Source organism: Pelagibius sp. 7325 (assembly GCF_037652055.1).
Lineage (GTDB): Bacteria > Pseudomonadota > Alphaproteobacteria > Kiloniellales > Kiloniellaceae > Pelagibius.
Genome location: NZ_JBBKAH010000006.1, coordinates 111,104 through 159,157, shown reverse-complemented (window position 1 = coordinate 159,157; position 48,054 = coordinate 111,104). Strand labels below are relative to the sequence as shown.

The following is a 48,054-nucleotide window of genomic DNA, read 5'->3' as shown; positions in this document are numbered from 1 at the left end:
CCGTAGACCGTGTCGAAGCCGTCGCCGGCCAGGATCACGTCGTCGTCGCGGCCGCCGTCCAGCAGATCGTCGCCATCACCGCCGTCCAGGGTGTCGTCGCCACGGTCGCCCGTCAGAGTGTCGTCGCCGTTGGTTCCGACCAGATGGTCGTCGCCGGTGGTCGGAGTGGTGCTGATCGGGACGAGGGTGAGCAGCGAGCCGCCCTGGCCGTCGGCGGCGATGTCCCAGGCCAGGCTGCTGTAATCGGCCGCTGGGTCGAGCTGCAGGGTCAGGGTTCCGCCGGCATAGACGATGGTCAGCAGGTTGGTCTCGTCCATCTCGACCGAGCTGGCGGTGCCGATCGCCGCAAGGCGCAGGGCATCGTTCATGCCGAAGCCTGTGAGCGAGCCTTCGTAGACGCCGTCGGCGAGCGCCTCACCACCCAGCGTCAGGCTGTGGACGCTCTCGGCGAGGACGATCTCGGCGCCTTCGCCCGTCAGGGTCCAGTTGCCGCCTTCGACCTGCACGGTCTCGATGTCGGCAAGCTCGCCCAGGCTGCCGTCACCTTTACCGGTCAGGACAACGGTGTCGCCGCCTTCGCCGCCGACGATCCTGCCGGTGATCGTGGCGGCGGTATCGAGCGTCAGGGTATCGTCGCCGGCACCCAAGTCGACGTCGCCATCGATCTCGCCGGAAGCCGACACGCTGTCGTGGCCGTCACCCGCGGACAGGTCTCCGGAGAGCAGGCCGCCGTCCTTCACCGCGATGCTGTCATCCCCCAGACCCAGGTCGACATCGCCATCGATGGTGCCAGCGATGTCCAGCTCGTCATCACCGTCTCCGGCCGCCACGGAGCCGGTCACCGAGCCGCTGCTCGATAGGATCAGGCTGTCGTCGCCGGCGCCGAGTTCGACACCGCCGTCGATGCTGCCGGAGGCATCCACTGCATCGTTGCCTTCCCCGGCATCGACAGCGCCACTCACCGAGCCGCTGCTCATCTGCTTGAAGCGGTCATCACCCAGGCCCAGCGCAACACCGCCCTCGATGCTGCCGGAGTTCGTCACGGTGTCGGTGCCATCGCCGGCATCGACGTTGCCATCGATGACACCGCTGCCGGTCTGCGTGAGCACATCGTCGCCAAGCCCCAGCGTGACAGCGCCGGTGATCGTCTTGCTGTTCACCAGGGTGTCGTTACCCTCGCCTAGGTCGACGTCGCCGTCGATCTGGCCGCTGTTGGTGAGGTTGTCGTTGCCGCCGTCCATCTCGATGGCCGAGCCGGAGGCGCTGGCGATGGTGCCGCTGTTGGTGATCTTGTCGTTCCAGCTGCCGATGAAGCGGATCGCGGTATCCAGATCAGAGGTGATGGTGCCCTGGTTCACCACAGCGGTCGCCGCATAAGCTTCGTCAAGATCGCTGTCGTCGATCAGGATGCCGCGGCTCTCGCCGTAGATTACGCCGCCGGCCAGGTTGTGGATGACGCCGCCGCCGGCCGCGATGCCGTCGGCGAAGTCGTCCTGGTTGTCGGCGCCGTTGGCCTCGATGCGGCCCTCGTTGTAGATCTCGATCAAACCGTCCACATCGACGCCGTCGCCATCGCCGTCACCTTCGCCCACATAGTTGCCGCTGATGGTGCCGTAGTTGTAGACGACCGTTGCCGGTGCGTTTCTGCTGGTGTCCAGATTGACGCCGGAGCCGTTTCCGCCGGTGATCAGCCCCCAGTTATAGATCAGCTGGCTTTCGTCCCCTGAAATCGCGTTGTTCTCAAAGGACTCGATGACGCCGGTCTCGTAGTTGTAGAGCGTGGCGCTGCCGTCCTGGTAGTCGATGCCGTCATCGCGGCCGGCGATGTAGCCGTAGTTGTGTACGATTGACTGATCGACCGTCGAATCTTCGAAGGCACCGCGGAGGCCGTCGCCGTTGCCGATGATGCGGCCGGTGTCGTGGTTGATTACGGTCATGCTCTCGGAGTAAGCCTTGCGCAGATCGACCGCATGGTCATCCGTGCTCTCGATCAGGCCGGCGTTCTCCAGAAGGATGGAGCCGATCCCGCCGTCCTCGTCGGTTTCGACGTTGATGGCCTTCTGGTCGGAGGTGATGACACCGGTCTCGCGATTGATGATCGTGAGGTAGTGTTCCGCAACGCCCAGGTCGCCACCGATGGCGTCGAAGCTGTCGTTCTCGGAGTTGCCACTGATGAGACCCGCGTTGTCGATCACGACTTCGTTGAGCGAATCGACGAGACCAACGGTAAAGGGGCCCTCGTCGTCAGCAACAATGCTGCCGCCTTCTTCGACCGTCAGGGTGTCTGCGCCGGATAGAATGACGAGACCTTTCAGCGTCTCGCCGGCTGTGACCACCAGGTCGGTTTTGCCGTCATCGTCGTTGAGGATCGTTCCCTCTGCCACGATGGCGTCGCCGAATTCGACCGCGGCCTGGGTGTTGGCGGCTTCCGTGAGGGTGATTGTGAACGTCTCGTCCGCTTCCAACTGCGCATCGGCATTCCAGGAAACACGAATGACCGTCTCGGTGCTGCCTTCGATGATGGTGCCGCCCCAGGTCAGCGTTGGGTTGTTGAAGTCGCCGGCATCCGCCGTTCCCAGGGTCACGGTGCCGGTGACCGACAGATTCCCCTGGGTGCCGCCGGTGCGATAGATCGTAAAGTCGACATAGCCGACGTTCTCGATCGTGCCTTCCGTCGCCGCAACGTTCAGCGAATCGGTGGCGAATTCCACGATCTGCGTTTGCGGGCCCTCGATGATCGTGAAGGGGTCGGTATCGAAGGGCAAGTCCGGATGGACGCCGTCGGTGCTCTGGTCGCCGTCGCCTTTCTGATAGGCCCAGTTGCGTTCGTTGTAGATGTAAGGCCGGTACTTCTCCAGATCGTCGAGTCCATCGGTGAAGCGGTTGTAGACGGCGACTTCCGAATTCGACGGCGCGACGAACGACTGACCCATGGCCGTGGCATTGACGCCCGAAGTCAGGCCGGTGCCCGGAGAGGTCCCGTACAACGTGCTGAACTGGTTGTTGGAGAAGGCTGTCAGGAAGGTGGTTGGCGCGTCGGCCGTGCCGGTGAAGGCGTAGATCACCTCGTTCACCGAATCGATGCCCACATTGGTCGAGTCGGTGAAGGCGATGGTGCCGTGGTTGCTGGTCGGGCTGCCGCTCGCGAGGTCGTTCATGCTGATGACCGAGCCGGCGGGGATATCGGCGTCAGCCGTCCAAGTCCACACGCTCTCGTCGCTGGCGAAGCTGGAGCCGTCCCACTTGTTATCGGTGAAGGAGATCACCGTGCCTGCGGCGATGTCTTCGAAGGTCACGAAGGCTAGGTCGCCGTCGCCCTCTGAGCTGAAGCCGGTGAAGGCGATGGCGCCAGTGCCCAGACCCTCGGTCACGAAGGGCACCTCTGAGAACGGCAGGTTCGGCGAACCGGTGTCGTGGCTCTGGTCCCCCGAGCCGTCCTGGGTGCGCCAGTTGGCGGGGTTGTTGATCATGGTGCGGAAGGTATCGAGGCTGTCGTGGCCGCTGCGCTCCAGGTCGTACTGCGCGATGTCGGCGTCGGCGTCCTTGCTCTGCAGGGCGAGGGCGGTGTCTCCGGTGGCGAGGCCGGTGCCATCCAAGGTGCTGCCGGCAGCCGCGAAGGTGTCGTTGGCGATCGCCGCGACGAAGGCCGCCGGCGTCTCCGCTGACGCGCCGGTATAGGCGTAGACCGCTTCGTCCGCGTCGGTGAAGGTGAGGCCCGCCGCGCCGCCAAAGTCGAGAGTCCCCCGGCTGCTCGATGCGGTGGCGGCGTCCTGCAGCCCATCCAGGGTGATCACCGTTCCGGCGGGGATGTCCGCGTCGGCCGTCCAGGCAACGACCGCCTCTGCTCCCTCGAAGCTCGCCCCGTTCCAGTTGTTTGCGGTGAAGTAGATGACGGTGCCGGCGGCGATGGTTTCCATCGCCGCAAAGGCAAGGTTACTGGTCGTGTCGGCGTTGAAACCCGTGAAGGCGATCGAACCCGGTCCTAGTGCCATCTAATTGACTCCCCAAGGTTAGAATGCGCTTGTTGCGAGCGCAGCGGTCGTGAACGGCAACGGCCGCATTTCGTACGCAGCCGATCTCATGTTGTCGCAGCGTTGGGGATGGCTCGTTGCATCTTTAGCGTGCCCGCCGCGGCGCTCGGAGGCGACAGCAGGCATGCGCGCCGACAATCGGATCTGCGGTTATGCTGTGCGATGCAGAAAGCCCACGGTGCCAAACCAGCCCGACCGGTGTGGCACCCGCCCCAATCAAACGATGTGTCGAGGATTTGGGCTGATCTGCGTTACGACTGCATGACTGGACGGAAATTTCTTTTTGAATGGTCTAGACGACGTCTCATTTTGTGAAGAAGGCCTCTCCGCCGCGATTACGCCGCCAAAGCAGAACGTCCGTCGGCGCCATGCCGGCGGCAAGCGATGATGCCAATAGAAAAAGGGGCCGGTCGAAACCGGCCCCTTCGAGACTGCACGTGGAGCTTGGCTGGGTCGGACGCTTAGAAGTCCATGTCGCCCATGCCGCCCATGCCGCCGCCGCCGGGCATCGCCGGGCCCTTCTTCTCGGGCCTGTCGGCGATCATCGCTTCGGTGGTGATCAGCAGGCCGGACACCGAGCCCGCATGCTGCAGGGCGGCGCGCACGACCTTGGTCGGGTCGATGACGCCGGCCTTCACCAGGTCGGTGTATTGGCCGGTCTGGGCGTTGTAGCCCCAGTTCGCGTCCTTGTTGTCCAGCACCTTGCCGATGACGATCGAACCATCGGTACCGGCGTTCTCGGCGATCTGGCGCAGCGGGGCCTCGAGGGCGCGGCGCACGATGCGGATACCGACCTTCTGGTCCTCGTTGGAGGCCTCGAGCTTGTCGAGCTTGCTCGCGGCGCGCAGCAGCGCGACGCCGCCGCCCGGCACGATGCCTTCTTCGACCGCGGCACGGGTGGCGTGGAGGGCGTCGTCGACGCGGTCCTTGCGCTCCTTCACCTCGGTTTCGGTGGCACCGCCGACGCGGATCACGGCCACGCCGCCGGCCAGCTTGGCCAGACGCTCCTGCAGCTTCTCGCGGTCGTAGTCCGAGGTGGTGTCCTCGATCTGCGCCTTGATCTGGCTGCAGCGGGCGGCGATGTCGGCCTTCTTGCCGGCGCCGCTGACCACGGTCGTCTCATCCTTGGTGATGATGACCCGCTTGGCACGGCCCAGCATGTCGAGCCCGACATTTTCCAGCTTGATGCCGACGTCTTCGGAGATCGCCGTGCCGCCTGTCAGGACGGCGATGTCCTGCAGCATGGCCTTGCGGCGGTCGCCGAAGCCCGGGGCCTTCACGGCGGCGACCTTCAGGCCGCCACGCAGACGGTTCACCACCAGGGTCGCCAGGGCCTCGCCCTCGACGTCCTCGGCGATGATCAGCAGCGGCTTGCCGGACTGCACGACGGCTTCCAGCAGCGGCAGCATGGTCTGCAGGCCGGAGAGCTTCTTCTCGTGGATCAGAACGTAGGGGTCGTCCAGAACCGCCTGCATCTTCTCGGCGTCGGTCACGAAGTAGGGCGAGAGGTAGCCGCGGTCGAACTGCATGCCCTCGACGACCTCCAGTTCGGTCTCGAGCGACTTGGCTTCCTCGACGGTGATGACGCCTTCGTTGCCGACCCGCTCCATGGCCTCGGCCAGCATGCCGCCGACCTCGCTGTCGCCATTGGCGGAGATGGTGCCGACCTGGGCGATCTCCGCATTGGAGCTGATCTTGCGCGAACGCTTCTTGAGGTCTTCGACAACGGTCGCGACGGCCAGGTCGATGCCGCGCTTCAGGTCCATCGGGTTCATGCCCGCGGCGACCGACTTCACGCCTTCGCGCACGATGGCCTGCGCCAGCACGGTGGCGGTGGTGGTGCCGTCACCGGCGATGTCGCTGGTCTTCGACGCCACTTCGCGCACCATCTGGGCGCCCATGTTCTCGAACTTGTCCTTCAGCTCGATGTCCTTGGCGACGGTGACGCCGTCCTTGGTGATGCGCGGCGCGCCGTAGGACTTGTCGAGCACGACGTTGCGGCCCTTGGGGCCCAGCGTCACCTTGACCGCATTGGCCAGGATGTCGACGCCGTGCAGCATGCGCTCACGGGCATCGGTAGAGAATTTGACGTCTTTAGCAGCCATTGTAGCCTACTCCTTATAGGGCGCCTAAGCGGGTCAGGCCGCCTTCTTGGCGGACTTTGCACCCTTGGCGCCGTCGATCACGCCCATGATGTCGGATTCCTTCATGATCAACAGGTCCTGCCCGTCGATCTTCACCTCGGTGCCCGACCACTTGCCGAACAGCACGGTGTCGCCCACCTTCACGTCCAGGGCGACCACTTCGCCCTTCTCGTTGCGGGCGCCGGGGCCTACAGCGATGACTTCGCCCTGGCTCGGCTTTTCCTTGGCGGTGTCGGGGATGATGATGCCGCCGGCGGTCTTTTCTTCTTCCTCGATCCGGCGGATCGCGACGCGGTCATGCAAAGGTCTGAATTTCATGGGATTTCCCCTGGGTTGATCTGTGCCTCGAAGTGTTAGCACTCCCTGTTGGCGAGTGCTAATTCCCGCCCGATTTAGGCCCTTCCCGAGAGGCTTTCAAGGGGAATCGTGCGGAAGTTTTTGCGCGCCCCGGCGGCGCCCGCAGGGATGAGCCAATTCTCTGATAAAAAAGATTTTTTGCGCTACTGCGCGACGCCACCGGGCTTGCCGAGGTCTTCGAAGAGGATGTTGATGACGCCTTGGGGGTCGCTGTCGCAGTGGTTGAGCAGAGTCAGGGAAGCCTCGGGGGTGGTCCACACCCAGGCCTCGGCGCTGATCGGCATGGTTTCGCCATGGGCGGCGGTATAAAAGGCGGCGAGCTGGGCGGAGATCCGCTTGCAGCGGTTGCCGCCGGGCTGCGGCTTCATGATGACGACGATGACGTCCAGCATTTCGGCGGCATCGAAACGGGCGGAGACGTCGACCTCGGTGGTGGGGAAGCGCTCGTCGGCGTACAGCAGACAGGTCGCGCCGGCGCAGTCGCGGCGCTCCGCGCGCGGCTCGGCGGCCTCGGCCTCGGCCAGGGTCATGCCCAGCTTCCAGTTCTCGTGACCCTCGATCGGTTGGGTGTCGGCCAGGGCGGGGGCGGCGGCGAGCCCGATCACGCAGCCCGCCAGCCAGCCCCGAAGGGCCGCCCGCAAGACGGAATCCCGGGTCATCGTTCCTCCCCAAGTGCAGTCTTCGTTGGCCACAGTGTAGCCGGGCGCCGTCAGCGCGCCAAATTTTTGGCGCCCCTTGGGAGGTCAGGCCGGGATGATGGCGCCCTTGTGGGCAATGACGCGGGCGGCGAGGCGGTGACCGGCCGCAGCGGCGGCCTGCGGGTCCGCGCTGCCCAGGCGGGCGGCCAGATAGGCGGCATTGAAGGAATCGCCGGCGGCGGTGGTGTCAACCGGCCGGGCGACGGTCTCAGCGGCGACCCACGCCTGCTGGCCGTGCAGGCTGACGAGGCAGGCCGCGGCCCCGCACTTCACCACCACCTCCTCGACGCCCAGGCCGTGGAGGCGCCGGGCAGTGGCCTCCGGGTCCGGGTCGTCGAACAGCGCTGTCTCATCGTCGAAGGTCGGCAGGGCGACGGCCGCAAGACCCAGCACGCGGTTCACCGCTTCCTGTGCTTCGGCGCGGCTCTGCCACAGGCGCGGGCGGTGATTGGTGTCGAAGGCGATGCGGCAGCCGGCGTGCTTCAGCGCCTCCAGCAGGGCGAAGAGGCGCTGCCGGCTCTCGCCGTCAAGGATGCCCAGGGTGATGCCGGAGAGATAGACGAGGTCGAAGCCGCCGAGGGCCGACGCCAGGCTTTCCGCCTGCTCGGCGCGCAGCAGCTCGCGCGCCGCCGCCGCGCTGCGCCAATAATGAAAGCTGCGCTCGCCGGCCGTGTCGGTGCGGATGATGTAGAGCCCCGGCAGGCGGCCGGGCAGGCGGAACACCAGGGCGGTGTCGATTCCCTCGCGCTGCCAGGCGGCCAGCATTTCCGCACTGAAGGGATCATCGCCCAGGGCGGTGACGTAGTGCACCGAGGCGGGCGTTTCGCCCAGGGAGCGCGCCAGATAGACCGCCGTATTGAGGGTGTCGCCGCCGAAGGTGCGCCGCATCTGCCCGCTGCTGTCGGCCGTCTCCGACAGCTCGATCATGCACTCGCCGATGCTCGCGATCCTCAACATGCCCCGCCCCCGCTTCCTGTTCTTCGCGGCATGCTTCTGCTGCCGGATGCCTCAGGCAATAGCGGTTGCTTCAAGGCTGCGCAAGAGCGGGCGGCACGGTCGGGTCAGGCGGCGTCGCTGGCGTGAATCTGCCTGGCCGCAATGCCGGCGGCGAGGCGGCCGCGCGCTTGGGTGACAGCCTGAATCAGGTCGTTGAGGGTGAGGCCGTCGCGGCGCAGCACCGCGTGAATCACCGGATCGATCAGCATCTCCTGCATGCTGGGTTCGCCGAGGACCCAGCTGGCGGTTTCGGTAACGGGTTGCTCGTTCAGCCGTTTCAGGACGCTGCGCTGCTCGATCATCAGATCTGCCTTTCCTGTTCTATTGTCCTATGAGGACTTGCTCATCGACCGAAACTTCCCCCTTCCCCTGCGGATGCCTTAGGCGGCGCGTTCCGCCGCGTTTTCGTTCTTCCGCATATTGGCCCGTTTGCGTGAAAACGAACTGATTTATTTGTGACATTCCGTATAAATTTCAGAGTGCTATGGAGTAGCCGGCGACGGCGGCAATGGTTGCACTGCGGGAGCCGGAGCGGGCACTGGCGCCAGCGCGCTGTGACAGGATTGTCATCGTGTGGACAAATCCCTCTAACATTCGCGCACTACCGTTGCGGGTGTCGCGGTCGTCGGCAGGTTCTTCCGGCCGCTCCAGGCCGATGGTCTTCGGGCCGCTGCGGGGCGATGGCGATGCTTGAGGGTTTCATGGCTCCGGTTTCAGCCCCCTAGCGCCGGAACGTGGCCGGGCCGCCCCGCCCGGAATGGCGGAACCAGCTTCGGCCGGGACCGCCCCCTGCCTCGCGGCAGGGCCCGCTTCAAGTGGTTACTAGATCCCTAGCCGAACTCACCGGGCCCGCTTGCGGCCCGGTCTTCTTTTTTTGGTCAACTTCCGCGGGGGATTGCTTGTTGCAGTGCCGCAAGGCGGCGGGCACTTTCAACTGGCGCTTCCGGGCGATCATGCTAGCGTAGATTCTTGTGCGCGGCGGTTGCAACCCCGCCAGGGGTGGCCCGCGCGCGCCGCGAAATGAAGCGAACAACAAGAACTCAGGCGAGGCATCTTCATGTTACGCAAAGTCGTGGCCGCGGCAGCGGCCCTGCTGGTTTCCACTTCCTTGGCGTCCGCTGCGGAGATCAACCCGGCTGTCGTCTTCGACATGGGCGGCAAGTTCGACAAGTCCTTCAACGAGGGCGTCTACAACGGGGTCGAGCAGTTCAAGAAGGAAACCGGCATCGAATACCGTGAATTCGAGGTCACCAACGAAACCCAGCGCGAGCAGGCCCTGCGGCGCATGGCGCAGCGCGGCGCCGACCCGGTGATCGGCGTCGGATTCGCCCAGGCGCCGGCGATGGAAAAGGTGGCCAAGGAATTCCCCGATACCCGATTCGCCATCATCGACGCGGTGGTCGACCTGCCGAACGTGCGTTCCATCGTGTTCAAGGAGCACGAGGGATCCTTCCTGGTCGGCATGATCGCCGCCATGAAGTCCGGCAGCGGCAAGGTCGGCTTCATCGGCGGCATGGACATTCCGCTGATCCGCAAGTTCGCCTGCGGTTACGAGCAGGGTGCCAAGCATGTCAGCGGCGAGACCGAGGTGGTGCAGAACATGACTGGCACCACCCCCTCGGCGTGGAACGACCCGACCCGCGGGTCCGAGCTCGCCAAGAGTCAGTTCGACCGCGGCGTCGACGTGATCTACGCGGCGGCCGGCGGCACCGGCGTCGGCGTCTACCAGACCGCCGAGGACAGCGGCGAATTCGCCATCGGTGTCGACTCTAACCAGAACTACCTGCATCCGGGCACCATGCTGACCTCGATGCTGAAGCGGGTCGACGTGGCGGCCTACAAGGCCTTCAAGGACGCCAACGACGGCAACTGGAGCTCCGGCATCCAGGTGCTGGGGCTTGCCGAGGACGGCGTCGGCTGGGCGCTCGACGAGTACAACAAGGACCTGATCACCGACGAGATGAAGGCGAAGGTCGAGCAGGCGGCTTCCGACATCGTTGCCGGCAAGCTGACGGTTCACGACTACACCGACGACAACAGCTGCACCTACTAGACGGTCTGCCCGGGTCCCGCGATTTATCGCGGGGCCCGGCGGCCGTTTGCGGGGTACTCCGTGGCTGACAGCATGCATCCTTCCGCCGGGCCAGCCCAGTCGGCGAGGGCGTCGAAGAGCGCCTCGCCGGAGGCGCCTCCCGCCATCGAATTGCGCCACATCGACAAGGCCTTCGGCGCCGTGCAGGCCAACCGCGACGTCTGCCTGACGGTCGGCCGTGGCACCATTCACGGCATCATCGGCGAAAACGGGGCCGGCAAGTCGACCCTGATGAGCATCCTTTACGGCTTCTACGAGGCCGACCGCGGAGAGATCCTCATCGGCGGCAAGCCGAGGTCGATCCGCTCCTCGCGCGACGCCATCGATGCCGGCATCGGCATGGTCCACCAGCACTTTATGCTGGTCGACACCATGAGCGTGGTGGAGAACATCATGCTGGGCGCGGAGTCCGGCGCCATCCTGACCGCCAGCATCGAGAAGGCGCGCGCCGAGCTGCAGCGCCTGGAGCGCGACTACAACCTGGATGTCGATCCCGATGCCCTGGCCGGCGAACTGCCGGTCGGCCAGCAGCAGCGCGTGGAGATCTTGAAGGCGCTGTACCGCGGCGCCGAGATCCTCATCCTCGACGAGCCGACCGGCGTGCTGACGCCGCAGGAAACCGACCAGCTGTTCCGCATCCTGGATTCCCTGCGCCGCCAGGGCGTGACGGTGATCCTCATCACCCACAAGCTGCGCGAGATCATGGCGATCACGGACCGCGTCTCGGTGATGCGTGGCGGCGAGATGGTGGCCGACCGGGTGACGGCGCAAACCGACAAGGAGGAACTGGCCGAGCTGATGGTGGGCCGCAAGGTCCTGCTGTCAGTCGACAAGCAGGCGCCCAAAGTGGGCGATACCGTGCTCGCCGTCGAGGATCTCAGCTTCGTCGACAAGGACGGCGTGGCGCGGGTGAACCACGTGAGTTTTGCCGTCCGCGCAGGGGAGATTGTCGGCATCGCCGGGGTTTCCGGCAACGGCCAGAGCGAGCTCCTGGAGCTACTGTCCGGCATCCGCCCCGTCACCTCTGGGAGCTTCGACCTGCTGGGCCGACGCTTTTCTGCCGACCAGCCGCTCGATCCGGCGGCGATGCGCAGTCTGCGCGCCGCCCATGTGCCGGAGGACCGCCTGCGCATGGGCCTGGTGCGGAGCTTCGCCGCCGAGGAGTCGGCGATCCTCGGCTACCAGGACGATCCCGGATACAACGCGGGCCTCTTCATGAGGGGCGAGGCAATCCGCGAGGACTGCGCCAACAAGATGCGGGACTTCGACGTCCGCCCGCAGGCGCCCGGACTGAAGACCGCCAACTTCTCAGGCGGTAACCAGCAGAAGCTGATCCTGGCGCGCGAGCTGTCGCGCGCGCCGCGCCTGCTGCTGGTCGGCCAGCCGACGCGCGGCGTCGACATCGGCGCGATCGAGTTCATCCACAAGAACCTCATCGCCATGCGCGATGCGGGCAGCGCCGTGCTGCTGGTTTCCGTCGAGCTCGACGAGATCATGTCTCTGGCCGACCGCATCCTGGTGATGTTCGAGGGCCGCATCGTCGGCGAGGTGCCGGCGGCCGAGGCCACCGAGCGCCTGCTCGGGCTGATGATGGCCAATGCGGCGACGGAGGAGGAGGCACGCCACAGCAGCCCGGGGCTGCCCGGCGCCATCAAGGTGGAGGCGGAATGAGCGCGCCGGCCGGAACCATTCCCCGCTGGGTCGACGTGGCGCTGATCCCGCTGGTGAACATCGCGCTCGCCTTCCTGGTCTCGGGCGTCATCCTCTGGTTCATCGACGTCGATCCCGTGTTCGCCGTCGAGGTCATTCTCTACGGTGCCTTCGGCTACGACGTCGCCATCGGCTACACGCTCTACTACACCACCAACTTCGTCTTCACCGGCCTTGCCGTAGCGGTCGCCTTCCATGCCGGCCTGTTCAACATCGGCGGTGAGGGGCAGGCCTACATCGGTGGCCTCGGCGTCGGCCTCGGCATCCTGGCGCTGGACCCCTACCTGCCGTTCTTCGTGCTGTTCCCGCTGGCGCTGCTGCTGGCCGCCGCCTTCGGCGCCGCCTGGGCGGCGATCCCGGCCCACCTGCAGGCCTACCGCGGCAGCCACATCGTCATCACCACCATCATGTTCAACTTCATCGCCGCCGCGCTGATGGTCTATCTGATGGTGAACGTGCTGATCCAGCCGGGCTCGATGTCGCCGGAAAGCCGCGAGTTCGCGCAGAGTGGGCAGATGCCTTTCATGCACGAGGTGCTCGGCTGGTTCGGCTTCCAGGTCGGCGCCTCGCCGCTGAATCTCTCGGTGATCTGGGCGGCCGCCTGCTGCGTCGTGGTCTGGGCCTTCATTTGGCACACCCGCTGGGGCTACGCGATCCGCACGGTCGGCGCCAACGAGACGGCGGCGGTCTACGCGGGCATCGACCCGCGCAAGGTGACCATGCTGGCGATGTGCGTCTCCGGCGCGCTTGCCGGCTTTGTCGGCATCAACGAGGTGATGGGCGTGCACCACCGCCTGCTGCTGAACTTCACCGCCGGCTACGGCTTCACCGGCATTGCCGTCGCGCTGATGGGCCGCAACCATCCCGTCGGCATCGTGCTGGCCAGCCTGCTGTTCGGCCTGCTCTATCAGGGTGGCGCGGAACTCGCCTTCGAGGAACCCAAGGTGACCCGCGAGATGGTCGTCACCATCCAGGGTCTGGTGATCCTGTTCTCCGGCGCCCTGGCCTTCATGATGAAGGGGCCGATCGAGCGCCTCTACCTGCGTGTCGCCAGGGCGGGGCGGCGTGCGGCCGCGCAGGAAAGCTAAGGGATGGCCGACTTCCTGTTCGACCTTCTGCTCATCTTCGATGCCACCCTGCGCGTCGCCACGCCGCTGGTCTTCTGTGCCATGGCCGGGCTGTTCTCCGAGCGCTCCGGCATCATCGACATCAGTCTGGAAGGCAAGATGCTGGCGGCCGCCTTCGCCGCGGCCAGTACCGCCGCGGTGACCGGATCGCCCTGGCTGGCTCTCGGGGGCGGCATCGCCGTCTCGATCGCGCTGGCCCTGCTGCACGGCTTCGCCTGCATCACCCACCGCGGCGACCAGGTCGTCAGCGGCGTCGCCATCAACATCCTGGTTTCCGGGCTGACTGTGGTGCTCGGCATCGCCTGGTTCCAGCGCGGCGGCCAGACGCCCTCGGTGCCCAACACCGCCCGCTTCACGCCGATCCACCTGCCGGGCGCCGAAACCCTCGCCGAAGTGCCGGTCCTCGGGGCGCTCTACAGCGAACTGCTGTCCGGGCACAACCTGCTGGTCTACGTCGCCTTCGCGCTGGTGCCGCTCACCTGGTGGGTCGTCTACCGCACGCGCTTCGGTCTGCGGCTGCGCGCGGTGGGGGAGAACCCCGGTGCCGTGGACACCGCGGGCATCTCGGTGACCGGACTGCGCTACCGCGCGGTGCTCTGCGCCGGCCTGCTCTGCGGCTTCGCTGGTACTTATCTCTCCATCGCGCAGAACGCCGCCTTCGTGCGCGAGATGACGGCTGGCCAGGGCTACATCGCGCTGGCGGCACTGATCTTCGGCAAGTGGCGCCCGGTGCCGGCCATGCTGGCCTGCCTAATGTTCGGCTTCCTGGACGCCATCGCTATCCGCCTGCAAGGCGTCGTGCTGCCGGTCATCGGACCGATGCCGGTGCAGTTGATCCAGGCGCTGCCCTATGTGCTGACCGTGGTGCTGCTGGCCGGCTTCATCGGCCGGGCGGTGGCGCCCAAGGCGATCGGCCGGCCTTACGTGAAGGAACGCTGAGGTGATGCACACGTTGGTTCTGACGGGAGAAGACAGATGAGCGCCGACCTGATCGAGGCGGCTATCGCGGCGATGGCGAAAGCCTACGCACCCTATTCGAACTTTCCGGTCGGTGCCGCCGTGCGCGGCGCCGGCGGCGGCATCTATGCCGGCTGCAATGTGGAGAACGCGGCCTATCCGCAAGGCTGCTGCGCCGAGGCTTCGGCGATCTCGGCCATGGTGATGGGGGGCGAGACGCGCATCGTCGAGGTCGCAGTGGCGGGCAAGGGCGAGGCTCTGGTGACGCCCTGCGGCGGCTGCCGCCAGCGCCTGCGGGAGTTCGCCGCCGACGACCTGGTGATTCACATCTGCGGGCCCAAGGGCCTGCGCCGCACGGCAACCCTGGGCGAGCTGCTGCCGCTGTCCTTCGGTCCCGATAACCTCGGCTAGAGTAGAAGGGGCGTAGACGATGTTCGAAGCGGCGGCCGCCACGGCCGATCTCATCCGCAAGCAAGTCCCCGAGGCGCCGGAGGTCGCGCTGGTGCTCGGCTCCGGGCTCGGCGCCTTGGCCGAGGCGGTCGAGCAACGCGTCATTATGCGCTATGCCGAGCTGCCGGGTTTTCCGGTGCCCTCGGTCGCCGGGCACGGCGGCAATCTCATCCTCGGCCGCCTCGGCGGGCGCCGCGTCGCCGTGATGCAGGGGCGCGCGCACTTCTACGAGCACGGCCGCGCCGACGGCATGAACCTGGCCCTTGCCACCCTGAAGGCGCTCGGATGCCGCCGGCTCATCCTCACCAACGCCGCGGGCAGCCTCAATCCCGATGCCGGGCCGGGCAGCCTCATGCTGCTGCGCGACCACATCAATTTCGCCGGCGTCTCGCCGCTGTTCGGCCTTGCCGGCAACGAGCGCTTCGTCAACCTGGTCGACGCCTACGACCCGGTGTCGTGCGACAGGCTCGCGGCCCTGGCCAAGCGTCTCGGCATTCCGCTGGCCGAAGGCGTCTACGTGTGGTTCTGCGGCCCGCACTTCGAGACCCCGGCGGAGATCCGCGCAGCCAGGGTCTTGGGCGGCGATGCCGTCGGCATGTCGACGGTGCCGGAGGTGATCGTCGCGCGCATGCTGGGCCTGACGGTGACGGCGGTTTCGATGATCACCAACCTCGCCGCCGGTCTTTCCGACGAAAGCCTTTCCCACGAGCACACCATGAAGCATGCGACGGCCGCGGCCGGCGACATGCAGCGGCTGCTGAGCGCCTTTCTGGAGGATCTGGATGATTGATATGGCGTCCCGGAGGGCGATTGCAGGGCGGGCGATCCGCCTGCTTGACCTGACCAGCCTGGGCGACGACGATGACGACGCGGTCGTGTCGGCGCTGTGCAACAAAGCGGTCACCGCGCCCGGGCCGATTGCCGCCGTCTGCATCTGGCCGCGCTTCATCACCCTGGCGCGCGGCCTGCTGGAGCACAGCGGCGTGCGCGTGGCCGCGGTCGCCAACTTTCCCGCCGGCGGCGACAACATAGCCAGGGCGGCGCGCGAGGCAGAGGACATCGCGAACCAGGGCGCCGACGAGGTGGATCTCGTCATGCCCTACACCCGCTGGCTGGGCGGCGACGTCGGCGTGGCGCAGGACATGATCGCCGCCTGCAAGGCCGAGTGCGGCGGGTCTGTGTTGCTGAAGGTCATCCTGGAGACCGGCCGCCTGGGCGCGGTGGAGAAGATCTACGCCGCCAGCCGCGACGCCATCGAGGCCGGCGCCGATTTCATCAAGACCTCCACCGGCAAGGTCGAGGTCTCGGCAACGCCGGAAGCGGCGGAGGCCATGCTGCGCGCGATCAAGGACAGCGGAAAGGATGTCGGCTTCAAGGCGGCCGGCGGCATCCGCGACACCGCGACCGCGGGCGCCTACCTCGCCATTGCCGACCGCATCATGGGGCCGGACTGGGCCGACGCCCGGCATTTCCGATTCGGTGCCAGCGGCTTGCTGGACGACCTGCTCGCCGCTCTCGGCGTCGTTCCCGGGGCACCCGCACCAGGCGACTCGAAAGGCAGCTACTGATGGCAGCATTGCCGCAGGAGATCATCCGCCGCAAACGCGACGGGGACGCGCTCTCCGCCGAGGAGATCGAGAGCTTCGTGGCCGGCATCGCCGCCGGAAGCGCCAAGGAAGGCGGCTTGGGCGATGGCCAGTTGGCGGCCTTCGCCATGGCGGTCTTCCTCAACGGCATGACCTCCGAGGAGACCGTGGCGCTGACCCGCGCGATGACCGCGAGCGGGCGTCAGCTCGATTGGAAGGGCTTTGCTCTGGCCGGCCCGGTGCTCGACAAGCATTCCACCGGCGGCGTCGGCGACAAGGTGAGCCTGATCCTGGCGCCGATCCTTGCGGCCTGTGACGCCTACGTGCCGATGATCTCCGGGCGCGGCCTCGGCCATACAGGGGGCACCCTCGACAAGCTGGAGTCCATCCCCGGCTACAACGCGACGCCGGATATTGCGACCTTCCAGCGCGTGGTGGCCGAGGTCGGCTGCGCCATCATCGGCCAGACGGCGGACCTCGCGCCCGCCGACCGCCGGCTCTACGCCGTGCGCGACGTCACTGCCACGGTGGAGTCCATCCCGCTCATCACGGCATCCATCCTGTCGAAGAAGCTGGCGGCCGGCCTCGACGGCCTGGTGATGGACGTGAAGGTCGGCAACGGCGCCTTCGCATCGTCGATGCAGATGGCCGACGACCTGGCCGAGAGCATCGTGTCCGTGGCCACCGGCGCGGGTCTGCCGACGACGGCGCTCATCACCGACATGAACCAGCCTCTGGGGCGCAGCGCCGGCAACGCGCTGGAGGTTCTGGAGTGCGTCGAGATGCTGGCCGGTGAAGGCGGCGACGGGCGCCTGCGCGAGGTGACCCTGGCGCTGGCCGCCGAGATGCTGCTGCTCGGAGGGCTGGCCGGCGACGATGGGGCTGCGCGCAAGAAGGCCGAGGCGGCGCTGACTTCGGGGCGGGCGGCGGCGTGCTTCGATGCGATGGTGGTGGCGCTCGGCGGCCCGGCGGATTTCATGGCGCGGGCCAAGGATCTGCTGCCCAAGGCGCCGGTGGTCCGCGCGGTGCAGGCCAAGGCGGCCGGGGTGGTCTCCGCCTGCGATACCCGCGCAGTCGGCCTGGCGGTCATCGCGTTGGGCGGCGGCCGCCGGCGGGTGGAGGACCGCATCGATCCCGCGGTCGGTATCGACGATATCTTGCCGCTGGGTCAGGTGGTCACCGCCGCCGACCCCATCGCTGTGGTGCACGCCGCCGACGAGGCCGGCGCCGAAGCCGCCGCTGAGATCTTGCAGAAGGCCTTCGAGATCGGCCAGACTGACAACGACCGGTTTCCGATCGTCCGCCAGCGCATCACGGCGAAGGACCTGTGAGGCCGATGTTCAGAGCCTTGCCGAGCAACGACTGTCCCACCGCCGCGCGTTTCGCCGCGCCGCCCGGTGGCGTACTCACTGCAGAGATGCGGGCCGCCTACGCGCGCGACGGCTTCCTGGTGATCGAGGACATGGTGCCGCCGGCCGACTGTGCGGCGTTGATGGCGCGGGCGGAAGAACTCGTCGCGGGTTTCGATCCCGGCACGGTCTCCAGCGTGTTCTCCACGCGCGGGCAGGTGCACGGGCGCGACCGCTACTTCCAGGAGTCCGGCAACAAGATCCGCTTCTTCTTCGAAGAGGAGGCCTTCGACGCAGCGGGCCTTCTGCGCCAGGACAAGCGCCTCTCCATCAACAAGATCGGCCACGCCCAGCACGACCTCGACCCGGTCTTCCGGCGCTTCTCGCGCCTGCCGCAACTGGCGACGCTGGCAAGCCGTCCCGGCGGCCTGGGCCTCGCCGAACCGCTGCTGCTGCAGTCCATGTACATCTTCAAGCAGCCGCGCATCGGCGGCGAGGTCGGCTGGCACCAGGATTCGACCTTCCTCTATACCGAGCCCCTGAGTGTCGTCGGTCTGTGGTTCGCGCTGGAAGACGCCACGGTGGAGAACGGCTGCCTCTGGGCACTGCCGGGCGGTCACCTTGGCCCCTTGCGCGAACGCTGGCGCCGCAAGGATGGGGCGCTGGTGATGGAGCGTCTCGACGACACGCCCTGGCAGGAAGAAGGCGCCGTGCCCCTGGAGGCGAAGCGGGGGACGCTGGTAGTGCTGCACGGCAAGCTGCCGCACGGCAGCCTGCCCAACCGCTCGGAACGCTCGCGCCACGCCTATACGCTGCATCTGATCGACGGTGCCTGCTGCTATGCCGAGGACAACTGGCTGCAGCGCGGCGCCGACCTGCCGCTGAAGGGTTTCGACGTTTCGCTTTGACGGGCTTTGCACTGAGACTTTCACAAGGGAACAAAGATGATTGCGCAAAGAATAAGAGCACCGCTCTGCGCCGCGCTGCTCGCGCTGGCGCTGGCGGCCCCGGCGGCGGCGGAGCCGGTGAAACTCAGCCTGCTGCATATCAACGACATCGACCGCATCGAGGAGTCCAAGGGACGCGGCGGCCTCGCCCGCCTGATGACCCTGGTGAACCGCGAGCGGGCGGCCGCGCCGCACAGCGTCTTCACCCACGGCGGCGACACCATTTCGCCCTCGCTGCTGTCGGGTTTCGACAAGGGCGCCCACATGATCGACCTCTTCAACGAGGCTGAGCTGGATCTCATGGTGCTGGGCAACCACGAGTTCGACTTCGGCCCGGCGGTGACGCGCCAGCGCGTCGCCGAGGCGCGTTTCCCGATCCTCAGCGCCAATGCCGTCGATTCCACCGGCGCCCTCATCGAAGGCACGCTCGCCACCTGGACCAAGGAGGCCGGCCCCTACACCGTCGGCTTCATCGGCCTCACCACGCCGGAGACGCCGACGATCTCCAGCGCCGAGGGCATCTCCTTCAAGCCGCTGATCGAGACCGCACGCGCCCTCAGTGACGATCTGCGCGCCAACGGCGCCGATCTGATCGTGGCACTGGCCCACCTCGGCATCGCGGAAGACCTGCAGTTGGTCTACGCCGACAGCGGTATCGACATCCTGCTGTCGGGACACGACCATCTGCAGATCACCTACTATGACGGTCAGTTCGCCTTCGTCGAGGCCGGTTCCCAGGGCGACACCCTGATGGTCGTCGAGGTGACCATGGATACCGTCGACAACCGCGGCACCCCGCAGTTCGTGTGGTCGCCGCAGTTCCGCATTCTTTCGAGCGAGGGCGTCGAGCCCGACGCCGCGATGGCCGCCAAGGTGCAAGGTTACCTCGACCAGCTCTCCAAGGAATTGGATGTGGCGCTCGGCAAGTCTGCGGTGCCGCTGTCGAGCGAGCGCGCCAAGGTGCGCGGCGAGGAGACGGCGCTGGGCAATCTCATCGCCGATGCGATGCGCCAGGGCGTGAACGCCGACGTGGCGGTTACCAACGGCGGCGGCATCCGCGGCGACAAGACCTACGACGCCGGCGTGACGCTGACCCGCCGCGACATCCAGACCGAGCTGCCCTTCGGCAACCGCACCGTGAAGCTGCAACTGACCGGCGCTCAGCTGTTGGAGGTGCTGGAGCACGGCGTCAGCGCGGTGGAGCAGGGGGCGGGGCGCTTCCCGCACGTCTCCGGCATCGCCATGACCTGGAGCCGCAGCGCGCCCGCCGGCGAGCGCGTGAAGTCGGCCATGGTGAACGGCAAGCCGCTGGATCCCGCGGCGACCTATACCGTGGCGACCAACGACTTCATCGCTGGCGGCGGCGACGGCTACACCGTCCTGGAGGAAGGCAAGGTCTTGGTCGACGGCTCGGCCGCCAAATACCTGGCCAGCATGGTGATGGACTTCGTCGCCGCCGCCGGCGAGGTCGCGCCGAAAGTGGAAGGCCGCGTGAAGGCGGTGGATTGAGGAGCCGAATTCACCTCGTGGGTCGAGACGCCCGCTAGCCTCGTCCTGCGGGGCGCCGCGCAGCGGCGCGTCTTGGGGGACGAGGCTAGATACCCGTGTGGACCGTACAATGATCGATACCGTCGCCTTCGACGCCGACGACACCCTCTGGCACAACGAGCACCTGTTTCAGGATACCCAGAAGAAGCTGGAGGCCGTGGTGCAGCGCTACCGCCCGGGGGAGGACATCCACGATGCCCTCTTCGCGGTGGAGATGCGCAACCTGCAGCTCTTCGGCTACGGCATCAAGGGCTTCACGCTGTCGATGGTGGAGGCGGCGATCCAGCTGACCGAGGGCCGCATCACGGCGGACGAGATCCACGAGATCGTCACGCTCGGCAAGACCATGATCGAGGCGCCGGTCGATCTGCTGGACGGCGTCGAGGAAACCCTGGCGGCGGTGAAGGGACGCTTCCGCGTCATCCTCATCACCAAGGGCGATATCGTCGACCAGACCAGCAAGATCGAGCGCTCGGGCCTTGCCGATCACTTCGAGCAGGTCGAGATCGTGCCGCGCAAGGACGCCGCGGTGTACCGCGGCATCTTCAAACGCCACGGCATCGAACCGGCACGCACGGTGATGGTCGGCAACTCGATGCCGTCGGACGTGCTGCCGATGCTGGAACTGGGCGGCCATGGCGTGCATGTGCCCTATGCCCTGCTGTGGGCGCACGAGGCGCACGACAAGGACCCGGTCAGCGAGCGCTTCCACCGGCTGGAGCATCTTGGCGAGCTGCCTGACCTGCTGGCGCGGTTGGCGGCCGGCCGACGCTGAGGAGAGCGGGAATGCGATATGACGGGGGCTGCCACTGCGGCGCTATCATGGTCAGCTATGAAAGCGCGGTGGCGCCCGAAGACACCGAAGTGCGCGCCTGCCAGTGCAGCTTCTGCCGCAAGCATGGCTCGCGGGCGGTATCGGATCCCGACGGCCGGGTGACGCTGACCCTGCACGACGCCGCCGCAGTACAGCGCTACGGCTTCGGGCTGAGGACCGCGGACTACTATCTTTGCGGCCGCTGCGGGGTCTATGTCGCGGCCGTGATGCCGGACGGCGAGCGCGCCTATGCCGTCGTCATCGTCAACGCCTTGGACGACGCCGGCCGTTTCACGCAGCCGGCCAGGCCGGCGGACTATTCGGCCGAGGACGTGGCGACCCGCCGCCAGCGGCGCCGCACGCGCTGGACCCCGGCAACGGTCGTCGGGGGCATCGCCTGACGGTGCAGCCAATCTCATCCCGACGCGTAGGCGCGGTCCCTATTCCATCGGCAAGGGCAGCAGGCTCCGGCTGAGCGTTGCCGGGCGAAGCGGGTTTCGCCGTTGGCGCTCTCTGTGCGCCGTGCTATGCGCGGGGCATGCTCGCCGCCCTTCCCGATTCCACCACCATCGCGTTCGTGCTGCTCGGCGCCGTCGCCGCCGGCTTCGTCACCGGCTTTGCTGGCTTCGGCACCGGCCTGGTCGCTTCCGGGTTCTGGTTCCATGTGCTGCCGCCGGTTTTCATCCCGCCGATGGTGGTGGCGGCCTCGCTGGTCGGGCAGGGCGTCGGCCTGATCGGCCTCAAGCCCCGCTTCGACTGGCGGCGCACGCTGCCCTATCTCGCCGGCGGCGTCATCGGCGTGCCGCTGGGCGTGCTGGCGCTGAACTGGGCTTCGCCAGGTATCCTGCGCTTCTGCATCGGCGTCTTCCTCGTCGCCTATGCGCTGGCGCAGCTCAGCGGGCTGACCCGCTTGTCGATCGGTGCCTGGGGCGGGCGCTCCGGCGACGCGGCGGTCGGCGTGGGCGGGGGACTTCTCGGCGGTTTTGCCGGCCTCTCCGGGCCGCTGCCGCTCATCTGGCTGCAGCTGCGTGGCGGCCCCTCGGCCGAGCAGCGGGCCGTCTACCAGCCCTTCAACATCGTCGTTCTCGCCATGGCCGGTATCGGCATGGCGGCGGCCGGTAACTTCGGCGGTGCCGTGATGCCCTCGCTGCTGCTGGCGGTGCCGGGAACGATGCTTGGCGCCTGGCTGGGGGCACGCCTTTACCGGCGGGCCAGCGAGGCCGCCTTCCGCCGCATCGTGCTGGCGCTGCTGCTGCTTTCCGGCGTGGTCCTGGTGGCCCAAAGCTTGTTCTGATCCGGGCCCGTTGCGATCCGCAGCGGCCGAATCAATCGGCGGCGTCCGGCGCGGCGGTACCCAGGCCCCGGAAGCGCTGGCGATAGCGTGCCGGCGTAATGCCGGTATGGCGCTTGAAGAGGCGGCGGAAGAAGGCCGGGTCCTCATAGCCGACCGCCGCGCCGACCTGCTCGGTCGACCAGTCGGTGGTCTCCAACTGCTGCTTGGCCTCCTCCATGCGCAGGGTTTGCACGTAGGTCACCGGCGTAAAGCCGGTGGCGGCCCGGAAGCGGCGCTTGAAGCTGCGTTCCGGCAGGCCGCAGCGCGCGACCATGCGACTCACCGGGTTGGGTGCGGCGTAGTGGTCGGCGATCCACACCTGGCAGTCGGCGATCGCCTGGTCGTCGTGCGGGCGCGGCCTGGTCATGGCGGCATAGGGCAGCTGGCCGTCGCTGCGGTCGCCGATCAGGAAGGTCTTGGCCATGCGCCGCGCCTCGGCGTCGCCGCAGAAACGCCCGATCAGATGCAGCACGAGGTCTTCCCAGGAGGCGGCGCCGCCGCTGGTGACGATCTGCCCGTCGGGCCCGTCCGCCACCATCACCTCGCGGATGCGCAAGTCGACCTTGGGAAAGTAGGTGGCGAACAGCCGCTCGTAGGCCCAGTGGGTGGTCGCCGCGCGGGCGTCGAGCAGCCCGGCCTCGGCCAGCAGCACGGAGCCGGAGCAGACCGCGGCGACCACGGCACCGGCGGCATGCTGGCCGCGCACCCAGCCGACGCTCTCCGGCCAGGCACCGCGCGGGTCAAAGTCGATGGGAATGGCGAGATCGGCGATGACCACCAGGTCGCTTGCGGAGCGCTCGGCGAGGCTTGCGTGGGGGGCGACCGGAATGCCGCCCCAGCAGCGGAAGGGCTCGCGCGACGGGGAAACGATCTCCACCGTCATGCCGGCGCAGGCTTCCGGCTCGCCGGTCATCTCCGACCACAGTCTGCCGGCCCCCGACAGCACGTCGTAGAGGCCGTAGAGGACCGAGGCGGAACTCTCCGGCAGGGCCAGCAGGCTGACCCGGGTCGGCATCGGCTCGGACGTGAGTGCGGGCGAGGTGGCGGATTGCGGTGCAGAAGGGGCCATGGGCGTCCCTTTCGGATAGTCTGGCACGAATGCCTCTGTTTCGGCGTTTCTACCCCTTAACGCCACCGGGTGGATTTTGCAATCTCCGCGCCGCCGCACCCAAGCCAAGGGAGCACCCCCCATGAGTAACGCCAGTAACGCCAGTAACGCCAGTAACGCGAGTACCGCCAGCACGACTGAAATGAAGATGCCGCCCTACGACGCCGCCGGTGCCGAGGCCTTCGCCGATCGCATGGCCGAGACGGTGAACGCCGCGGCGGTCGCGGTGATGGTCTCGGTCGGCCACCGCACCGGCCTGTTCGACACCCTGGCGGCGCTGCCGCCCCGCACCTCGGCCGAGATCGCCGAGGCGGCTGAACTCTCCGAGCGCTACGTGCGCGAATGGCTGGCCGTCATGGTGACCGGCGGCATCATGCGCTACGACGTCGCCCGCAAGACCTACCGCCTGCCGGACGAACATGCCGCCTGCCTGACGCGCGGCGCGCCACTCGGCAACTTCGCGGTGGCAGCCAATGCCATTCCGGTCGTGGCCGCCGCCCATGACCGCATCGTCGCCTGCTTCGAAACCGGCGAAGGCACGCGCTACGAGGACTATCCCTGCTTCCACCAGATGATGGCCGAGGACAGCGGCCAGACGGTGGTCGCACAGCTCTTCGAGCTGGTCCTCCCGCTGGCGCCGGAGCTGCCGGGCCGCCTGGTCGACGGGATCGACGTGCTGGACGCCGGCTGCGGCAGCGGGCGGGCGCTGATCGCCATGGCCGAACGCTTTCCGAACAGCCGCTTCACCGGCTACGACCTCTGCGCCGATGCCATCGCCAGCGCGCAGCAGGCCGCCCGCGCGGCGGGACTGGAGAACCTGCGCTTCGAGCGGCGCGATCTCACCGGCTTCGACGAAGTGGCGTGCTACGATCTGGTCACGTCCTTCGACGCGGTGCATGACCAGAAGGATCCGCAAGGCCTGCTGCGGGGCCTCCACCGGGCGCTAAGGTCCGGGGGCGTCTACCTGATGCAGGACATCGGCGGCTCGGCGCACCTGGAGAATAACCTGGATTTCCCGATGGCGGCCTTCCTCTATACCGCCTCGTGCATGCACTGCATGCCAGTCTCGCTGGGCCAGGGCGGCGCCGGGCTCGGCACCATGTGGGGCTGGGAAACGGCGGAAGCCATGCTGAAGGAGGCCGGCTTCGCCAGGCCTGAGCGCACGACCTTCGAGCATGACCCGCTGAACGTCTGGTTCGTTTCGCGCAAGGCCTGACGAGGACTGCTGTCGTGCCCCTGCCGACGCGAGGCTGAAGCGGCTTCGCGTCGGCGCAGGCAGGGCAGGGACGGCGCTCAGGCGCCTCCTCAACCTGAGGGCCGCCTTGTACGCCAACGCCGCTACGCCGGCACGATGTTGTGCGCCGGGCCGAAGGGAAAGCCGGTGATGTTCTCGGCGCCGTCTTCGGTGACCACCAGGATGTCGTGCTCGCGGTAGCCGCCGGCGCCGGGCTCGTCCTCGGGGATCATCACCATGGGCTCCATGGAGACGACCATGCCCGGCTGCAGCACGGTCTCGATGTCTTCGCGCAGTTCCAGCGCCGCCTCGCGGCCGTAGTAGTGGCACAGCACGCCGAAGGAATGGCCGTAGCCGAAGGTGCGGTAGTCGAGCAGATCGTAGGAGCGGTAGACCTCGTTCAGTTCCGCGGCGATGTCGCAGCAGCGCATGCCCGGTTTGATCAGGGTCAGCCCCTTGCGGTGGACCTCGCAGTTCGCCTCCCAGACCGCCAGGTGACGGTCGCTGGCGTGGCCGAGGAAGAGGGTGCGCTCCAGCGCCGTATAGTAGCCGGCGATCATCGGAAAGCAGTTGAGGCTCAGGATGTCGCCTCGGCGCAGCCGCCGGCTGGTCACGGGGTTGTGCGCCCCATCGGTGTTGATGCCCGACTGGAACCAGGTCCAGGTATCCATCAGCTCGGCGTGGGGATAGGTCTCGGCGATGGCGCGCACCATGGCGGCGGTGGAGGCAAGGGCGATCTCGTGCTCCGGCACGCCCTCGGCGATGGCGCCGCGGCAGGCGGCGCCGCCGATGTCGGCGATGCGCGCGCCGTTGCGGATGATGGCGATCTCTTCCTGCGACTTCACCATGCGCTGGGCCATGGCCGGCCCGGCGATGTCGGTGAAGGCGGCCTCCGGCAAGGCCGCCTGCAGCTTCTTCAGGCGTTCGAGCGAGAGGTGATCCTCCTCGATGCCGATACGGCCTTTCGCCGGGGCGAGTTGCTGCAGCGCGCGGTAGTGGTTGTCGCGCTGCCAGTCGGTATAGACCAGGTTGTCGCCGAAGCTGCGGCGCCACGGCTGGCCGCCGTCGATGTTGGCGCTGACCGTGGTCGCTGTGTCGTGCGTGACCACCAGGGCGTAGGGACGCCCGAAGGAACAGTAGAGGAAGTCGCTGTAGTAGTTGATGTTGTGATAGGAGGTGAAGATCGCAGCGTCCATATTCAGGCTGGCCATAACCTCACGCAGCCTGGTTAGACGCCGCGTCATCTCCGGCTCGGAGAAGATCGGCCGCACCCGCTGACCGTTCCTGATCTGCTTGATTGCCTGCACGCCTATACCCCTGTTCTTTCTCTTGCCTCACCTTGCCGCCCGAGCGGCGGCGCAGAGTGGCACGGCGCGCGCCCGGCAGACAATAGTCCTTGCAAGCCTCTCCTTCGTGCGGTCCGGTGGCTTGACGACGGCCCGCGTCGGCGTTATTGAACGATCGTTCCAATAAACATCATGAGGGTCCGGGTCCTTGGCGCGTCAACGGGAGTTCGAACAGGACGTGGTGGTGCAGAAGGCGCTGGAGCTGTTCTGGCGGCGGGGCTACCAGGCGACCTCGGTGCAGGATCTGGTCGAAGCAACCGGCGTCAACCGGGGCAGCCTTTACGATACTTTCGGCGACAAACACGGCCTCTTCCTGGCCGCGGTTGAGCATTACCGCGCGACCGTCTCCGCCCGCCGTCTTGCCAAGCTGGAGGAGCCGGGTGCCCTGCGGGACAAGGTCGCCATCTTCTTCCAAGGCATCATCGATTTCGCCGTCGGCGAAGGGCGCCTGCTCGGCTGCCTGATGACCAACTCCACGGTCGAACTGGCCCCGCACGACCGCGACACCCGTGTGGCCGTCGCCGCCAACATGGGCGCCATGGAGGCCGCGTTCCGCCGGGTGCTGACCCGGGCGAAGAAGAACGGCGAACTGGCGGCCCACAAGTCGCCGACCGACTTGGCACGCTTCTTCACGGCGACGGCCAATGGCCTCAACGTGATGGCCAAGGCCGCACCGGAGCGCGCCACCCTCAGCAGCGTGGTGCGCGTCGCGCTGCAGGCACTCGACTGACTTTTTTTGGCAGATTCCAGAACGAACGTTCCAGAAAACACAGCTATAGGAGGACTATGAGATGCTGAAGACCCGCCAACCCGCCCCGGAAATGTCGTTCCCTCTCGTGGACGGTGGCGCGTGGACATTGTCCGAGCGCCAGCCGGAGAATCTTTCGATGGTGGTCGCCTATCGCGGCGCGCACTGTCCGATGTGCCGCAACTACCTGCAGGAGCTGAATCAGCGTATCGGCGAGTTCATCGAGCGTGGTGTCGACGTGGTGGCGGTCAGCAGCGACGGCCAGGAGCGTGCCATTGCGGCCAAGACCGACTGGGCCCTGGGTTCGCTGCCAATCGCCTACGATCTTTCCATCGAGAAAGCACGTGAACTGGGACTTCCCATCTCGACCAGCCGGGGGACGACCTCCATCGGCATCGAGGAGCCGGCGCTGTTCAACGAGCCGGGCCTCTTCTTAGTGAAGCCCGACGGGACGCTCTATGCCGCCTACATTCAGACCATGCCGTTCGCCCGCCCGCCGCTCGACCAGCTGTTGAAGGCGATCGATTTCATCAAGGAGAAGGGCTACCCCGCGCGCGGCGAGGCGTGATCTCTGCTCCGGAGCGCGGCTACTCTCCCGCGTAGCGGGCGATCAGGGCCCTGGCGTCGTCGACCAGGGCCTGGCCGTCCTGGCCGGCGGCGTTCCTCTCGGCGATCCAGTCCCGGGTGACGCCGGCGGTCGCATCCTGCCACCGGGCCAGTTCGTCACCTTCGATCGTGTAGAAGGCGGCGCCGCTGGCGACGGCGGCCTGGCGGCCTGGGATCTCCGCTTCGTCCCACAATCTGCCGATCTTGCGTGCCAGGGCGGTCCCCGAGTTGTCGTCGATCACCTTCTTGAGATCGTCGGGCAGCGCCTCATAGCGGGCCTTGTTCATCGCGAAGAGGAACACCGCCGTGTAAAGTCCCCGCTTGCCCTTGCCGCTGGCGATCTCGGTGTGGCTTTGGGTCAGTTCGTGCACCTTCAGGGGCAGCGCCACCTCGTAGGGCAGAGCGGCACCGTCGATGACGCCGCGGGCCAGTGACTCCGGCACCGCCGGCACCGGCATGCCGATGGGCGTGGCGCCGAGCGCCTTCAACGCCGCGTTGGTCATGCGCGACGGTGCGCGCAGCTTCAGGCCCTGCAGGTCCGCCAGCGTTTTCACCGGCGCGCCGCGCAGGTGCAGGGTGCCGGGGGCGTGGACGTGGACCATCAAGGGGTGCACCTCGGCGAATTCCGCGCGCGCGTGCCGTTTGTAGAACTCGTGCGCGGCCTGGCTGGTTGCCTCGGCCGAGGCCGCCATGAAGGGCAGCTCGAAGGTCTCGATGATGGGGAAGCGCCCGGCGGTATAGCCGGGCAGCGTCCATATGATGTCGGCGACGCCGTCGCGCACCTGGTCGTACAGTGCGGGCGGCTTGCCGCCCAGCTGCATGGCCGGATAGATCTCGATCCTGATGCGCCCGCCGGATTCGGCCTCTACCTTGCGTGCCCAGGGCTCGATGAAGTCCTTGTGGGTGACCGACGGCGTCGGCAGGAAGTGATGGACCCTGAGGGTGATCTCCTGCGCCTTGGCGGCGGTCGGGATCAGCAGCGCCGCCAGCAGCGCGGCCAGCAGCGTTCCACGGGGCAGGTTCAACATCTCGCTCGCTCTCCCTTTGCGGCAGCGTTCCGGCGCTGCCATTGCGGCGCTCAAGATAGCCGCGCGGCGGCCCCAACGCGATTGCCAATGCGGTCTGCGGGCGGGACCACTGTCCTGACCCGGCGGGTCGTCAACACCGTCGCAATGCGAATGAGGGGCGCTCGCAAGCCATTGGTTGAATGGGAGAATTTTTCTCTGCGCTGAATTGGATTGTGGCCCCGGGCCGCGCCGGCGTTTAGGATAGGCTTCTCAAATTCGCTGGGGAGCCTCTTTAGGCGAGGAGAGACGATGAAGGGCGACAAGAAGGTCATTCAGTTCCTCAACAAGGTGCTGAAGAACGAACTGACCGCGATCAACCAGTACTTCCTGCATTCGCGCATGCTGAAGGACTGGGGCATCACCCGCATGGCCAAGCACGAATACGAAGAGTCCATCGACGAGATGAAGCACGCCGATGAACTCATCGAGCGCATTCTCTTTCTCGAAGGCCTGCCGAACCTGCAGGAGCTGGGCAAGCTGCTGATCGGCGAGAACGTGAAAGAGATCATTGAGTGCGACCTCAAGCTCGAGATGGCCGGCGTGCCGGACCTGAAAGAAGCTATCGCGCACTGCGAAAAGGTCGGCGACTACGTCTCGCGCCACCTCTTCAGGGAGATTCTGGAATCGGAAGAGGAGCACATCGACTGGCTGGAGACCAATCTCGAGCTGCTCGATAAGATGGGCCTGCAGAACTACATCCAGTTCCAGAGCAAGCCGGAAGAAAGCTGAACTGAACGGCTGCCGCGCGGTGACGGCGCAACCGGAGGCGTCAGCGCGCCGGTGGCAGCTCTTCCGCGGCGAGGGGCTGTGCCTCGGCGGGCTTGGTGGCGTTTTGTGCCGTCAAGCGCCTGTCGTCCCGGCGGTGGCCGAGCCACCGCAGCACGGCGGTCAACTGGCCTTCCGGAAGGTTGCGCCAGAGATACATGAGGGGGCCGTCTATTCCGCGGCCATCAGCAGGGCTTGCTGGCCCTGCGTGTCGCCGGAATGCTCGCCGGCGGGCGAGGTGACCGTCTCGCCGTGGACCTCGTTCACGATGCCCTGGGCGCAGTCCAGGCAAGTGCCGCAGCAGGGACCATTCCCCAGGGTAAAGTAGACCTCCCGCGCGCAACGCACGCCGGATTCCGCGATCTCCCGGATTTCCTGATCCCGATAGCCGTTACAAAGACAGACGTACACCTATGTCTCCCTCAGTGATCCTGCTCAATATGGTGCGAATGATAATGATTGTCAATCGCGCCTTTGCGTGTAAAATCAGCATGTTCTTGAGCGTTTGCGCGGCTGCCCCCTCGCGGGACGGCCTTTTCTCGGCGTTTTCGTTAAGAATGAAAATCATTTGCGGCACCTCTCGGTGCCGCCGTTCACGAGATGCACAGAAGGGGGATGCACCCGATGAAATTGATCCAGACAGTCGCCCTGGCCGCGACGGTCGCCCTGGCGCCGCTGGCGTCGCCGGTCGCCATGGCGGCGGCGCCCGAAAAGAGCGCGGTCCTTTCGACCTATGCCGACATTGCCCACGCCGCCTACGAGGATTCGCTGATCACCGCTCAGGCCCTGCAGGGCGCGGTGGACAGGCTGATCGCCAGTCCCAGTGCCGAGACCCTGGAGGCGGCGCGCGAGGCCTGGATCGCCGCGCGCGTGCCTTACCAGCAGACCGAGGCCTACCGCTTCGGCAACGCGGTGGTCGACGATTGGGAAGGCAAGGTCAACGCCTGGCCGCTGGACGAGGGCCTCATCGATTATGTGGACGAGGCCAGCTACGGCAGCGAGTCCGATGAGAACCCGATCTACACAGCCAACGTGATCGCCAACGAAAAGCTGATGGTGAACGGCGAGACGGTCGACGCCGGCACCATCACCAAGGAACTGATTGCCGATACCCTGCACGAGGCCGAGGAGGTCGAGGCCAACGTGGCGACCGGTTACCACGCCATCGAGTTCCTGCTGTGGGGCCAGGATCTGAACGGCACCGGCCCGGGCGCCGGCGCCCGTCCGGCCAGCGATTTCAGCACGGTGAATTGCACCGGCGGGCACTGCGAGCGCCGCGGTCAGTACCTCAAGGCGGCGACCGGGCTGCTGATCGACGACCTCAAGGACATGGTCGCCCAGTGGGCGCCGGGCGGCGAGGCCCGCGAAGGCCTGGTGAACGGTGACCCCGATGCCGGCCTGGCGACCATTCTGACCGGCATGGGCAGCCTCTCCTACGGCGAGCTGGCCGGCGAGCGCATCAAGCTCGGCCTCATGCTGCACGACCCCGAAGAGGAGCACGACTGCTTCTCCGACAACACCCACTACTCGCACTTCTACGACCAGCAGGGCATCATGAACGTCTACCTCGGCCACTATAAGCGGGTCGACGGCAGCACGGTGTCAGGGGCCAGCCTCTCCAACCTGGTCGCGGCGAAGGACGGCACGGTGGATCGCGAGCTGCGGGACAAGCTTTCCGCCGCCCAGGCCGCCATGCAGGCGATGGTCGATCGCGCCAAGTCCGTCGAGGCCTACGATCAGATGATCGGCGAGGGCAACGCGGAAGGGAACGCGGTAGTCGAAGCGGTGGTGCAGTCCCTGGTCGACCAGACCCGAGCCATCGAGCGCGCGGTTGCGGTGCTGGACCTCTCCACCATCGAGTGGGAAGGCTCGGACAGCCTCGACAACCCGAACGCCGTGTTCCAGTAAGCCCAGGGCGGCGCGCCCCGGCATGCCGGGGCGCGTCGGCCGAGTGATCGGAGCGATGCTTAAGTTCCGTACCGCATGCATCGTTGTGGTGCTTCTCGCGATCGGGCCGGCAGCCTTGGCTGCCGGCCCCATTGCTGAGCAACGCACGCCCGAGGAAGCGGCGCGCGTCGCGGCGGTGACGGCGCCGACTGAAGACTTCAGCCGGCCGGAGCCCTTCGAGGCGCTGCCCGGCGGCGCGGCGACCACACGCGCGCCGGCGAACGCCAACGCCTTTTCTCAGCCTTCCGCCAACATGAGTTTCGAGCGCGAGCTCGACTTCAAGATCGGCAACGGCCTGTTCAAGCGCCTCTGGGTATCGTCGCCGTCGTCGACCACCTCGGCGGACGGCCTCGGCCCGGTGTTTAACGCGCGCTCCTGCCAGCGTTGCCACCTGAAGGACGGGCGCGGCCACCCGCCGGCCTCGCCCGAGGATTCCGCCATCTCGATGTTCCTGCGGCTCAGCATTCCGCCGCAGGATGACGAACAGCGCGTTCTTATCGCCAGCGGGCGCGCCGCAGTGATCCCGGAGCCGACCTACGGCACCCAACTGCAGGACCAGGCGGTGCGCGGCCTGAAGGCCGAGGGCCGCATGGCCCTCCACTACGTGGAAGTGCCGGTGACCCTGGCCGACGGCACGGTGGTGAGCCTGCGCCGGCCCGCCTACGGCATTGCCGATCCCGGCTACGGACCGCTGCATCCCGAGGTTATGCTGTCGCCGCGCGTGGCGCCGCCGATGATCGGCCTCGGCCTGTTGGAAGCGGTTCCCGAGGAAGACATCCTGCGCGGCGCCGATCCGGACGACAGCGACGGCGACGGAGTCTCCGGGCGCGCCAACCGGGTGTGGGACAACGCTGCGGACAGGCTCGCGCTCGGCCGCTTCGGCTGGAAGGCGGGCGAGCCCGACGTGCTGCAGCAAAGCATCCATGCCATCAACGGCGACATCGGCATCTCGACGCCGGGCGCGCCGGCGGCGGCGGGCGACTGCACGCGGAACCAGCCGGCCTGCCTCGACGCGCCCGACGGCAACAGCCCGCATCTCGACGGACTGGAAGCCTCGGCCGAGATGCTTCAACTCATCGCCTTCTACAGCCGCAATCTGGCGGTCCCGGCGCGCCGCCATCTCGACGATCCGCAGGTCCTGGCGGGCAAGCAGGTATTCTACGCCAGCGGCTGTGCCGCCTGTCACCGCCCCAAGTTCGTGACGCGGCGCGACTCGCTGGGCGAAGAGCAGTCGTTTCAGCTTATCTGGCCCTACAGCGACCTGTTGCTGCACGACATGGGTGAGGGGCTTGCGGATCACCGTCCGGAGGGGCAGGCTTCCGGACGTGAGTGGCGCACCGCGCCGCTGTGGGGCATCGGCCTCACCGAGACCGTGAACGGTCACACCCAGTTCCTGCACGACGGGCGCGCGCGCAACCTGCTGGAGGCGATCCTCTGGCACGGCGGCGAGGCGGAAGCGGCCCGGCGCAAGGTGGTGGCCCTGGATGGCGAACGGCGCGCGGCGCTGCTGGCTTTCCTGCGGTCGCTGTAGACGGATCATCGAACGCCGGCGTGCCGGCACGAAGGAGACTGACCATGATTTTTGAGCGGCAGCTCAAGACGGCGGCAGCGGTGGCGCTGCTGGCCTGCGGCGGCGCCGTGGCGGTGCAGCCGGCGCCGGCTGCGGCGGCCGACTATGCCGCGCTGAACGCCGCAATCGTTGACGACTACGTGCTGCCGCGCTACGCGGCCTTCGCCGAGACGACCGCCGTGCTGGAAAGTGAACTGCGCAGGGCCTGCAGCGATGATGTCCTGCAGGCAGAGGAGGCGGCGGCTGCGTACAACGACGCGATGGATGCCTGGATGGCGGTGCAGCACCTCCGCTTCGGACCCGCCGAGCTGTTCCTGCGCAACGAGCGCATCGAGTTCTGGCCGGACAAGCGCGGCGTCGTCGGGCGCCATCTGGCGCAGATGCTCGCGGAGCAGAACCCCAAGGCGCTGGAGCCGCAAACCTTCGCCAGCGGCAGCGTCGCCGTGCAGGGCTTTCCCGCGCTGGAGCGCCTGATGTTCGACAGCGAGGCGTCGACCTGGGAGACGCCCTTCGGCTGCGCGGTGTCCGTCGCCATCGGCCGCAATCTCAAGGACATCGCGGCGGGCCTGCTGGCCGATTGGCAGGGCGGCGAGATCCACTACGCGCAGGTCGTCCGCAGTGCGACCGAAGGCAACGAGCGTTACTTCGATGCCAAGGAAGCCTCGCTCGATTTCGCCAAGTCGCTGCGCGGGGCGATCCTGCTGGTGCAGGACTACAAGCTGGGCCGGCCGCTCGGCGAACAACCGGAATCGGCGCGTGACACCCGGGCGGAATCCTGGCGCTCCGCGCGCTCCCTGCGCAACGTGCTGGTCAACCTGAAGGCCGCCCAGGCGCTCTATGAAGTCGGCGGCGACGACAGTTTCTCGGCGCAGGTGCGCCAACATCCCCAGGGCGCCGAACTGGACCGCGTCATCCGTGCCGCGCTGGAGCGGCTGATCGCCGCCGTCGAGGCGGAGCCCGCGTCGCTGGTCGCGGCGCTGAAGGCGCCCGATGGCTGGGACCGGCTCGATGCCATCCGCACCGAGGCGCGCCAACTGCTGGAGCTGATGGGGGGGCCGCTCTCCGAAGTCCTCGAACTGCCGATGGGATTCAACAGCTATGACGGCGATTAGGCGGCGCGATCTCCTCACCGCGGCGGCGGCGCTCTTTGCGGCCTGGCGGCTGCCTTTTCCGGACGGCGCGCAAGCCGCCGAGACCCGCTACTTCGTGAATGCCTGCTCCACGCAGGACGGCGGCACCCTGACCAGGGTGTTCGACGCGGCGGGTCACGTCGTCGCGACGCTGCCGCTGCCGGGGCGCGGCCACGGTGCCGCGCGGCGGCCGGGCGCACGCGAGGTCATCGCGTTTGCGCGGCGGCCGGGCCACTTCGCCGTCAGCTTCGATCCACTTTCCGGCGCAGCGGCGCGGCGTTTCGATGCACCCGAGGGGCGTCATTTCTATGGACACGGTGTGTTCAGCACCGATGGGCGCTGGCTGTTCGCCTGCGAGAACGACTACGACAATGCGCGCGGCTGCATTGGTGTCTACGACGCGACCGCCGGCTACCGGCGCGAGGCGGAGCTGGAAGCCTACGCCATCGGGCCGCACGAGATGGTGCTGCTGCGCGACGGCCGCACCCTTGCCGTGGCGAATGGCGGCATCCACACCCACCCCGGCAAGGGGCGAGAAAAGCTGAACATCGAGACCATGCAGCCTTCGCTGGCCTACATCGATTCAGAGAGCGGCGCGCTGCTGGAGGAATACCGTCTGCCGGCGGCGATGCACCAAGCCTCGATCCGTCACATCGCGGTGGCGCCGCAGGGGACCGTCGGCTTCGTCATGCAGTACGAGGGGCCGCGCAACAACCTGGTGCCGCTGGTCGGCTTTCACCGCCAAGGCGAGGCGGCGATCACCCTGCCGATCACCGAAGAGGCGACGCTGCGCGCCATGCGTCAGTATTGCGGCAGCGCGGCGATGGATGCTTCCGGGCAGGTGCTGGCGGCCTCGGCGCCGCGCGGCGGCACGATCACCTTCTGGTCGGTGGCCGAGCGGCGCTATCTCGCCAGCCTCTCCCTCGGCGACGGCTGCGGCGTGGCAGCCTCCGGCGAGGCCGGCGGCTTCATCGCCTCCAGCGGCTACGGCAAGCTGGTGCATCACAACGCGCTGAACGGCGAGACGCGCGCCCTCAATGATCCCGCGGCACCGGAAGTGGCCTGGGACAATCACATGCTGGCGCTGTCGATATAGCTTCAGATCTCCGTCGGGCCCTTGAGGTTCAGGCAGAGGCCGCTGAAGAGGGGCGGTCCGCTGGGCGCGGCCGGCGCCGGGCCGGCGTCCTCCAGGGTGACGGCGAGAGATTCCGAGGTCTTGATGGCATTCCAGCCATCCTCGCCGAGCGGTTCGCGCAGCACGTCACCACTGCTGACCTGCAGCAGCGGACGGGTGGCACCGGTCTCCTTTTCGATCGCCCAGACCTGGAAAACTTTGCCCTGGGCGGGCCCCTGGTAAGGCGTCAGGTCGCGCAGCGGTTCGACGGTAAGGCGCCAAGGCCCCTTGAAGGCGGTGACCACCAGCACCGGCTGGTTGGCCTCGTCCTCCAGCACCGCGACGTAGCTGGGCTGCACTTGTGCAGGCGCTTCGGCGATCTGCGGTGTGGCCGGCCGCGTCGCCTGGTAGCCGGCATAGGCAGTGACCAGCAGCGCAAGACAGGCGGCCGCCGCGCCGAAGGGTCGCCAGAAGGTCAGGCTGTTCCAAAAACCGCCGGCGGAGGTGGCGGCGGCCGGCGCCGCGGAGGCGGGGGCGATGCGCCGCTGCACGGCGCGCCAGACGTGGGCCGGCGGCGGCACCGCCGGTGTCGTGTCGTTCAGCGCGGTCAGCCGGTTCTCCCAGGCCTCGACCCGGCGGCGCAGGGCGGGCCGGCTGCGCATCAGCGTCTCAAAGCGGCGCCGCGCCGGGCCCTGCAGGGCTCCGGCCACATAGCCGCTGGCCAGCAGTTCCTGCAGTTCGTCGGATTCGTATCGCCTGGTTTCGCCGGTCATCGCTCGCCACCCAACTGGTCCAGGCAGTCGCGCACTTTCACCAGGCCGCGGCGGATCCAGGTCTTCACGGTGCCGACCGGGCGCTTCAGGCGGTCGGCGACCTCGGTCGGCGTCAGGCCCTGATGGTAGGACAGCAGGATGCAGTCGCGCTGCTCGTCGCCCAAGAGGCCGAGGCAGCCGAGCACCCGCTTCATCTCCTGGCTGGTTTCGGCCAGGGCGGCGGGATTGTCGGCGCTGGTGCGCGTGTCGCTATCAGGATTCCATTCCTCCTCCTGGGCGCGGTAATCCGCGCGCCGCAGCAGGTCGAGGGCCTGGTTGCGCACGACGTTGATCATCCAGGTCATCGGCCGGCCGCGGCTGGGATTGTAGCTGTCGGCATAGCGCCAAATCTTCACATAGGCCTCCTGCAAGGCCTCTTCGGCCCAAGCCTCCCGCCTCAATATACGCAGGGCAATGCCGAAGAGTTTCGCAGAGGTGGCATCGTAGAGCTGGCCGAAGGCCGCCTGGTCGCCCAGGCTGCAGCGGGACAGCAACTGCCCCAGAAGATCCGATGCGTCGCTGGTCGCCGTAGACTTCATGATTCCGCTCATGTGCTTCGTCCGGACAGACCGCTTTCCCGCCGGCGCGAGCGGGCCGTTTCGACCCTGAGGAAGACCCTGGTGGAAAATCTCGCGGGCCAGGCGTCTGGGGGCAACGGCGGGGGCACTGGTGTGAAGCTCGGTCGTGTGCAGGGCAAGGAGAGGCTGACTCCGGCCGGCGCTGGACTGTCTCAATGGGGCGGCGACTCGTGTTTCGGGAGTCTGCCTTCTCGGGGCAAGGATGACCAGGAAGAATGCGCGTCATACGGTCCGGCGCGGCGGCCCTTTGGCGCGCAGCGGCACCCCTGAAAATTGCGGAGATAGCGGCGGGCTACCTGTGCCGGGTGTGACCCCTTTGGGTAAGCGATGACGTAGTACTAAGAATTCGCGAATTTTTTAATCCGGGCTGAATCCCGGGCCGTTGCGCTGTGCCTTCCATGGCATTCCGTTTATACTCCGTCGCCAAGGACACAGGCTGAAATTCACATTCCCGAAAAGGCTTGGGGGAATGGCTACAATCACCGGACGTGAGGAACAGGCGCCATCACGCATGGATGCGACGCGCAAGATTCTCGCGCGACGGCGCAGGAACCTGTTGTTTCCGATACTGCTCTTGGTTGCGATCTGCCTGGTGGTGATGGCCGGGCTGTTGTATTGGAGCGCCGACTCCCTGACCCGGCGTGATGCCCTGGCCCAGGAAGACCTCGTCAAGTCCGTCGTGCAGATCCGCAAGGAGGGTCTGCGCCAGCTGGTGATCGACTATGCGTGGTGGGACGACGCCGTGGCCAAGCTCGGTGCCCAGCTCGACGAACGCTGGGCAAGGGAGGAAATGCCGGCTTACCTGCAGGCTAATTTCCACATCGCGGCGGGCTGGCTGATCGGCCCCGGCGGGCAGACCGTCTTCGCCTTTGAAAACGGCCGGGAGGTGGCGCCGGGCGCGGCACCCATCCTGCCGGAGGGTGTCGGCGAGATGGTCGCCGCCGCCCGTGGCGCCGCATCGATCGAAACGGTACCGGCTGCGGGCTTTGCGCTCTACAACCAGGAACTCGTCCTGGTCGGCGCCAGCCTCGTCGCCCCGGTCCACGAAGCCGGCGAGGCCGCCAAACAGAGCGCGCCGACCAATGTCCTCGTCTTCCTGCAGCCGATGGACGTGACGTTGTTCAACCGCGCCGGTGTCGGTGAGCACATCGCCAACCTGCACTTCCGGCGGGGCGGCGTGCCGACGGGCTATGTCGGCTGTCCGGTGCAGGGGGGGGATGGCGCCATGATCGGCAGCATCGTGTGGCGGGCGCAGCGTTCCGGCGACGATCTGCTGTGGAGCGTCGCACCGCTGCTGATCGTCGCCCTGGGGGCGGTCTGCCTGCTGCTTTTCCTCGCCATCAAGCGGGTGGACACGGTGGTGTCGCGCGAGGGCCGGCTGTCGATCTCCCTCTACCAGGAAAAGCAGCGGCGCTCGCAGAAATCGACCTTCGTTTCCATGGTGTCGCACGAGCTGCGCACGCCACTGCAGGCTATCGGCACCTCTGCCGACATGCTGGAGCGCTTCGGCGACCAGATGTCCGAGGCAGAGCGGCGGGAGGAAACCAAGACTATCCGCCGCGCGGTCAGCACGCTGGCGCGGCTGGTGGACGACGTCCTTATGATGGGCCGGGTCGAGGCGGCAGAAGACGGCCACGGGCGGGAGCCGCTCGATCTCGGCCGCTTCTGCAACGCCGTGTGGCGCGAAGTTTCCGTCGCCCTCCGAGCACGCCAGCAGATGGTGCTGCGGGACCGGATCGAGACGCCGCTGCCGGGGACCAGCGACGCCGCCCTGCATACCATCCTGTCGAACCTGATGCAGAACGCGATCAAGTACTCGCGCGGCGTCGGCAACATCGAGGTGGAACTGGCGCGCGAGGGCGGAGAAGTCGTCGTCGCGGTGACCGATTCCGGCCCCGGGGTGCCACCGGCCCTTCGCGAAGCGATCTTTCAGCCCTACTGGCGGGCGCGGGAGGTGGGGGGCATCACCGGGACCGGGCTTGGCCTTTCCGTCGCCCGCTCGGCCGCCCGCTCTCTGGGGGGCGACCTGACCGTCGAGGACGGCGCCCAGGGCCGCGGGGCCCGTTTCGTTCTGCGCTGGCCCCTGGCCGCATAGCCGCGGCGGCATGCCGCCGCCGGCATGACCCAGACGACATAGCCCGGAGCGACATAGCCCGGAGCGACATAGCCCGGAACGCGCGCGCTGGCCGCGGATGCCGCCCCGGCGTCCTAGCGTTGCAACCTGGACTCCCCTTAAGGTTGTAAATTCGCCGCGCAGTAACCTTAGAGTATAGTTCTAGAGGTTATTTCAATTTTCTACATGGTTAACAACTGATTCTGCCGGAGTCACTCCATGAATTGTGGGGAAAGTTGATAATTTACCAGTTTTGCGCGAATTTTTCCTTTGTGACTTCATAGCGATTTCGCATAGATTTCCCCGGGGTCATGGAATTCTCGATCAGTAGGGAGAACGGATGCTTGCTCATCAGACCATGGGGAAAGCCAGACAGGCGCACCCCGTAGACGTTCACGTTGGCGGTCGGGTCCGCCTGCGCCGAGTGTTTCTTGGCTACTCGCAGGAAAAGCTGGCCAACGCGTTGGGGCTGACTTTTCAGCAGATCCAGAAGTACGAGCGCGGTGCCAATCGCATCAGCGCGAGCAAGCTCTACGAGCTCTCGCGCATCCTAAGCGTGCCGGTGACCTATTTCTTCGAAGGGGTCGAGGCCGAGGGTGATGGCGGGGCGACCGCAGGCTCGGACGCCGGATCTGCGTCGTCAGGCAGCATCCATTCGTCTGACCCCGACTTCACCAACCAGCGTGAAACGTTACAATTGATCAGCTCTTACTATAGAATTCCTGATGCGAAGGTACGGGCTGAAGTCTTGTCGCTTTTGAAGACGTTGGGGCGCCCTGCCGAAGGCTGAACGCCCGGCAGGCGCAAGGGAGGATCGGACGGCGCACATCGAAGCGGGAACCCTGAATAGGATTCCGGCGCGGCTGCCAGCCAGCCGCGGGCGATCGTTCGTATACCTTATTTCCTCTGGTGGCCCGGTCTGCGCGGGCCGAATTTTCGTCAGTCTGTTGCGGTCTCCCAAGGGGCTTTCACGCCCCTTGGAGGCTGTAGCCGTGGCTGCAGGGCGGTCGTCCGGCCTCCGCCGGGGAGGCCGGCCATGAGCAGTCTGCCGGTAGCGGGCGATGTCGGCGGTTACGTCGAGTGGCTGGCCGAGGCCGGCAGCACGGCCGAGATCGGCGCCCGCCTGGAGGGCGTGCTCCAGCATCTGGGATTCGAGCGCTTCGCCTACGTCCATGTTCGCCCGCCGCTGGGCAAGAAGCTGCGCTCCTTCGTGCCGCCGGGATCGCGCAGCGGCAACCAGGTGCACGAGTTTCTCGCCACCCTGCCGGATGCCTGGGTCGACTATTATCTGGCCCGCGACTACGGCGATCTCGACCCGACCCTGCAGGTGGCCCTCGGCCGCCTGATGCCGTTCACCTGGCGTGAGATCGACGGCCGCAACGACCTGTCCAACGGTCAGCGCAAGGTTCTCAACGAGGCGCGCGACCATGGCATCACCAACGGTGCCACCATCCCGATTCACGGACCCGACGGCGGGTTGTCGACCCTCAGTGTCGTCAGCAACGTCAGCGAGCGCGTGTTTGAAGAGACCTTCCACCACGGGTTCCGCGATCTCATGTGGCTGGCGGTGAACACCCACGAAGCCTTCCTGGCTCTCGCTGCAGAGGCCGGCGAGGGGCAGCGGGTCCGCCTGACCGACCGCGAGCGCGACTGCCTGTTGTGGACCGCGCGCGGCAAAACCGCCTGGGAGTGCGGCCAGATCCTCAAGATTTCCGAGGAAACGGTGCTGTTCCACCTGAAGAACGTGAGCCGCAAGCTGGGCGTCTTCTCCAAACACCACGCCGTGGTCAAGGCCATCGTGCTGGGATACATCGTGCCCTAGCGCCCCGGCGCCTTTGCCCGACACCGCGTCCCGTGCATTTTCTTCGTTAGATCAAAACGTTAATCCCATCCCCCCATTTCTGGGGGGATGCTCCCCGCCGGCCTTGCCTGTCCAATCGTCTGCGAAGGCGATCGGAGGGGGTAACGACCGTGATCGACGTTGTAACACCAGACCTTTATGCGAACTACGCAGGTGATCTGCGGAGGATGTTCCGGCAGCGCTACCGCGTGTTCAAGCAGCGCCTGGGATGGAACGTGCCGGTGGCCGACGTCCCGGCGGGCGTGAGTACGGATGCCACCCTCGCGGATGCCACCTCCCCGGATGCCGGCTGCGAGGAGCGCGACGAGTTTGACGCGCTCTATCCGATCTACCTGCTGGCCTACGGCAGCGGCGAGGACGGGCTCATCGGCAGCTGGCGTTTCCTCCCGACAACCGGCCCCTACATGCTGCGCGACGTCTTTCCGCAACTCCTCGACGGCTCCCGTGCGCCCTACCATCCGCTGATCTGGGAAGGCAGCCGCTTTGCCGTGGAAGGCCGCGGCGCCCGCGGGCGCGCCAGCAGCGAACTGCTCTGCGCGGTGACCGAGACCTGCATCGCCTTCGGTATCCGCGAACTCATTACGGTCTACGACGCGCGCATGGAACGCCTGCTCCCGCGCCTCGGCTGCCCGCCGAAATGGCAATCGCAGGGCTACCGGATCGACGGCGCGCTGGCCTACACCGGCCGCTTCGACATGAACCACGCGACCCTGGCGAGCCTGCGCGCGGTTGGCGGCATTCAAGGCTCGGTCATCCGCAACGCGCCGTTCCTCCACGAGGCGGCGGTTGCCTAAACCTTCACTGCAAGGAGAATGAAATGTCTGACAACAACGATCCCATCGAACTGAAGCTCTGCGACCCGCTGCAGGACGCGGCTGCCATCAAGCGCTGCCTCGACTATTTGCGGATCGAAGCCGAGCGCACCGGCCTGCCTTTCGCCGCTCATCTGATCGGCGTCGCAGCCGAGGCGGTCTCGGATTCCATCGCCCTGTCTGAGAAGTCGATTGCCCGCATCGACCGCAACGGCGCCAACCAGCTTGCCGCCTCTGCCGGCGCGATGCACCAGCGCCACTAGGGCGCTCGCCGGACCCCGGGGGCCTGCGGGCCCCCCGGGGCCGCGACCGGATCCGAGGAAGGGATTGAGGGGAAAGTCATGAGCCTGGTCATCGATCATCTTTCCGCTGAAGACGCCGTCGGCCGCGATGCCGCCCGGCGTTCACGCGCCCTGCCGGCGAAGTCTGCTGTTCCGGCGAAACCCCTTGTTCCGGCAAAGCCCGCGGGCCACGCCCTGCTCGGCCACCTGCCGGAAATGAGTGCCGACCCTCTGCGCTTTTTCACCCGCATCGCGCGCGACCACGGCGACGCCGTGGAACTGCGCTTCGGCCTCGACAAAGTGCTGATGCTGAACAATCCGACGATGATCCGGCACGTGCTGCAGGACAACCGCCTGAACTACGAAAAGAGCAAGTTCTACGACGTCATGCGCTCGATCCTCGGCGGCGGGATCTTCCTCGCCGAGGGCGACGAATGGTTGTCGCAGCGTCGCACGGCGGCGCGCAGCTTTCAGGGGTGCCAGCTGCGTCGCATGACCGCCGAAATGCAGGGCGCGGTAGCCGACCTGCAGCAGCGCTGGCAAGGCATCGCGGCGCGCGACGGGGTCATCGACGTGATCCCGGAGATGATGCACCTCACCCTCGACATTCTCATGCGCACGCTCTTCAGCCTGCGCCTCGACCGCCAGCACGAGGGCGTGTTCGATGCCTTGACCGTGGTGCTGCGCGATGCCGAGCAGCGTATCTGGTCGCCGCTCAACGCGCCGCGCTGGCTGCCGACCCGGCGGAACCGGGCGGTGCGCGAGGCACTCGGCGTGCTCGACCGTTTCGTGCTCGGCCTCATCGCCGCCCGCCGTGCGGCTGCGCAGGTGAGCAATGATAGCCCAGAAGAAGATGGCCCGGAAAAAGATGGCGTGAACAGCGATGGCGTGGGCGACCTGCTCGACATGCTGCTCGCCAACCAGGGCGCGCGCAGCGACGATCAGCTCTGCAAGCAGATCCTGTCGATGATCCTGGCCGGGCACGAGACCACGGCCAACGCGCTCAGCTGGTGCTGGCACCTGCTGTCGCTGCATCCCGAATCCCTGCGCCGCCTGCGCAGCGAGGCGCAGGGCGCGCTGAACGGCCGCCTTGCCGGCTTCGCCGACCTGCCGGCACTGAAGTACACCCGCATGGTGTTCGACGAGACGCTGCGGCTCTATCCGCCGCTGTGGACCTTCTCGCGCACCGCCGTCGCCGACGATGTGATCGGCGGCATTCCGGTGAAGGCCGGCAGCTTCGTCATGATGAACATGTTCGCGGTGCACCGCCGGCCGGAGCTGTGGGACAATCCGGAAGGCTTCGACCCCGAGCGCTTTGAAGACGGCCAGGGTGCCGCCCAGCGCTTCGCCTATTTCCCGTTCAGCGATGGGCCCCGGACCTGCCTCGGCGAGCGCTTCGCCATTCTCGAATCGATGATCGCGATTTCGGGAATTGCCCAGCGGTTTGACCTCCAGCTTCTGCCCGGGCAGAAGGTGGAGCCGGAACCGATGATCACCCTGCGCCCGCGCGGGCCGCTGCTCATGCGGCTGCGTTCCGTGACGCCGGCCGCCTGACCGGCGGTTACACCTTACGAGGAGAAATGCCAGCCATGCCGGCGCCAGTCCTGGTCGCTCTGATGTACCTGGTGGGGCTCGGCATCGTCTATCCGTTCCTGCCGTTCCAGGCGCTTGCACTGGGTGCCACGCCGCTGCAGGTTTCCCTGCTGCTGGTCACCGACACCACCGTCATCCTGCTGCTGGCCCCGTTCTGGGGCCGCCTCAGCGATCAGCTCGGGCGGCGCCGGGTGATCTTTCTCGCGCTGTCGACGGGTCCCGTGGCCTGTCTGCTGCTGGCCTATGCCGACAGCCTGCTCCTACTGTTCGCCGCGCGCGCCTGTGCGGGCATCAGCAACGCCGCGATCCCGGTGATCCAGGCGCTGGTTGCCGACAGCACCTGTACACGCAGCAGGGTCAGCGGCATGGCGAATGTGAATTCGGCCTACGGCCTGGCCTTCATCATCGGTCCTCTGATCGGCACCGTCCTGCTCGGTGCCGGCGGAGACGACTACCGGCTGGCCGCCTACGGCGCCGGCGCTTTCTCGCTGCTGTCGATCCTGCTGACGGCGACGCTCCCGCGCGGATCCGCGCGCCGGCCGGTCAGCCGGGTCCGCTTCGTCGTCCTGCCGCCGCGCAGCATCGTTGCAGCGCCGCTCTGCCTCGCCCCAATTGCCATCATGGCCGTGCTGTCCTTCGCCTATGCCTCGATGGACTCAACCCTCGGCATGTGGTCGTCGCGGGTGCTGGAGTGGGATGCACGCGATGTCTCTCTGGCTTTCACGGCGGCCGGGCTCGCCGCGGTGTTCAGCCTCTGGGTGCTGATCCCGCTGTGCTGCCCGCGCTTCGGCGAGGCGTGGGTGACGGCAGGGGCCTGCACCGCGATGGTGCTGGGCATGGCGCTTTTCGTGCTGTGGCCAAACGACGTCGCGATCACCCTGGCCCTGATGCTGCTGGGTGCCGGCATCTCGGTGTGCCTCTCCTGCCTGCAGGCACTTCTCTCGAAGGCGGCGCCGGACACGGTGCAGGGCAGTGCCATGGGTTTCAACCACGCCGTCCTCAGTTTCGCGCGTATTCTTGGCCCGGTCTGGGGCGGCTTCGCCCTCGGCAGCCTCGGGACCGGCTGGCCTTACCTGACTGGCGCGCTGCTGGCCGCCGCGGCCCTGGCGATGGTGATGTGGATTTACCGGCCGCTGCCACGCGCACTGCCGGTTCAGGCGGCTCTGCGAAGGGAGTGATGCGATGTCGAACGTTGCCCGCTTTCTCGATGCCACCGCTGCCCGCCGGCCCGCCGGCAGGGCGCTGGTCTCCAATGGCCGCGGCTACAGCTTCGCGCAGGTTCTGGCGATGGCCAACCAGGTGGCCAACGGCCTGAAGGCGGCCGGCTACGGGCCGGGCAGCCGCATCGCGCTGGCCTGCGGCAACCGGCCGGGCTTTCTTGCCGCCTACTACGGTATCCTCAAGATCGGCGGCCTGGCGGTGGTGCTCAGCACCACGCTGCGCCAGCGCGACATCCAGTTCCAACTGGAAGACTCCGGCGTCGAGGCGCTGCTGACCTACGACGGCCGCGGCGACACGACCTACGGTGAGTGGGCGCTGGCCGCCGCCGAGGCGGTGCCGGCCTGCCGCCGCGCCTGGGTGATTCCGGCCGAACTCGACGGGCCCTCGACCATCGCCGGCGTGCCCGCCCTGGGCGCGCTGATGGCGGGGCAGTCCGACCGGGCGGCGACTCATGACTATGCCGGCGACGAGACGGCGGTGCTGCTCTACACCTCCGGCTCCACGGGACGGCCGAAGGGCGTCGAGCTGACCCAGACCAACCTGATTGCGCTGACCCGCATCAACCAGGGTCTGGCGCCGCGCGAAGACACCCGCGTGCGGCTCATCTCGACGCCGCTGTTCCATGTCATGGGCCAGGTCTGCGGCCTCAACCTCGCCATGCTGAACGGCGAGACGCTGGTGCTGGCCGAGGGTTTCGACCCGGCGCTGCTGTGGCGCCTCATGATCGAGGAGGCGGCGACCTACTTCGTGCACATGCCGATCTACTACCAGTACCTGCTGGAGCAGGCCGGCGGGGTCGACGAGGCCGCGGTACGGCGCAACCTAAAGCTCTGCGCCACCGGCGGCGCGCCGCTTTCGGCCGGCTTGTCGGACGCTTTCGAGGGACGCTTCGGCGTGCCGTTGGTCCCCGGCTACGGGCTCACTGAGGCGGCCTCCATCGTCGCCTGGGGCGGTGGAAATGGGGGCGGTGGCGAGCGCAGCCGGCGCGGCCTCTCGCCGACCACGGTGGGGCGGGTGGTGCCGGGCGTCGAGGTGGTGCTGGAGGAGGCGGGGCGGCCAAGTGCCGCGCCGGGTGCACAGGGTGAGATCCTGGTGCGCGGGCCCGGTGTGATGAAGGGCTATCTCAACCTGCCGGAGGAGACCGCGCGCACGCTTGCCGGCGGCTGGCTACGCACCGGCGACATCGGCCGCTTCGACGCTGCCGGACGGCTCGACATTCTCGGCCGTGCCGACGACAAGATCCTGCGCGGTGAGGAGCACATCTACCCGGCCGAGGTGGAGGCGGTGCTGAAGTCTCATCCGGCGGTCGCCGAAGCGGCGGTGATCGGCATCCCCGATGCTTACCTGGGCCAGGAGGCAAAGACCTTCGTGGTGCTGCGTCACGGCTGTGCGCTGGACGGCGGCGACCTGCTCGGCTGGCTTGCCCGCGAGTTGCCGGACGGCAAGTGCCCCGGCCTCGTCGAGTTCCATGCCGCCTTGCCGATGACCGCCACCGGCAAGGTGGCGCGCCATGAGCTGGTTAACCTTAACGACGCGGCCACCGCGCAGTAACGAATTCTACAGGACCAGCGGGCTAGCCTGACCTTCGCCGCCCAAGCCTTGTGAGCGAAGCAAAAAGGCAGGCCGACAGATGTACCGCAGCAACGTCACAATCAAGCGCAAGGAGCGTCGGCGCGACCGCCGCCGTCCGCTGCAGCTGGACGCACGCCTGGGCGGCCAGGAGGTCACGCTGACCGATCTCAGCGCCGCCGGCTTCGGCGTGGCCCTGGATGCCACCGACCGGCGGCCCTATGGTTTCCGTGCCGGCCAGCGCCTGCGCCTCGAGCTGATCCCGAAGGGGCACGATCCGATCGAATTCGCCGTGGAAATCGTGCGGCCGCTGGGTGAGAACGGGATCGTCGGCGGCGTCTTCCTGGGTCTGACCGACGCGGCCTACAACACCATCGAGTCGCTGCTGACCGGGCGCTTCAACCGGCGCCGCTGAGGCCGTCTCTCCCAAGGATGCCGAAGAAAGAGGTGCCCAAGAAAAGAGGCGCCGTCGCCGGCGCCCCTACGATACTTCGCCGTGTGGCTTTGTGCTTTCAGCTGCCCTGCGCGACTTGGGTGACTTCCAGCTGCGGCTTGCGGCTGTAGAAGATGTGGCGGCCGATGGTCGGGCCTTCGGCGAAGGCCTTGCGCCACACCGGCTTCACGTAGTCGGCGTGATACCACAGCGCGCCGCTGGAGGGATCCTCGGCGCGGCCCCAGTAGACCTGGCTGGCCAACTCGGTGGCTTCCGCCCAGGCGGTCTGGTCCTCGATCTCGTCCGGCTTGCCGTCGCAATACCAGGAGAACTGGCAGCGGTGCAGTACCTCGTCGGTGCCGTCCTGCACGACGCCGCAGACGGAGTCGGGGAAATACTGCGAGGCGACGCGGTTCATCACCACGTGGGCCACGGCCAGCTTGCCTTCCAGAGGCTCGCTGCGAGCCTCGAAGTAGATGTTCTGGGCCAGGCAGGTCAGCTCCTCGCGCAGCTTGCCCGGGTTCGGCGTGAAGCTCGCGGCAAGCTGATCTTCCAGGTCGAGGGTCTTGAGACCGACCTGGCGCACGTAGAAATGGTCGGGGTCGATGTCTTTCATGTCGACGGGGATGAAGCTCTGCGCGGTCACCCGGGTCCAGGAGTCATAGACCTGGTCGCTGGACGCCACGCCCGCCAGGGCGGCACCGGCGGCGATGCAGGCAAGCGGTGCGCTGATCGCCGAGCAGAGCGCCTTGGCGCTGAGCTCATGATGGTGGCCTTTGCTGTGGGGCCGCCCGGTCACCAGCTGGCGCGCCACGGCGAGCCAGCGATCCCGGTGCGGCCGCACGACGGCCAGCATGTGTGCAATCCGACTCATCTAACGTCCGATACCCTGTGAACTCTCTGCAGCGCGCGCCTTGCCTTCGGTCCGGGCTTTGCCAGTCTTCGTCGGGGTTTGGAACCTCTGGGTTCAGGCCCCGCCGGCCTGGCGTTAACGCCCGGTCTGGCGCTTCGTCCGCAGGGAAAGGTTTACACAATCTTAATCGGTCACATCAAGAAGAATCGTCTTATCTTTGAGCTAAATTCCCAGAAAATTCGAGGTAAATTAACTATTAATCTTATATATATTCAAAAAACAATAATGTACTTATCGGAAACAATGTTTCTTACTGTCGAATATACTTAGTTTTAGCTGCGCATCGAGTCGTTTATTACTTGTTAACCGTTGGAAATTGTCGACCGACCCCTAAGAATTCTCGGATTGATTACAGTTGATTTCGCGCCTGCGGCAGGACGATTCACGCCGTTTCTATTAGTGCTTTGGTGATTGAGTCTTGCCCCGGCGGTGAGTCCGGCGGAACCAATACTAAGGTCCCGGAGCGGGGGGCCGGCTGTCGGACGGCGAGACGGCGCTCAGTTCCGGCGATCCATCGGCGGCAAATTTGGGGCAGGCGCCGGAGCGCCTGCCGAGTCGCGGTCCAGGGTTGACCGAAAAGGTTAACAAGTTAACGGTGTCCCTCAGAGCCGATTGAGTGTCAGAAGGCGGTGGTCGCCGAGCCAAGCCTTGGCAAAGGCGGCCTTGGTCGCAGACTGGTTGCTGTCACCCGCGGCGACCTGGGCCTGCAGCAGGCCCCAGAGCGCCCATCCGTTGCGCGGGGCCTGTCCGAGCGCCTGCACGAACACTGCCACGGCGTCCTGGGCGCGCCCCTGCTGCAGCAGCACAGCGCCGAGTGTTTGGCGGACCGGGTAGTACCAGAACGGCGGCTCCATGTAGGGCATCGCATCCTGCAAAGCGATGGCCTCTCTCAGATGATGTTCGGCTGCCGTCAAGTTCGCACGGGACTGCTCGACGCGGGCCTCCACTACATGCTTGGCGATCGACAGCACCGTGCGGGCCGGCACGTACTGTGCTTCCAGCCCGCTCATGTCCGCATCCGCGATGAGACGATCGATCGCCTCAGCTTCGCGCAGCCCCGCCTCGCTGGCTCCCTCAGCAGCGAGCGCGACGCC

44 protein-coding genes (1 of these 44 running past the window's edge) are annotated in these 48,054 nt (G+C 67.0%); 30 read left to right on the top strand and 14 right to left on the bottom strand.

What is annotated here, in order from left to right; translation table 11 throughout:
- The 6 genes from WDC82_RS16780 to WDC82_RS16755 all read right to left on the bottom strand — a co-directional run.
- Positions 1–3,992: beta strand repeat-containing protein (locus WDC82_RS16780; RefSeq protein WP_367576132.1), on the bottom strand; the 3,992-nt coding region annotated here is incomplete at its 3' end.
- A 500-nt stretch (positions 3,993–4,492) separates the two neighbouring features.
- Positions 4,493–6,136: a chaperonin GroEL gene (gene groL, locus WDC82_RS16775; RefSeq protein ID WP_340118511.1), complete on the bottom strand. Its 1,644-nt coding sequence runs from the start codon at positions 6,134–6,136 to the stop codon at positions 4,493–4,495.
- Positions 6,137–6,169: 33 nt separating this feature from the next.
- Positions 6,170–6,493 carry a co-chaperone GroES gene (groES, locus tag WDC82_RS16770; protein WP_340118510.1) on the bottom strand — a complete coding sequence of 108 codons (324 nt, stop codon included), beginning with the start codon at positions 6,491–6,493 and terminating at the stop codon, positions 6,170–6,172.
- 182 nt (positions 6,494–6,675) lie between these two features.
- Positions 6,676–7,191: a hypothetical protein gene (locus WDC82_RS16765; protein WP_340118509.1), complete on the bottom strand. Its 516-nt coding sequence runs from the start codon at positions 7,189–7,191 to the stop codon at positions 6,676–6,678.
- 84 nt (positions 7,192–7,275) lie between these two features.
- Positions 7,276–8,187: a sugar kinase gene (locus WDC82_RS16760; protein ID WP_340118508.1), complete on the bottom strand. Its 912-nt coding sequence runs from the start codon at positions 8,185–8,187 to the stop codon at positions 7,276–7,278.
- A gap of 104 nt (positions 8,188–8,291) precedes the next feature.
- On the bottom strand, positions 8,292–8,528 hold the full coding sequence (locus tag WDC82_RS16755; RefSeq protein ID WP_340118507.1) for a hypothetical protein: 237 nt from the start codon (positions 8,526–8,528) through the stop codon (positions 8,292–8,294).
- A gap of 755 nt (positions 8,529–9,283) precedes the next feature.
- Between WDC82_RS16755 and WDC82_RS16750 the strand changes: the two genes are divergently transcribed.
- The 13 genes from WDC82_RS16750 to WDC82_RS16690 all read left to right on the top strand — a co-directional run bounded on the left by WDC82_RS16750 (position 9,284) and on the right by WDC82_RS16690 (position 22,100).
- Positions 9,284–10,279 carry a BMP family ABC transporter substrate-binding protein gene (locus WDC82_RS16750; protein WP_340118506.1) on the top strand — a complete coding sequence of 332 codons (996 nt, stop codon included), beginning with the start codon at positions 9,284–9,286 and terminating at the stop codon, positions 10,277–10,279.
- Positions 10,280–10,339: 60 nt separating this feature from the next.
- On the top strand, positions 10,340–11,989 hold the full coding sequence (locus WDC82_RS16745; RefSeq protein ID WP_340118505.1) for an ABC transporter ATP-binding protein: 1,650 nt from the start codon (positions 10,340–10,342) through the stop codon (positions 11,987–11,989).
- Positions 11,986–13,116, top strand: coding sequence for an ABC transporter permease (locus tag WDC82_RS16740; protein ID WP_340118504.1), 1,131 nt, complete (start codon positions 11,986–11,988; stop codon positions 13,114–13,116). Before WDC82_RS16745 ends, WDC82_RS16740 begins: the two co-directional genes overlap by 4 nt.
- 3 nt (positions 13,117–13,119) lie before the next feature.
- Positions 13,120–14,094 (top strand): ABC transporter permease, encoded by a 975-nt coding sequence (locus WDC82_RS16735; RefSeq protein ID WP_340118503.1) that lies wholly within the window; start codon positions 13,120–13,122, stop codon positions 14,092–14,094.
- Between the two features lie 36 nt (positions 14,095–14,130).
- Positions 14,131–14,523, top strand: coding sequence for a cytidine deaminase (locus WDC82_RS16730; RefSeq protein ID WP_340118502.1), 393 nt, complete (start codon positions 14,131–14,133; stop codon positions 14,521–14,523).
- A gap of 19 nt (positions 14,524–14,542) precedes the next feature.
- The gene (locus WDC82_RS16725) at positions 14,543–15,352 is read left to right on the top strand and encodes a purine-nucleoside phosphorylase (protein WP_340118501.1); all 810 of its coding nucleotides are present in this window, start codon (positions 14,543–14,545) and stop codon (positions 15,350–15,352) included.
- A 1-nt stretch (position 15,353) separates the two neighbouring features.
- The gene (gene deoC, locus WDC82_RS16720; RefSeq protein WP_340118500.1) at positions 15,354–16,130 is read left to right on the top strand and encodes a deoxyribose-phosphate aldolase; all 777 of its coding nucleotides are present in this window, start codon (positions 15,354–15,356) and stop codon (positions 16,128–16,130) included.
- Entirely contained in the window at positions 16,130–17,479 is a 1,350-nt protein-coding gene (gene deoA, locus WDC82_RS16715; RefSeq protein WP_340118499.1) for a thymidine phosphorylase, read from the top strand. The genes deoC and deoA overlap by 1 nt, the downstream gene beginning before the upstream one ends.
- Positions 17,480–17,484: 5 nt before the next feature.
- Positions 17,485–18,405, top strand: a complete 921-nt coding sequence (locus WDC82_RS16710) for a phytanoyl-CoA dioxygenase family protein (RefSeq protein WP_340118498.1) — start codon at positions 17,485–17,487, stop codon at positions 18,403–18,405.
- 36 nt (positions 18,406–18,441) lie between these two features.
- A complete protein-coding gene (locus WDC82_RS16705; protein WP_340118497.1) occupies positions 18,442–19,953 on the top strand; it encodes a 5'-nucleotidase C-terminal domain-containing protein in 1,512 nt (503 codons plus the stop codon).
- A gap of 109 nt (positions 19,954–20,062) precedes the next feature.
- Positions 20,063–20,767 carry an HAD family hydrolase gene (locus WDC82_RS16700; RefSeq protein ID WP_340118496.1) on the top strand — a complete coding sequence of 235 codons (705 nt, stop codon included), beginning with the start codon at positions 20,063–20,065 and terminating at the stop codon, positions 20,765–20,767.
- Between the two features lie 11 nt (positions 20,768–20,778).
- Entirely contained in the window at positions 20,779–21,207 is a 429-nt protein-coding gene (locus WDC82_RS16695) for a hypothetical protein (RefSeq protein ID WP_340118495.1), read from the top strand.
- 137 nt (positions 21,208–21,344) lie between these two features.
- Positions 21,345–22,100, top strand: coding sequence for a sulfite exporter TauE/SafE family protein (locus WDC82_RS16690; protein ID WP_340118494.1), 756 nt, complete (start codon positions 21,345–21,347; stop codon positions 22,098–22,100).
- 31 nt (positions 22,101–22,131) lie between these two features.
- Here the strand turns inward: WDC82_RS16690 and WDC82_RS16685 are convergent, their stop codons facing one another.
- Positions 22,132–23,208: a helix-turn-helix domain-containing protein gene (locus WDC82_RS16685; RefSeq protein WP_340118493.1), complete on the bottom strand. Its 1,077-nt coding sequence runs from the start codon at positions 23,206–23,208 to the stop codon at positions 22,132–22,134.
- Positions 23,209–23,329: 121 nt separating this feature from the next.
- On the opposite strand from WDC82_RS16685, the gene WDC82_RS16680 reads away from it, so the two are divergent.
- Positions 23,330–24,463, top strand: a complete 1,134-nt coding sequence (locus WDC82_RS16680; protein WP_340118492.1) for a methyltransferase domain-containing protein — start codon at positions 23,330–23,332, stop codon at positions 24,461–24,463.
- A gap of 122 nt (positions 24,464–24,585) precedes the next feature.
- Here the strand turns inward: WDC82_RS16680 and WDC82_RS16675 are convergent, their stop codons facing one another.
- The gene (locus tag WDC82_RS16675; RefSeq protein ID WP_340118491.1) at positions 24,586–25,788 is read right to left on the bottom strand and encodes a M24 family metallopeptidase; all 1,203 of its coding nucleotides are present in this window, start codon (positions 25,786–25,788) and stop codon (positions 24,586–24,588) included.
- Between the two features lie 187 nt (positions 25,789–25,975).
- Between WDC82_RS16675 and WDC82_RS16670 the strand changes: the two genes are divergently transcribed.
- A complete protein-coding gene (locus WDC82_RS16670) occupies positions 25,976–26,557 on the top strand; it encodes a TetR/AcrR family transcriptional regulator (RefSeq protein ID WP_340118490.1) in 582 nt (193 codons plus the stop codon).
- Between the two features lie 61 nt (positions 26,558–26,618).
- A complete protein-coding gene (locus tag WDC82_RS16665; RefSeq protein WP_340118489.1) occupies positions 26,619–27,143 on the top strand; it encodes a peroxiredoxin-like family protein in 525 nt (174 codons plus the stop codon).
- Positions 27,144–27,162: 19 nt separating this feature from the next.
- Here WDC82_RS16665 and WDC82_RS16660 read toward each other — a convergent pair whose 3' ends face one another.
- Positions 27,163–28,209, bottom strand: a complete 1,047-nt coding sequence (locus WDC82_RS16660; RefSeq protein WP_340118488.1) for a TRAP transporter substrate-binding protein — start codon at positions 28,207–28,209, stop codon at positions 27,163–27,165.
- A gap of 288 nt (positions 28,210–28,497) precedes the next feature.
- Between WDC82_RS16660 and bfr the strand changes: the two genes are divergently transcribed.
- Positions 28,498–28,977 carry a bacterioferritin gene (bfr, locus tag WDC82_RS16655; RefSeq protein WP_340118487.1) on the top strand — a complete coding sequence of 160 codons (480 nt, stop codon included), beginning with the start codon at positions 28,498–28,500 and terminating at the stop codon, positions 28,975–28,977.
- Positions 28,978–29,184: 207 nt separating this feature from the next.
- On the opposite strand, the gene WDC82_RS16650 is transcribed toward bfr, so the two are convergent.
- On the bottom strand, positions 29,185–29,424 hold the full coding sequence (locus WDC82_RS16650) for a (2Fe-2S)-binding protein (protein ID WP_340118486.1): 240 nt from the start codon (positions 29,422–29,424) through the stop codon (positions 29,185–29,187).
- A 213-nt stretch (positions 29,425–29,637) separates the two neighbouring features.
- Here WDC82_RS16650 and WDC82_RS16645 point away from each other — a divergent pair, with 213 nt between their 5' ends.
- The 4 genes from WDC82_RS16645 to WDC82_RS16630 are packed head-to-tail and all read left to right on the top strand — an operon-like array spanning position 29,638 to position 34,756.
- Positions 29,638–30,921 (top strand): imelysin family protein, encoded by a 1,284-nt coding sequence (locus WDC82_RS16645; protein ID WP_340118485.1) that lies wholly within the window; start codon positions 29,638–29,640, stop codon positions 30,919–30,921.
- Positions 30,922–30,976: 55 nt separating this feature from the next.
- Positions 30,977–32,491: a di-heme oxidoredictase family protein gene (locus WDC82_RS16640; protein ID WP_340118484.1), complete on the top strand. Its 1,515-nt coding sequence runs from the start codon at positions 30,977–30,979 to the stop codon at positions 32,489–32,491.
- A 44-nt stretch (positions 32,492–32,535) separates the two neighbouring features.
- On the top strand, positions 32,536–33,642 hold the full coding sequence (locus WDC82_RS16635; protein ID WP_340118483.1) for an imelysin family protein: 1,107 nt from the start codon (positions 32,536–32,538) through the stop codon (positions 33,640–33,642).
- Complete coding sequence (locus tag WDC82_RS16630; RefSeq protein WP_340118482.1) at positions 33,629–34,756, top strand: DUF1513 domain-containing protein; 1,128 nt, start codon at positions 33,629–33,631, stop codon at positions 34,754–34,756. Before WDC82_RS16635 ends, WDC82_RS16630 begins: the two co-directional genes overlap by 14 nt.
- Before the next feature lie 2 nt (positions 34,757–34,758).
- On the opposite strand, the gene WDC82_RS16625 is transcribed toward WDC82_RS16630, so the two are convergent.
- Complete coding sequence (locus WDC82_RS16625) at positions 34,759–35,547, bottom strand: anti-sigma factor domain-containing protein (protein WP_340118481.1); 789 nt, start codon at positions 35,545–35,547, stop codon at positions 34,759–34,761.
- Positions 35,544–36,125 (bottom strand): sigma-70 family RNA polymerase sigma factor, encoded by a 582-nt coding sequence (locus tag WDC82_RS16620; protein WP_340118480.1) that lies wholly within the window; start codon positions 36,123–36,125, stop codon positions 35,544–35,546. The genes WDC82_RS16625 and WDC82_RS16620 overlap by 4 nt, the downstream gene beginning before the upstream one ends.
- A 508-nt stretch (positions 36,126–36,633) precedes the next feature.
- Here WDC82_RS16620 and WDC82_RS16615 point away from each other — a divergent pair.
- The 9 genes from WDC82_RS16615 to WDC82_RS16575 all read left to right on the top strand — a co-directional run bounded on the left by WDC82_RS16615 (position 36,634) and on the right by WDC82_RS16575 (position 46,029).
- A complete protein-coding gene (locus tag WDC82_RS16615; RefSeq protein ID WP_340118479.1) occupies positions 36,634–38,259 on the top strand; it encodes an ATP-binding protein in 1,626 nt (541 codons plus the stop codon).
- Between the two features lie 358 nt (positions 38,260–38,617).
- Complete coding sequence (locus tag WDC82_RS16610) at positions 38,618–39,067, top strand: helix-turn-helix transcriptional regulator (protein ID WP_340118478.1); 450 nt, start codon at positions 38,618–38,620, stop codon at positions 39,065–39,067.
- 246 nt (positions 39,068–39,313) lie between these two features.
- On the top strand, positions 39,314–40,099 hold the full coding sequence (locus WDC82_RS16605) for an autoinducer binding domain-containing protein (RefSeq protein WP_340118477.1): 786 nt from the start codon (positions 39,314–39,316) through the stop codon (positions 40,097–40,099).
- A 149-nt stretch (positions 40,100–40,248) separates the two neighbouring features.
- Positions 40,249–40,932 carry an acyl-homoserine-lactone synthase gene (locus tag WDC82_RS16600; protein ID WP_340118476.1) on the top strand — a complete coding sequence of 228 codons (684 nt, stop codon included), beginning with the start codon at positions 40,249–40,251 and terminating at the stop codon, positions 40,930–40,932.
- Between the two features lie 23 nt (positions 40,933–40,955).
- Complete coding sequence (locus WDC82_RS16595) at positions 40,956–41,213, top strand: hypothetical protein (protein ID WP_340118475.1); 258 nt, start codon at positions 40,956–40,958, stop codon at positions 41,211–41,213.
- 78 nt (positions 41,214–41,291) lie between these two features.
- Positions 41,292–42,785, top strand: a complete 1,494-nt coding sequence (locus WDC82_RS16590; RefSeq protein ID WP_340118474.1) for a cytochrome P450 — start codon at positions 41,292–41,294, stop codon at positions 42,783–42,785.
- Between the two features lie 35 nt (positions 42,786–42,820).
- Entirely contained in the window at positions 42,821–44,002 is a 1,182-nt protein-coding gene (locus WDC82_RS16585) for an MFS transporter (protein ID WP_340118473.1), read from the top strand.
- A gap of 4 nt (positions 44,003–44,006) precedes the next feature.
- Positions 44,007–45,596 (top strand): AMP-binding protein, encoded by a 1,590-nt coding sequence (locus WDC82_RS16580; protein ID WP_340118472.1) that lies wholly within the window; start codon positions 44,007–44,009, stop codon positions 45,594–45,596.
- A 79-nt stretch (positions 45,597–45,675) separates the two neighbouring features.
- Positions 45,676–46,029, top strand: coding sequence for a PilZ domain-containing protein (locus tag WDC82_RS16575; RefSeq protein ID WP_340118471.1), 354 nt, complete (start codon positions 45,676–45,678; stop codon positions 46,027–46,029).
- 97 nt (positions 46,030–46,126) lie between these two features.
- On the opposite strand, the gene WDC82_RS16570 is transcribed toward WDC82_RS16575, so the two are convergent.
- Together WDC82_RS16570 and WDC82_RS16565 are read right to left on the bottom strand one after the other, a co-directional pair.
- On the bottom strand, positions 46,127–46,921 hold the full coding sequence (locus tag WDC82_RS16570) for a cell wall hydrolase (protein WP_340118470.1): 795 nt from the start codon (positions 46,919–46,921) through the stop codon (positions 46,127–46,129).
- A gap of 641 nt (positions 46,922–47,562) precedes the next feature.
- Positions 47,563–48,054: the final stretch of a tetratricopeptide repeat protein gene (locus tag WDC82_RS16565; RefSeq protein ID WP_340118469.1), read on the bottom strand. 1,230 nt of this gene lie beyond the right edge of the window; 492 of the gene's 1,722 nt are visible here — the last part of the coding sequence; its start codon lies beyond the right edge, outside the window; the stop codon is at positions 47,563–47,565.

Bases quoted from the DNA above. Each gene is read 5' to 3' on its own strand.
- WDC82_RS16735 (WP_340118503.1), top strand. From the start codon at position 13,120: ATGGCCGACTTCCTGTTCGACCTTCTGCTCATCTTCGATGCCACCCTG.
- WDC82_RS16645 (WP_340118485.1), top strand. From the start codon at position 29,638: ATGAAATTGATCCAGACAGTCGCCCTGGCCGCGACGGTCGCCCTGGCG.
- WDC82_RS16760 (WP_340118508.1), bottom strand. From the start codon at position 8,187: ATGTTGAGGATCGCGAGCATCGGCGAGTGCATGATCGAGCTGTCGGAG.
- deoC (WP_340118500.1), top strand. From the start codon at position 15,354: ATGGCGTCCCGGAGGGCGATTGCAGGGCGGGCGATCCGCCTGCTTGAC.
- WDC82_RS16620 (WP_340118480.1), bottom strand. From the start codon at position 36,125: ATGAAGTCTACGGCGACCAGCGACGCATCGGATCTTCTGGGGCAGTTG.
- WDC82_RS16660 (WP_340118488.1), bottom strand. From the start codon at position 28,209: ATGTTGAACCTGCCCCGTGGAACGCTGCTGGCCGCGCTGCTGGCGGCG.
- groES (WP_340118510.1), bottom strand. From the start codon at position 6,493: ATGAAATTCAGACCTTTGCATGACCGCGTCGCGATCCGCCGGATCGAG.
- WDC82_RS16580 (WP_340118472.1), top strand. From the start codon at position 44,007: ATGTCGAACGTTGCCCGCTTTCTCGATGCCACCGCTGCCCGCCGGCCC.
- WDC82_RS16615 (WP_340118479.1), top strand. From the start codon at position 36,634: ATGGCTACAATCACCGGACGTGAGGAACAGGCGCCATCACGCATGGAT.
- WDC82_RS16590 (WP_340118474.1), top strand. From the start codon at position 41,292: ATGAGCCTGGTCATCGATCATCTTTCCGCTGAAGACGCCGTCGGCCGC.
- WDC82_RS16705 (WP_340118497.1), top strand. From the start codon at position 18,442: ATGATTGCGCAAAGAATAAGAGCACCGCTCTGCGCCGCGCTGCTCGCG.
- WDC82_RS16725 (WP_340118501.1), top strand. From the start codon at position 14,543: ATGTTCGAAGCGGCGGCCGCCACGGCCGATCTCATCCGCAAGCAAGTC.
- WDC82_RS16635 (WP_340118483.1), top strand. From the start codon at position 32,536: ATGATTTTTGAGCGGCAGCTCAAGACGGCGGCAGCGGTGGCGCTGCTG.
- WDC82_RS16750 (WP_340118506.1), top strand. From the start codon at position 9,284: ATGTTACGCAAAGTCGTGGCCGCGGCAGCGGCCCTGCTGGTTTCCACT.
- WDC82_RS16610 (WP_340118478.1), top strand. From the start codon at position 38,618: ATGCTTGCTCATCAGACCATGGGGAAAGCCAGACAGGCGCACCCCGTA.
- WDC82_RS16755 (WP_340118507.1), bottom strand. From the start codon at position 8,528: ATGATCGAGCAGCGCAGCGTCCTGAAACGGCTGAACGAGCAACCCGTT.
- WDC82_RS16595 (WP_340118475.1), top strand. From the start codon at position 40,956: ATGTCTGACAACAACGATCCCATCGAACTGAAGCTCTGCGACCCGCTG.
- WDC82_RS16625 (WP_340118481.1), bottom strand. From the start codon at position 35,547: ATGACCGGCGAAACCAGGCGATACGAATCCGACGAACTGCAGGAACTG.
- WDC82_RS16585 (WP_340118473.1), top strand. From the start codon at position 42,821: ATGCCGGCGCCAGTCCTGGTCGCTCTGATGTACCTGGTGGGGCTCGGC.
- WDC82_RS16695 (WP_340118495.1), top strand. From the start codon at position 20,779: ATGCGATATGACGGGGGCTGCCACTGCGGCGCTATCATGGTCAGCTAT.
- WDC82_RS16605 (WP_340118477.1), top strand. From the start codon at position 39,314: ATGAGCAGTCTGCCGGTAGCGGGCGATGTCGGCGGTTACGTCGAGTGG.
- WDC82_RS16575 (WP_340118471.1), top strand. From the start codon at position 45,676: ATGTACCGCAGCAACGTCACAATCAAGCGCAAGGAGCGTCGGCGCGAC.
- WDC82_RS16730 (WP_340118502.1), top strand. From the start codon at position 14,131: ATGAGCGCCGACCTGATCGAGGCGGCTATCGCGGCGATGGCGAAAGCC.
- WDC82_RS16665 (WP_340118489.1), top strand. From the start codon at position 26,619: ATGCTGAAGACCCGCCAACCCGCCCCGGAAATGTCGTTCCCTCTCGTG.
- groL (WP_340118511.1), bottom strand. From the start codon at position 6,136: ATGGCTGCTAAAGACGTCAAATTCTCTACCGATGCCCGTGAGCGCATG.
- bfr (WP_340118487.1), top strand. From the start codon at position 28,498: ATGAAGGGCGACAAGAAGGTCATTCAGTTCCTCAACAAGGTGCTGAAG.
- WDC82_RS16570 (WP_340118470.1), bottom strand. From the start codon at position 46,921: ATGAGTCGGATTGCACACATGCTGGCCGTCGTGCGGCCGCACCGGGAT.
- WDC82_RS16680 (WP_340118492.1), top strand. From the start codon at position 23,330: ATGAGTAACGCCAGTAACGCCAGTAACGCCAGTAACGCGAGTACCGCC.
- WDC82_RS16640 (WP_340118484.1), top strand. From the start codon at position 30,977: ATGCTTAAGTTCCGTACCGCATGCATCGTTGTGGTGCTTCTCGCGATC.
- WDC82_RS16630 (WP_340118482.1), top strand. From the start codon at position 33,629: ATGACGGCGATTAGGCGGCGCGATCTCCTCACCGCGGCGGCGGCGCTC.
- WDC82_RS16700 (WP_340118496.1), top strand. From the start codon at position 20,063: ATGATCGATACCGTCGCCTTCGACGCCGACGACACCCTCTGGCACAAC.
- WDC82_RS16690 (WP_340118494.1), top strand. From the start codon at position 21,345: ATGCTCGCCGCCCTTCCCGATTCCACCACCATCGCGTTCGTGCTGCTC.
- WDC82_RS16765 (WP_340118509.1), bottom strand. From the start codon at position 7,191: ATGACCCGGGATTCCGTCTTGCGGGCGGCCCTTCGGGGCTGGCTGGCG.
- WDC82_RS16740 (WP_340118504.1), top strand. From the start codon at position 11,986: ATGAGCGCGCCGGCCGGAACCATTCCCCGCTGGGTCGACGTGGCGCTG.
- WDC82_RS16710 (WP_340118498.1), top strand. From the start codon at position 17,485: ATGTTCAGAGCCTTGCCGAGCAACGACTGTCCCACCGCCGCGCGTTTC.
- WDC82_RS16685 (WP_340118493.1), bottom strand. From the start codon at position 23,208: ATGGCCCCTTCTGCACCGCAATCCGCCACCTCGCCCGCACTCACGTCC.
- deoA (WP_340118499.1), top strand. From the start codon at position 16,130: ATGGCAGCATTGCCGCAGGAGATCATCCGCCGCAAACGCGACGGGGAC.